Source organism: Streptomyces sp. NPDC024698, assembly GCF_055559015.1.
This window is the reverse complement of sequence record NZ_JBVHLK010000003.1, coordinates 1-56288: the sequence shown is the minus strand read 5'-3', so window position 1 is coordinate 56288 and position 56288 is coordinate 1. Positions and strand designations below refer to the sequence as shown.

The following is a 56288-nucleotide window of genomic DNA, read 5'->3' as shown; positions in this document are numbered from 1 at the left end:
CACGTCCGGAGTGCGCAGCACCTCGTCGAGGACATGCGGCATCGGCAGCCCGAAGGGCCCGTCCACACGCCCGTTCCAGGTGGCGCCCAGACCGATGGTGAACGCGAGCCAGACGACATTGGGAAGACCGAGCAGCATCACGGCGAACGTCTCGGCCGGATGTCCGCGGGTCGCCGCCACCACCAGCCCGATGACCGCACCGAGGCCCACGCAGGTGAGCAGCAGGACGACCATGGCGTAGGCGGCCGGCCGCACCGATTCCTGGAAGCGCAGCAGCCGGGCCGGGAGCGGAGCCCCCCGCGAGACCAGCAGCGCGATCACGAACACACCGGCCAGCCACAGCACCCCGAAGATCAGGGTCGGTGCCACGGAAGCCTTGAAACCCACCTCGGGCGTTGCGCCGAACAGGTCACCGATGGCGCCGATGGCGCCGTTCCCGAGGTCGACGGTGAAGTTCTGGCGGGCCGCGAGCATGAGCCCGATCAGGACGAGCAGCCACAGGACGGCCAGCCGTCCGGCCCAGCCCGCCACCTCCCTCGCCCCGGCCACCGCGCGATGCCGCAGGGGCCGCAGGAATCCCGCTCCGAGCGCCAGCGCCCCGGTCAGGGTCACCGACAGCGGGACGACCGTGAGGCCGGCCTTCGTCTGGGCGATGGCTCCCGCGTCACCGGTGAGCTCGATGGTGCCGCCGACCGCCGTGACCAGGGTGGCCGCGACCACCCGCGGATAGGCGTTGTCGGGCAGGTCGGTGGCGCCTGACGCCCACAGGCCGAGCGCGGCGACCACCCCCATGAGGACCAGGCCGGCGAGGACGGCCACGAGGGCCTGGAGCCAGCCGTGCCGGGCGGCCGGACGGGCGCCGCTGCTGTCGGCCGGGAAGGCGGACGGTGTCGGGGGACTCACGCTGCCACGCTAAGCAGCGCCGGGTCCGTCCGCCCCTCGGGGAGAGCCGGCCGCGTCGGCTTGCGGGCACCCGCGGACCGGGGCACACAATGGGTGCGTTGTGGAACGAAGCGGCACAGAGGACTGTCGGTGCCGCAGCATCCCTCCAGCGGGAAGAAGAGCTCGTGAGCGTCGAACCGCCCTCCTCCGGCCGCCCCACCGGACCGCCCTCGGGCCCGCTGTCGGGCCCGTCGCAGCCGAGCCCCACCCAGCCCGTCGACGTCCCGCCCGCCGGACCGCCGAGCGGGGCCTCCGGAGCGGGAAGCGGCGGCGACGGCACCGGAGGGGGCGGGACGGGCGGCGGCTCCGGCGGTGGCGGTACGGGCGGTGGCGCGGCCGGTCCCGAGGGACCCGGCGGGGGAGCCGCGGGGCCCGGCAAACCGGGCGGCGGGGGACCCGATCGGCCCTGGTGGCGGTCCGCACCACGGGTCGCGCTGCTCACCGGGGTCGTGGCGGCGGCGGTGATCCTCGGACTGGTCTTCACCAACAACGGCGGCGGGACCAAGAACACCGGCAGCGAGGTCTTCCTCCAGTCCGCGGACAAGTCGGGGCCCGACCCCTTCACCGAGTCGACCGCCAACGACACCTCCACCGCGCCGCAGACCCCCGCGACCCCGGCCACATCGGCACCCGCCAACGCCACCGTCGCCGTGAGCGGCAACGCCCCCGGCCTCTACGGCGGCACACGCGACGTGTCCAGCTGCGATGTGGAGAAGCAGATCAGCGTGCTCACGGCCGACCCGGCGAAGAACAAGGCCTTCGCCTCCGTCGAGGGCATCCAGCCGGACGCGGTCCCCGCGTACCTGCGCTCCCTGACCCCCGTACAGCTGCGCCTGGACACCCGCGTCACCAACCACGGCTACCGCAACGGCGCGCCCACCAGCTTCCAGGCGGTCCTCCAGACCGGCACCGCCGTCCTCGTGGACTCCCGCGGTGTGCCCCGGGTGCGCTGCGCGTGCGGCAATCCGCTCCGCCCGCCGGTCGCTCAGAAGGGCACCCCCAAGGCGACGGGCGACTCCTGGCCCGGGTACCGCTCGAACGACGTCGTCGTCGTGGCACCCTCGACGACCGTCATCAACGTGTTCGTCCTCTACGACCCCGAGAACAAGGAGTGGATCGCCCGGCACCGGGGCAACGACGTGCACAAGGACAAGAAGACGCACCCGCCGGTGAACCCCTCGCCCTCGGCCAGTGTCTCCGGCTCCGCCTCACCGTGTGTCTTGCCCGGCGGTGGGAAGCCCGCCTCCGGAAGCCCGTGCCCGTCGACCGCGACCTCGCCTTCGTCCGAGAGTTCGTCGCCGTCGACGTCGTCGTCCTCCTCCGAACCGCCCTCCGCCCCGCCGTCCTCGGCGCCACCGGAGCCCCCCTCGAGCGAGCCCGCGTCACCCGCGTCGGAGCCGCCGCCGGCTTCGGGCCCGGCCTCGTCCGCGGGTTCCTCCGCGGAGGCCCCCGCGACCTGAGCAGCGCCCTCCGCCGGGCCGGCCGGCCCGGTCCCGACCGTCGGCGTTCCGCCCGCTTCACCGAGAGCGGAACGCCGGTACCTTCCCGTGCGGCGCGGCGCTCCTAGGCTGGAGGGGTGAGCGACCACGTGAGGAACGAAGCCCGCGTCATTCCCCTGCGCCCGGCGGCGGCCGAGCCCTCCCGGGCCCCGGCGCCGGGTGCCCCGGGCCGGGTGCCGCGCCCGCCCGTGCTCGCACCGCGCCGGGGGCCCGACGCCCCCTCTTCCACGGCCAGGGAACCGCTGTGGCGCGACCTGGTGGGAGATGTCCTGCGGCGCGAGAGGCTGGCGCAGGAACGCACGCTCAAGGACGTGGCCGAGGCGGCCCGGATCTCCATGCCCTACCTCTCGGAGGTGGAGCGCGGCCGCAAGGAGGCCTCTTCCGAAGTCCTCGCGGCGGCCGCGCGCGCCCTCGGCCTCGGCCTGGGCGACCTTCTGTCGCTGGCCCAGCGCGAACTGATCCGGCACCCCCGGGCCCCGTCCGTCCGGAGCCGCTCCGCGTCGACCCCGTCCTCGGCCTCGCGGTACGACGGGATGTGCCTCGCCGCCTGACGTCGGGCCACCGCCGAGGCTGCGGAGGTCGGATCACGGCAGCCGAGGCTGCGGAGGTCAGGAGGTCAGACCACGGCGAGCCGGCGGCTCAGGATCTCGTCCGCGAGCCCGTACTCCACCGCCTCCCGCGCGGTGAAGATCTTGTCGCGGTCCATGTCCGCGCGCAGCGTGGCGACATCGTGGTGGGTGTGCCGTGACAGCACCTCCTCGACCTGCGCGCGGATCCGCAGCATCTCCTTGGCCTGGAGGCTGAGGTCCGACACCGTGCCCTGACGGCCGCCGCTGGCCGGCTGGCCGAGCAGCACGCGCGCGTGCTCCAGCACGAACCGCCGGCCGGGATCGCCCCCGGCCAGCAGCACGGCGGCCGTGGAGGCGGCCTGCCCGACGCAGAACGTCGAGATCGGCGCCTGGACGAAGGTCATCGTGTCGTAGATGGCCATCAGCGAAGTGAACGATCCCCCGGGCGAGTTGATGTAGATCGCGATCTCGCTCTCCGGGCTCGACGACTCCAGATGGAGGAGCTGCGCGATGACGACATTGGCCACGCCGTCGTCGATCTCGGTGCCGAGGAAGATGATCCGCTCGGAGAGCAGCCGGCTGAAGACGTCGTACGACCGCTCGCCCTGCGGGGTCCGCTCCACGACGTTCGGAATCGTGTACGTCCCCATGTCAGAGTCCCGTCCGTCGCCGAGCCGCGGCCGGGCGGACGTCGGCGAGCGACTCCACGACCCGGTCCACCATGCCGTACTCCTTCGCCTGTTCCGCCGTGAACCAGCGGTCGCGGTCACCGTCCCTGGAGATCGTCTCCTCGCTCTGGCCCGTGTGCTCCGCCGTGATGCGTTCGATGGCCCGCTTGGTGAACTCCAGGTTCCGCGCCTGGATCTCGATGTCGGCGGCGGTGCCGCCGATGCCCGCGGACGGCTGATGCATCATGATCCGCGCGTTCGGCAGGGCGAAGCGCTTGCCGCGCGCTCCCACGCTCAGCAGGAACTGCCCCATGCTCGCGGCGAATCCCATCGCGAGGGTGGAGACGTCGTTGGGAATCAGCCGCATGGTGTCGTAGACGGCGAGTCCGGCGGTCACCGAACCGCCCGGACTGTTGATGTACAGGCTGATGTCGGAGCGCGGGTCCTCGGCGGACAGCAGCAGCAGTTGGGCGCACACCCGGTTCGCGGAGACCTCGTCGACCTGGGTGCCCAGGAAGACGATCCGCTGAGCGAGCAGTTGCGCGGCCAGATGGTCGTCGTAGCGGGTCGCGGGGGTGTCGCCCTCCTCGGCCCGCGGTGCGCGCTCCGGATACCGGCTGGTCATGAGGGGAGTCATGGTTCCTCCTGGTCGTGACGCGGCGGGCGTCGCCGCTGACTCCACTCTCGGTCCGGGGGAGGCGGCGGACCGGATTTCTCGGCCCGCGGCAGATTCGCTGTCGGCAGAGCCGTCAGGCGCCCGCGCGCAGTTGGCGGAAGAAGGCCCGGATGTCGGCCACGAGCAGATCCGGCTCCTCCATAGCGGAGAAGTGCCCGCCGCGGTCGAACTCGGTCCAGCGGACGATGGTGTCGGTGCGCTCCGCGACATGGCGCAGGGCGACGAAGTTCTCCTCGGGGAAGACGGCGAGCGCGGTCGGCGTGGTCGACGGCTCCGGCGGTGCGCCCCAGTAGTCCGCGTGGGCACGCTCGTAGTAGATCCGCGCGGACGAACCGGCCGTGCCGGTCAGCCAGTACAGCATCACGTCGGTCAGCATCAGATCCCGGTCGACGGCGTCCTCGGGGCGGTCCCGCGAGTCCGTCCACATCATGAACTTCTCGGCGATCCAGGCGAGTTGCCCGACCGGCGAGTCCGTGAGGGCGTACGCGAGCGTCTGCGGCCGGGTCGACTGGACCGCGGCGTACCCCGTCTCCTCGCGGTTCCACTCCTGGCCCCGCCGCCAGGATGCGAGGGTGCGCTCGCGCTCGTACGGGCTCAGCGCGGCCAGTTCCCCGGCGGTCGGCTCGGTGAGGGCGGACGAACCCGGCAACAGGTTGAGGTGGACGCCGGTCACCCGGTCGGGGTGCGCCCGGCCGAGCTCGCGCGAGACGGCCCCGCCCCAGTCCCCGCCCTGCGCGCCGTAGCGCCGGTACCCGAGGCGCTCCATCAGTTCGGCGAACGCGGCGGCCACCCGGGTGAACTCCCAGCCGGTGTCCCGTGTCGGGCCCGAGAGCCCGAAGCCCGGGATGCTCGGCAGCACCAGGTGGAAGGCGTCGGCCGGATCGCCGCCGTGCGCCCGTGGATCGGTCAACGGCCCGACGACCTCGGTGAATTCGACGATCGACCCGGGCCAGCCGTGCGTCATGATCAGCGGGGTCGCGCCGGGTTCCGGTGAGCGGATGTGGGCGAAGTGCACGCGCGCGCCGTCGATCTCGGTGGTGAACTGCGGCCACGCGTTGAGGCGTTCCTCGGCCGCACGCCAGTCGTAGGTGTGCCGCCAGTGATGTACGAGATCCTGGAGGTAGTCCCTCGGTACTCCGTACGCCCAGCCCACACCGGGCAGTTCGTCGGGCCAGCGGGTGGCGTCCAGGCGGCGGTGCAGATCGTCCAGGTCGCTCTGCGGGAAGCCGACGCGGAACGGATGGATGCCGGCGGGGTCGCCGGGCGCACCGGGGGAGTCACTGAAGATCATGTCCGCGGATGCTATCCCCGCCTGCGCGGCGCCCGGCAGCGGTTTTCCCGGTGCCGGGGGCCCGCCGACCCGGTGCGGTGAGCCGGTCCGGGGTGTCACGGGTGGGACCGTGCGCGCGCGGCCGATGAGTTTTCGGACGAGGATCGGTCGACAGAGGTGACGCCGATTTCCGCCCGAGGAGGTACGCATGCCCGCCGATGGATTCGCCACCTGTCTGTGGTTCGACGGCCAGGCCGAGGAGGCCGCGCACTACTACGTCTCGATGTTCAAGAACTCCCGGCTCGGCCGGGTCGGCCGCTACACGGAGGCCGGGCCCGGGACCCCCGGTTCCGTGCTGGCCGTCGAGTTCACCGCCAACGGCCAGAAGTTCGTCGCGGTCAACGGCGGCCCGCAGTTCACGTTCGACGAGGCGATCTCGTTCCAGATCCACTGCTACGGCCAGGAAGAGGTGGACCACTACTGGAACAAGTTCGTCGAGGACGGCGGCGAGGCGGGTCCCTGCGGCTGGCTGAAGGACAAGTACGGGCTGTCCTGGCAGATCGTCCCGGACGGGCTCATCGAGCTGCTCGGCGACGCTGACACGGAGAAGGCCGCCCGTACGGCCCAGGCGATGTACAAGATGACGAAACTGGACATGGCGGCTCTGGAACGGGCGCACGCGGGGGAGTGACGGGCGGCCTCGGCGGTCGGACGACGGGGGCCGAGGCCTCAGAGCGACGCGGATGCTCCTTGGGCCGGATCGCCGCGCGGGCGGATCCTGGCCGCCAGGATCGCCACGTCGTCCTCGGCGTGGCGGGCGTCGAGCCTGACGAGCACCTCGTCCAGCAGGTCGTCGACCCCGGCGCCCGGGGGCAGTCGCAGGGCGGCCAGCCGCGCGAGCGAGGCGTCGATGTCCTCGTCGCGCCGCTCGACGAGCCCGTCGGTGAACATCACCAGGGTGTCGTCCGGGGAGAGCCGGCGGACCACCTGCTGGTAGCCGCCGACACCCGTGCCCAGCGGCGGACCCACCGGCAGGGGCAGCAGTTCGCCCGTGCCGTCACCGGCGAACACCACGGGGGGCAGGTGCCCGGCACCGGCGATCACCGCGGTGCCGCGCGCCGGATCGACCCGGACCAGCAGACAGGTGGCCGGGCGCCGGGTGCCGTCCTCGGCCACCGCCGCGTCCAGCCGGCGCAGCACCCGGTGGGGCGGAAGGTCCGTGGAGGCGACGTAGCGCAGCATGGAGCGGTACGCGGTCATGTCCACCGCGGCGTCGAGGCCGTGGCCCATCACGTCGCCGACGACCAGCAGGGTCCGTCCGAAGTGCAGCCGTACGGTCTCGAACCAGTCCCCGCCCACCAGGGCACCGCCGCCCGCGGGCAGATAGCGGGTGGCGAGGTCCAGGTTCGGATGCGGCCGGCCGGGCGCGGCGAGCAGCGCCCGCTGGAGGTCCAGGACCGTGCCGCGAAGGGTCTCGTGCCGTCGGGCGTGCCCGAGGTGCACGGCGGTCAGACGCGCCGCGTGCCCCGCCAGAGCCAGGTCCGCGGCAGTGAAAGGCGCTCCCTGCCGGACGGCGAGGAGCACCCCGTACCGGCGGCCGTGCGCGAGCAGCGGTACGGCGGCGACCTGCCGGGGTGTCCGGGCGGACAGGTCGATCGAGGCGGCGATCGGCCGGCCCTCGTCGAGCGCCCTGACGGACAGGGGGCGCGGCCCGTCCGGCGGGGGGAGCAGCCGGGTGCGGCCCGCCGTCGCCGCGCGGGTGAAGTCCGCGTCCGGGGAGCGGCGGCGGGCCGTCACGTCCGTGGGCAGCAGGTCCACCGCGGCGGTCTCGCAGAGGCGCGGGCACACGAACGCCACGAGCTCCTCGCAGGTCGTGCGCTCGTCCAGGGTCGTACCGATGGACTCGACGGCCTCCTCCAGGACGCCGGACGGAACCCCGGCAGCCGCGGTCCCGCTAAGGGGCGTACGCGCACCGGAGGTCCTCGCATCCGCCGTGCCGGGAGGGGACGTCCCGGCACCGGGGGAGCCTGCACCGGCGGTCCCTGCGCCGCGCGTCCCGGCACCGGGTGCGCCGGCGTCGGGTGTCCCCGCACCAGCCGTGCCGGTGGCGGGCGTCGCCGCGCCCGCCGTCCCGTCACCGCCCCGGTCCGCCATCGCACCTCCACCGCAGCACACCCTGGGTCCATCCACGCACGGGGGCGGCCGGTCCGCACGCTCGGTCCTGGGGCGGGCGGGCGGTCGTTCACCGGCACGGCCGCCCGCCGAAGCGGCCCGCCCGAGGCTCGCCCCCGTTCGGCCCCGGAGACACCACTTCCCACGTCCGCGTCATCCCGTGGCCGGCCGGGTCGGCCCGCTCTCCAGTGTCCTGCGGGGCCGCCGCTTCGGCGCGCGGCCCGCCTGAAGGCTGGCTAGCGTGAGCAGCGCAACCGTTCACCGAACAGGAGAAGGTCGGGTCATGGCCGTACAGCCTGAAGGAACGCCCTGCTGGGCGGACGCGATGTTCAGCGATGTCGAAGGGGCCAAGAGCTTCTACGGGGACGTGCTCGGCTGGACGTTCGGCGAGGCGTCCTCGGAGTACGGGAACTACACGCAGGCCTACTCCGGCGGCAAGGCGGTGGCCGCCGTCGTGCCGCCGATGCCGGGCCAGGAGGGCCAGTCCGCCTGGTGTCTGTACTTCGCCTCGCCCGACGCCGCCGCGACCGCAGAGAAGATCAGGAGCGAGGGCGGCGAGGTGCTGATGGAGCCGATGCAGGTGGGCGACTTCGGCACCATGGCGCTGGCCCGGGACCCCGGCGGAGCCGTCTTCGGGGTCTGGCAGGCGGGAGTCCACGAGGGCTTCGAGTCGATCGGCGATCCCGGCGCGTACGCCTGGGCCGAGGTGTTCACCCGTGAGCCGGAGAAGTCCGACGCCTTCTTCCCGGCCGTCTTCCCCTTCACCGCCCAGCAGGTGCAGGACGACGCCGTCGATTTCCGGGTCTTCAACATCGGCGGGAACCCGGTCCTCGGCCGGATGAGGATGACGGACGAGTTCCCGCCCGAGGTGCCGTCGTACGTCAACGTCTACTTCGGCGTCGAGAACTGCGACGAGGCGGTGGCCAGGGCGACCGCGCGGGGCGCGGTTCTGCGCTTCGGTCCGATGGACAGCCCGTTCGGCCGGTTCGCCGCGCTGAGCGACCCGCAGGGCGCGTCGTTCTCCGTGATCGACATGAAGACGACGCAGGGTGAGATGCCCGGGATGGCCGACGTGTCCTGACGCACGTCCGGCGTCCTCAGGTGGGTCGGGGGCCCGCGCCCGTGCGCGGGCCCCCGCCGGGGCGTGGCATGATCGGGGCCATGCCTGAACGCGTTGTTGCCGCCTGTGACGGGGCTTCGAAGGGAAACCCGGGACCCGCCGGATGGGCCTGGGTCGTCGCCGACGGGGACGAGACCCCCACCCGCTGGGAGGCAGGACCGCTGGGCACGGCGACCAACAACGTCGCCGAACTCACGGCGCTGGAACGCCTGTTGACGGCCGTCGCGCCCGAGGTCCCGCTGGAGATCCGGATGGACTCCCAGTACGCGATGAAGGCCGTCACGACCTGGCTGCCGGGCTGGAAGCGCAAGGGCTGGAAGACGGCCGCGGGCAAGCCCGTCGCCAACCAGGAACTGGTCGCCCGGATCGACGAACTCCTCACCGGCCGTACGGTGGAGTTCCGTTACGTTCCCGCCCACCAGGTCGACGGCGACCGGCTGAACGACTTCGCCGACCGTGCCGCCAGCCAGGCCGCCGTGGTGCAGCAGCCCGCCGGCAGTGACCTCGGCTCCCCGGAGCCGCCCGCCTCCCCCGACACCCCGAAGGCCTCGGCTGCCGCCCGCCGCCGTCCAGCGGCCGGGACGTCCCGGCCGGGCACGTCGAGCCGTACCATCAAGGCCAAGTTCAACGGCCGTTGTGTGTGCGGGCGTTCCTACGCCGCGGGCGAGCCCATCGCGAAGAACGCCCAGGGCTGGGGCCACCCGGAGTGCCGGACCGAGGCACAGGGCGGAGCCTGAACCTCCCGGTGATCACGGCCGGCGCGGCCGGGATCAGACGGTGTCGAACGTGTAGAACTTGGTGTGGTCGAGCAGATCGGCCGGGCGGGTGTCGTTCCACGGCTTCATCGTCTCGCCGAGGTCGACGACGTCCGGGGTGCCCGCGAGCGGGAGATAGCCGGAATCGGGATGACGCCGCTGCCACTGGGCCCAGAGCCGGTCTATGAAGGCGTGGTGGAGCCAGAACACCGGATCGTTGGGGGAGACGCCGGTGGACATCTGGCCGCCGACCCAGACGTGCACCCGGTTGTGGAGATTGACACCCCGCCAGCCTTCGAGGTGATTGCGGAAGCCGTCCGAGGCGCTGTTCCAGGGCGCCATGTCGTACGTCGTCATCGCGAGCACGGACTCCACCTCGGCGCGGGTCGGCAGTTCCCGGACTCCGGTTGCCAGTGACCTGCGCAGGTAAGTGCGGGTGTCGACACGGACGTTGATCGGCCAGTTGCCCGAGGAGGCCGCGAACGGGCCGTCCATCACCCGGCCGTCCAGGCTGCGTCCGGTGCCGCCGAGGAAGTCGGGCGCCCACAGGGACGCCCGCGTGGTGCGGTCGCTGCTCCAGTCCCAGTAGGGCAGCGCCACCGAGGGGTCGACCGACTGGAGAGCCCGCTCGAACTCCAGCAGGAATCTGCGGTGCCAGGGCAGGAACGACGGTGAACGGTGGCCCGTCCGCTCGCCGTTGTCCGTGTCGCCGAGGATGAACGCGTTGTGCGTCGTGACGAAGGTGTCGTACGTGCCGCTGCGCTTCAGCTTCAGCAGCGCGTCGACGAATCGCCGCTTCTCGTCGGCGGTCAGGTTCGCCTGGTTCTTGCGTACGGTCATTGTGCGGGACTCCACGATCTGCTTGCGGGGTGGTTCAGTTGGCGGCGAAGGGCACGAGCGGCGCGCCCTGGAGTTCCACGACGGCGGCGCGGGCCGCGTCGCGCGGGGTGGGCACCGGGGCGTAGTGGCTGACGACGCTGATCCAGCTGCCGTCGGCGTTGCTCATCACGTGCAGCTCCGCGCCGTCGATGAACACGGCGTATCCGCCCATGTGGTGGTGGCCGCCGCCGGTCATCGGGCGGCCTTCTATGTGCCGCCCCTGGAAGACCTCGTCGAAGGACTCCGGCCCGCCGTGGTGGTGTCCGTCCATGGACCGCTGGGCGGCGGCCGGCCCGTCGGGTGCCGCGGACGCGGAGGACGCGGTGAGGGTCTGGGCACCTGCGGCCGCGGCGAGCGCGCCGACGGCCCCGAGGGCGCGGCGACGAGTGAGCTCCGGCATGCGGAGACCTCCTGTGATCAGCTGTGTTGATGACCCGATATGCCTATCGGTTCATCAAAGAGCCGGAGAAATCGCCGCATGTCGGTTGGCTGTGATCCGGACAATCCCGTACATGTCGTGCAGAGTTGAACAAAGATGATCTTGCTGTCCGGGGTGGTCGCCGCGCGCTCGCGGACGAAGATCTTCCGGCGGGAGGGCCCCATCGCGATGATCTTGCTGTCGCGGCCGTCGATCCGTGGCGTGGTTCACGCGCACGATCTGGCGTGAACTGCGGGCCAGGCGCCCCCTGCTACCCTTCGTGATCAATTGACCGCATTGTGCAACATAGGGGAGTGCGCGTGAAGATCGCGTGCGTCGGTGGCGGACCCGCAAGCCTGTACTTCTCGATCCTGATGAAGATCCAGGACCCGTCCCATGACATCACCGTCCACGAGCGGAACCCGGCCGGATCGACCTACGGCTGGGGCGTGACGTACTGGTCGGGCCTGCTCGACAAACTGCGCGAGGGCGACCCGGCGTCCGCGCTCGCCGTCAGCGAGAACTCGGTGAGCTGGACCGACGGCGTCGCCCACGTCGGCACCCGCACGACCGTGGCCCCGGGGGACGAGGGATTCGGCATCGGCCGCCGCCGGATGCTCGACCTGCTCGCCGAGCGGGCCCGGTCCCTGGGAGTCCACGTCGCCTACGAGAGCGAGATCACGGCCGACCGGCTGCCCGACGCCGACCTCGTCGTCGCCGGGGACGGGGTCAACAGCACGCTGCGCGAACGTCACGCCGACCACTTCGGCAGCGAGACCGAGCACGGCCGCAACCACTACATCTGGCTCGGCACGACCAAGGTCTTCGACTCGTTCACCTTCTCCTTCGTGGACACCGACCACGGCTGGATCTGGTGCTACGCCTACCGGTTCGGCGATGACCACAGCACCCTGGTCATCGAGTGCTCCCCGGAGACCTGGAGGGGGCTCGGGCTCGACAGCGCGGGCGAGGCCGAGGGACTCGCGCTGCTGGAGAAGCTCTTCGCGAGCCTGCTCGACGGACACGGGCTGATCGGCCGGGCGCAGTCCGACGGCGCCGCCCGGTGGCTCACCTTCCGCACCCTGACCAACCGGACCTGGCACCGGGGCAACCTCGTCCTGCTCGGGGACGCCGCCCACACCACGCACTACTCCATCGGTGCCGGCACCACCCTCGCCCTGGAGGACGCGATCTCGCTCGCGCGGGCCCTGCGCGAGCACGAGGACCTCGACACCGCCCTGACCCGCTACGGAAGGGAACGCAGGGCCGAGCTCCTGTCCGTGCAGAGCGCGGCCCGCCACAGCGCCCGCTGGTACGAGAACCTACCCCGCTACATCGGGCTCCCGCCGGCGCAGATGTTCGCCCTGCTCGGGCAGCGCCACTCGCCGCTGCTTCCGTACGTCCCACCCCAGCTCTACTACCGCATCGACCGCGCCGCCGGCCGGCTGGAGGCGCTGCGCCGCCTCAAGCGCTGGCTCGGCCCCAAGGTCGCCCGCGGAGTGCAGGCACGGGCCCGCCGGTAGCCGCGCCGGCGGCTGCCCGGGAAGTGGACCCCACTTGGGGTGAATGGCAATTCACCGATAAGGTGAATTGCCATTCACCCTTTTTTCACGTCTACTTCTGGAGTGCCGATGGCGGCCCTGCGCGAGCGGCTCGCGATCCCTGTCCTGGCGTTCGGCGGGATCCTCATGGCCGTCATGCAGACGGTGGTCGTCCCGCTGCTGCCCGATCTGCCCCGGCTGACGGGCGCCTCGGCGGGAGCGGTCTCCTGGATGGTGACGGCGACCCTCCTCGCCGGAGCGGTGCTCACCCCCGTCCTGGGCCGCGCCGGAGACATGTACGGCAAGCGGCGCGTGCTGCTCATGGCCCTCGGGATGATGACGGTCGGCTCGCTGATGTGCGCGCTCACCTCCCAGATCGGCGTCCTGATCGTGGCACGGGCGCTTCAGGGCGCGGCCGCCGCCGTGGTCCCGCTCTCGATCAGCATCCTGCGCGACGAGCTGCCGCCGGAGCGCACGGGTTCCGCCGTCGCGCTGATGAGCTCCACCGTGGGCATCGGCGCCGCCCTCGGCCTCCCGCTCGCCGCGCTGGTGGTGCAGTACGCCAACTGGCACGTCATGTTCTGGGCGACGACCGCGCTCGGCGTCTTCGGCACGGCACTGGCCTGGTGGGCGGTGCGCGAGTCGCCCGTACGCGAGCCCGGCCGCTTCGACACCCTGGGCGCGCTGGGGCTGGCCGCCGGGCTCGTGTGCCTGCTGCTCGCCGTGTCCCAGGGCGGCACCTGGGGCTGGACCAACCCGCGGATCCTCGCCTTGTTCGCCGCCTGCGCGGCGATCCTCGCCCTGTGGTGGCGCCAGCAGCTGCGCGCCGAACGCCCCCTCGTCGACCTGAAGCTCGCCGCCCGCCCGCGCGTCGCCCTGCCCCACATCGCCGCGCTGTTGACCGGCTTCGCCTTCTACGGCAACTCGCTGGTCACCGCGCAGCTCGTGCAGGCGCCCAAGGCCACCGGCTACGGACTCGGCCTGTCCATCGTCGCCACCGGTCTGTGCCTGCTGCCAGGCGGGGTGACGATGCTGCTGCTCTCGCCCGTCTCGGCGCGCATATCCGCGGCCCGCGGTGCCCGCGTCACCCTGGCCCTCGGCACGGCGATCATCGCCTCCGGGTACGTCCTGCGGATCGCCGACAGCCGCGACCTGTGGGCGATCATCCTCGGCGCCACGGTCTGCTCGATCGGCACGACCTTCGCCTACTCCGCGCTGCCCACCCTGATCCTGCGCGCCGTGCCCGCCGGGCAGACCGCCTCGGCCAACGGTGTGAACGTCCTGATGCGCACGATCGGGCAGGCCGTGTGCAGCGCCGCCGTGGCCGCCGTGCTCGTGCACCACACGAGCCTCGTCGCGGGCGCGCCGGTGCCGACCCTGCACGGCTATCTGCTGGCCTTCGTCATGGCGGGTACCGTCGCACTGGTGGCCTGTGCCGCCGCACTGTCGATTCCCACCGACCCCGCCTCCCGCGAGACCCCGCGCACCGGCCGCCCCACCGGCGCGGCCCGCGACGGGGCCCTCGAAGGAGCTTGAGCACCGTGACCACCCCGCACTCCGGTCTCAGGGCGTCCCCGGCCGCCGGCGCTCCGCCGCACCAGGACCCGGAGGCCGCGCCCACCCCCCGTCGCGACGCCGAGGCGAGCAAGGCGGCGATCCTGCGGGCGGCCCGGTATCTGCTGGCCCGGCACGCGCACGCGGACATCACGCTCAAGGCGGTCGCCGACCGGGCCGGGGTGAGCCCGCCGCTGATCCTGAAGTACTTCGGCAACAAGGACGCGCTGTTCGCCCGCGTGATGTCCTTCGAGTCCGACGCGGACGCCCTGCTGGACGCGCCGCTGGAGGAGCTCGGCCGGCACATGGTCCGCCACCTTCTCGAAGGCCAGACCCAGCGCGGCGCCGATCCCGTCCTGAGGATCGTCTTCGCCCCGCTCCAGGGGGAGCAGGGCGAGATCCTGCGGGCCAACTTCCGCGCCCAGGTCAGCGACCGTCTCGCCGGGCGGCTGAGCGGGCGGGACGCGGGCCTGCGCGCCGAACTCGCCGTGAGCACGCTGCTCGGCCTCGGCGTGATGTACGGGATCGCGCGGGGCTCGCATCTGCGCGCCACCTCCGTCGACGCCATCGTCGACCGGTACGCGCCCGCCGTGCAGGCCCAGCTCGCCCAGTGAGGCGACCGGGCCCGGCTGGAGCGGTCGCGCGGGTCAGTTGACCCCGTCCGGGCGGAACTGGACGCTGATCCGGGGTCCCGAGGCCCGCGCCGTCTTGGGGATCGCGTGCTCCCAGGTGCGCTGGCAGGAGCCGCCCATGACGATGAGGTCGCCGTGGCCCAGCGGACGCCGGACGGTGTCCCCGCCGGCGCGCGGCCGCAGCAGGAGATCACGTGGGGCACCCACCGACACGATGGCGACCATCGTGTTCTCGCGGGCGCCCCGGCCGATCCTGTCCCCGTGCCAGGCCACGCTGTCGCGGCCGTCCCGGTAGCAGCAGAGCCCGGCCGTGGTGAACGCCTCGCCCAGCTCCTCCGCGTAGTGCGCCGACAACGCGTCCCTGGCCTCGTCGAGGACCGGGTGCGGCAGCGGATCGCCCGCGCGGAAGTACGCGAGCAGCCGGGGCACGTCCACCACGTGCTCGTACATCTGACGTCGTTCGGCCCGCCACGGGACCTCGGCGGCGAGACGGGCGAAGAGCTCGTCGGCCCCGCTCACCCAGCCCGGCAGCAGGTCGATCCAGGCCCCGTCGCCCAGCCCCGTGCGGCGGAGCCCGTCGAGGGGGCCCAGGCGGAGTTCATCGGTCTGGTCGAAGAGGGAGCCCTGGAGATGCATGGCCATGAGACCAGCGTACTCCTGGAATCGAATGCATGTTCCCTTAGGTCGGCGGACGCCGTGGTCACCAGGGCACGGGGCCCGTCGCGTCGAAGAAGCCACCGGTCGGCCCGTCCGGCCCGATGAGCGCCATCCGTACGATGATCTCGGCGCCCTCCTGAACGGTCTGCGTGCCGGTGTTCCCGTTCAGGTCGGTGGCGGTGTAGCCCGGCTCGACGGCGTTGATCCGGATGCCGGGGAACGCCTTCGCGTACTGCACGGTGATCATGTTGACGCCGGCCTTGGACGCCGGATAGGCGAGGCCCGGGTAGAAGTGGGTCGGGCTCTCGGGATCGCCGATCCGGGCGAGCGAGGCGAGGCCGCTGCTGAGATTCACCACGACCGGGGCCGCGGACCGCTGGAGCAGGGGCAGGAAGGCGTGGGTGACGCGGACGACGCCGAAGACGTTCGTCTCGAACAGCTCGCGCATCATCCCGGCGGTCACCTCGGCCGGGCCGGTCACGCTGTTCCCCTCGCCGCGCCCCTCGACGCCGGCGTTGTTGACCAGGACGTCCAGGCCGCCCTCCGCCTCGACGGTCCTCGCCGCGGCGGCGACCGACGCGTCGTCGGTGACGTCGATGACGAGGGGTCGCGCCCCGAGCCGCTCCGCGGCGCGCCGGCCGCGCTCCGGGTCGCGGCTGCCCACGTGGACGGTGTGGCCCGCCGCGACGAGCCGGCGGGCCGTCTCGAAGCCGAGGCCCTTGTTCGCTCCGGTGATGAGTGTGGTGGTCATGCGTCCAGCCTCCGGCGGTCCGCCGCTCACAGCCAGGCGTCCGGTCTTCCTGGGACCGGTGGTACCAGGCGGGTCGGGCCGCGTGGGTGCACAGTGGGTGGCATGGCGAACACGGAGTTCGGGCGGACGGTGCGACGCTGGCGTGACCGGGTCACGCCGGAAGCCGTCGGGCTGCCCGGCGGGGGCACCCGGCGCGCGGCCGGGCTGCGTCGCGAGGAGCTGGCGCTGCTCGCCGGCATCTCGGTCGACTACGTCACCCGCCTCGAACAGGGCCGGGCCGCCCATCCCTCGGAGCAGGTCGTCGAGGCGCTGGGCCGGGCGCTGCGGCTGTCCGGAGCCGAACGCGAGCACCTCTTCCAGGTGGCGGGACTGGTGCCGCCGGGCCGGGGCATGGTGCCGGCCCACATCACACCGGGTGTCCACCGGCTGCTCGACCGGCTGGGCGAGACTCCGGTGGCGGTGTACGACGCGGCCTGGACCCTGCTGCTGGCCAACCCGCTGTACGCGGCCCTGCTGGGCGACCCCTCGGGGTGGCGGGGCAACGAGCGCAACGGGGTGTGGCGCAACTTCGTCGGCCCCGGCGGCCGGGTGCGCCACACCCCCCGGGAGCGGCGTGCCTTCGAGGCGACGCTCGTCGCCGACCTGCGCGCGACCGCGAGCAGGTACCCGACGGACCGGCGACTCGGGCAGCTCATCGAGGAGTTGTGCGCGAACAGCATCCGGTTCGCGGAGCTGTGGGAGTCCGGATCCGTCGCCCGCCACGAGGCGTCGCGCAAGATCATCGACCATCCCCAGGTCGGCGCCGTGACGCTGGACTGCGATGTGCTCAGCGTCGCGGGCGGTGACCTGCGGATCATGGTCTACACGGCCGAGCCCGGCACGGAGGACGCCGAACGCGTCGCCCTCCTCGGCGTCCTGGGAACGCAGGCCCTGGTGGAGTGAGACCGCCCCGGCACCTGGCCACAAGCTCCGGTGTCCGTACGGCACTTGGCGGATCACGTGGGTGGCTTCGGCCGCGATCACCGGGTTCGTCCGTGATGCGACGCCGTCCTGCCTTCGGTGGGAGAGGCTCCGCTTCCGTCGTCCTGAGTCCGGTTTGCGTCGCCGCGCAACGTGTTTGAGGCGCGCAGGCAACCTCCCGTACCCGAACGCCGTCTTGATCGGCAACGGGCGCGTGGCACGCGGTCCTCCATGGAGCATCCCCTCGGGGATGGCGATCGGGCGCACTATACCCCTTGGGTATACATGCCGCGTATACGCCGAGTGCATAGCTGATCGCCGCATGTCACCGCCTTTCAGGAGTCGACTACAGCGTCACCATCGGCCCGTCCCTCGCACGGGCGGGCGGTGGCCGACGGAAAGGCACTCATGTACGGCAAAGCCTTCGCCCCGGAATATCAGGGCGCCTTGACCACCCTGTCGGTGAACTCCTCGCTGACGGACGTCCTCGCGGCGGGTACGGAGCAACTGCGGGCGGCCGAACGCACCGGCGCCCGCGCCGAGGCCGCCCGCTCCGGCCTCGCGGTCGCCGAGGCGCACCGCCGCCTGGGGCAGGTGGCGGACGCCGACCGGGCCTGGAAGGCGAGTTACCGCACCGCCCGGGAGGCCGGCGACGGCGCCGCCATGGCCTGGGCGCTGTGGAGCGGCGGCACCCTGGCCCGCCAGCGCGGAGCGTTCCCGCTGGCGTGGCGGCTGCTGCGGCTGGCCGCCGAACTCGGCGAGCTGGCGGGGGACGTCGTGGTGCGCGGCTACTCCCTGGCCGGCATGGCCGAGACCGGCCGCATCCAGGGCGACTACGCGGCCGTGACGGCGCTGCACGAGCAGTTGCTGGCCGAGGCCCGCCGCCGCGGCGAGGCCCGGCACACCGTGTGGGCGCTGGAGGGCATCGCCCAGATCCACCGCAACACCGGTGCGTACGACACCGCTTACGCGATGTTCGAGGAGGCGGCCGGGATAGCCGCCGGTGCCGAGGACCGCCGCGGCCACGCCTGGGCGCTGCGCGGACTCGCGGACATCGTCTCCGTGCGCGACGGCGACACGGACCGGGCGCTGGAACTGCTGGGCGAGGCCGAGGTCTCCTGCCGCGCGATGAAGCTGTCCGGCGCGCTCGCCTACAACCACAAGATGCGCGGCAACGTCCTCTACCGCGCCGGGCGTTACGAGCAGGCCCGCGAGGTGTACGCGGGTGCCCTCGCCGAGTTCGAGACGATGAGCGAGCCGCGCGGCACGGCCCTTTCCCGCCTCGGGCTGGTCAAGTCCCTCGCCCGCCTCGGTCGTGACAGCGCCGAAACCGCCGCCGACCTGGACGAGCTGGCCCTGGCGCTGGACGGCATCGGGCTCAGGCACGCCCACCGGATGGTCGAACGAGCCCGCGCGGAGCTCGGGTTGACGCCCGAGGCCGGCGAGGCGGAGGCCGCGTGATGACCTCGACGGCCCTCGGCGCCTCGCCCGTTCCGCCCGTTCAGCGCGTCCCCTCGGCACCGGCCGCCCCGGACTCCCCGCACGACGCCGCCCAGGTCCTGCGCCGCTGCCGCGAACTCGTGGCCCCCGCCCTGTCGGAGGCGATCGGCACGCTGCACCCGTGGCTCGCCGAGATGGCCCGCTACGCGCTCGGCCACTGCGAGGTCGGCGGCGCACCCGTCGACCACGGCCAGGGCAAGGGCGTACGACAGGCCCTGGCCGTCCTCGGGGCGGAGATCGTCTCGGGTCCGGCCCGGGCGGGAGTGCCGGCCGCCGTCGCGGTGGAACTCGTGCACGTCTTCTCGCTGCTCCACGACGACATCATGGACGGTGACACGCTCCGCCGCGGGCGCCCGGCCGTGTGGAAGGCCTACGGCACGGGACCCGCCGTGCTCGCGGGCGACGCGCTGTTCGCGCTGGCCGTCGAGACCGTCGCCGTCACTCCCCAAGCCGCTCCCGCCGTAAGGCAGTTGACGACCGCCCTCGGCGATCTGGTCCGCGGCCAGGCCGACGACCTGCTGTTCGCCGAACGGCCCTGGACCGGGGCCGACGCGGTCGCTGCCGCGGAGTACGAGGCGATGGCCGAGCGCAAGACCGGAGCGCTGCTCGGCTGCGCCCTGGCACTGGGCGCCCGGCTTGCCGGAGCGCCGGACCACGCGGTGACCGTCCTGGACCGCGCGGGACGCCATCTCGGGGTCGCCTTCCAGATCGCCGACGACGTGCTGGGCATCTGGGGCGATCCGTCGGTCACCGGCAAGCCGGTCCACAGCGACCTGCGGCAGGGCAAGAAGACCCTGCCGGTGCTCGCCGCGCTCGGCGGAGCCGGGTACGGCGAACTGGACGAACTCCTGGCGCTCTCCCACTCCTTGGACGAAGCGGGTGTCCGCCGTGCGACGGCCCTCATCGAGCGGGCCGGGGGCCGCGCCGCCGCCGTGCGCGAGGCGCGCCGCCATCTGGCCGCGGCGGACACGCTCCTGGCGGGGCTGCCCCTCGCCCCGGGGCCCGCGGCGGAACTCCACACTACGCTGTCCGCCCTCGCCGACCGCACCGTCTGACACCTCCGGGCGCGGGGAGGTGCGACATCGGTCACATGTGCGGGTCGAGCGGACCCGCCAGGCAACCGCCTCGTTCCCCCGTACATCTGTCCGGTCGGGACCCGACAGCCCCCGTGGTGCGCAACAGCATCGCGCCGCAAGGCGGTTGGTGACCCCGGCCGCCCCTGTGCAAAGGAACTCAGTGCGTAGACCCCACATACGCCGTGTGGCGATAGCCGTCGCGGTGACGACGGCCGCCACGATCCCCGGTACCGCCTTCGCGTCCGCGCCCGAGGGACCCGCCCGCGTGGCGGCCCAGGCCGCCTCGCCGGTGGCCGCGGCCAGGGCGGCGGCGTTCGCGCACGCCTCGGCCACCGGTGTCATCGCCGGGGACACCCTGCGGGCCAAGGACGTCATGACGGACCCGGACGGAAAGCAGCACGTCCGTTTCGTCCGCACCCATCAGGGCCTTCCGGTCCTCGGCGGCGACCTGGTCGTCCACCTGGGCAGGCGGGGCGAGTACCTGGGTGTGACCCGGGCCGCCGACCACGTGGTGAAGCCGTCCACCGTCGAGGCGCGGGTGACGCCCGAGCAGGCCGAGCGGAAGGCCGAGGCCGCGGCGAAGGGCGACGCGGACACCGCCCAGCTCGTCGTCGACGCCCGTGCGGGAGACGCCGCCCTCGCCTACCAGGTGGTCGTGACGGACAGCGACACCACCGAGGCCGGGCAGTCGAGCACGGTCGTCGTGGACGCCCGTGACGGCCGGATCCGCAGCAACACCCCGAACAGCGACGAGTTCATATCGCCGTCCCTGGCCGCGGCGCTGCGCGAGCGCGGCGAGAGCGCGACCCCGCAGACCGGTACGGCCCCCGGTGCCGCCGCCCTGTCCGGTCTCACCGGCGCCGCCGCGGCCCACTACCCGGCCACCGCCACCGGCAGCGGCTCCTCCCTCTTCGCCGGCAAGGTGGCGCTGACCACCACCCGGACGGCGCGGACCACGTACCTGCTCAAGGACCCGACCCGGTGGAACACCGAGACCCGGGACGCCAAGGGCCAGGAACTGGAGTCCTTCGCCCGGGGCAAGGCGTTCACCGACGGTGACAACAGGTGGGGCACCGGCACCACTTCGGCCCGCACCACCGCCGCGGTCGACGCCCAGTACGGCATCACCCAGACCCTGGACTTCTACAAGAAGGCCTTCGGCCGCAAGGGCATCAAGAACAACAGCGCCGGCGCCAAGGGAATGGTCCACTTCGGCAGCAAGGTCGGCAACGCGTTCTGGGACTCGACGTGCGGCTGCATGCTGTACGGCGACGGGGACGGCGATCTGTTCAAGAAGCCGCTGGTCGTCCTCGACGTCACCGGCCACGAGCTGACCCACGGGGTCGTCGACGCGACCGCCGCCCTCGAACCCACCCGCGTGGACGCCGACGGCAACCAGTACGGCGAGCCCGGTGCCCTCAACGAGTCGCTGGCGGACATCTTCGGCTCGAACGTCGAGTTCTCGGCGAACAACCCGAAGAACCCGCCGAACTACCTCGTGGGGGAGAAGCTGGGCCTCGCCCAGAAGTTCCTGCGCCGCCTCGACCACCCGTCCCTCGACCGGCTCGAGCAGACGATCGACTACTGGTCGCCCGCCGCGTACGACACCGAGGTGCACGCCGGCTCCGGTGTCTCCTCGCACGCGTTCTACCTGCTCGCCGAGGGCAGCGGCCGCAAGACCGTCAAGGGCGTGACGTACGACTCGCCGACGTACGACGGTTCCCGGGTCACCGGCATCGGCCGCACCAAGGCCACCGCCGTCTTCTACCGGGCGCTCACCCGCTACATGGTCTCCACGACCGACTTCCACGACGCCCGGACGGCCACGCTCAAGGCCGCCAGCGACATGTACGGCGCGAACAGCGCCGAGTACAAGGCGGTGGACGCGGCCTGGGCCGCCGTCAACGTCACGGTCGCCGACACCCCGGCCCCGCCGGCCGCCGGTCGCTGACGGACCGGTCCGACGCACGACACGCAGGGGCCCCGCCGGACGGCGGGGCCCCCGCTGCGCTCCCGGATCAGTGCTGCTGCGTCTTCTGCGGCGTCGCCTCGCTGGGGCGTACGACGACGCAGCCCTCGCCCTCCAGCTTCAGCTGCACCGCCTCGCCCGAACCCCCTCGGATCATCGAGCCGATCGACTGCGAGCGGTGCAGCGAGGTGCGCAGCTGCGCCGTCCAGCCGACGACCGCGTCGGTGTCGACGAACACCGGCTGCTGGGAGGTGACGGGAATGACGAGCGGGTTGCCCTCGCATATCAGGCCCAGGCTGCCGTGGCCGGTGAAGACGCTGTTGAACAGGCCACCGCCGGTGATGCCCGCGCCCTTCACGGTCTTGATCTCGTACGAGAGGGAGGCGTCGAAGCACAGGACGTTGCGGCCGTTGACCGTGAACACGTCGCCGGGTTCGATGCCCACGATGAAACAGTTCTGCGCCTCGTGCGCGAACCAGGCCTCGCCCTGCCCGCGGACGGCCATCAGCGGAAGTCCCTCACCGGTGACCGCCCGCTTGAGCATCCCGCCGACGCCCTGGCCCTTGCGCTCGAACTGGAGACTGCCCCGGTAGGCGACCATCGCGCCCTGGCGCGCGAACATCTCGCCCTGGACTGCGTACTTGATGGACTTGGCGTTCTGGACGGTCATGCCCGCCGCGACGGCGGGCTGCACCATGTGGTCACTGGAAAAGAGATCGCTCTTCATGCGGGCATCCTGTCGCGGAGGACGAGGCTCCGCCAGGGCCGTGGCGATCTTGCGACGTACGGTGACCGAGTCACGACATGCGAAGGGCCGGCCCGGGTCAACCGGACCGGCCCAGGCCTGAGTTGTCAGGCGGCGGCGGGGGCCTCGACGTGGCCGTGCAGTCGGTTCAGGACCTCGGTGAGCTGCTCCGCGACCTCGGCGTCGTCGGCGGGGTGCGTCTCGGCGAAGCGGACCACGGAGCCGGGGACGGAGAGCTTGACGTCCTCCAGCACGGTGCCGCCGGCGATGCCCACGGCCTTGCGGGCCTCGTCCTGCGCCCACACGCCGCCGAACTGGCCGTAGGCGGTGCCGACCACGACGACCGGCTTGCCGGTGAAGGCGCCGGCGCCGTACGGGCGCGACAGCCAGTCGATGGCGTTCTTCAGGACGGCCGGGATGGTGCCGTTGTACTCGGGGGAGAAGAGCAGGAACGCGTCGGCCGAACCGGCCGCGGCGCGCAGCCGGGCGGCGGCGGCGGGGACGGTGCCCTCGACGTCGATGTCCTCGTTGTAGAAGGGAACCTCGGCCAGGCCCTCGAAGATCTCGACCTCGGCGCCCTCCGGAGCGAGCTTGACGGCCGCCTCGGCGAGCTGGCGGTTGTGGGAACCGGCGCGCAGGCTGCCGACGAGCGCGAGGATGCGTACGGACATGGATATCTCCTGGGGGATGGAAACGCTGAAACACTGCCGCAACAAAACGGACCGAAGTCCGCTTAAGGTCTACCACTGAAGCGGACCGCAGTCCAGTTGGCCCCGGATGCCGTTACGCTGGCTTCATGTCCCAGCCACTTCCGCCGTTCCCCCAGCGACCGGAACCGCCCGACGAGCCCGTCGTCATGCAGCTCAGCGCGCCCGAGGCCGCCCCGCTGCGCGCCGACGCGGCCCGTAACCGCGCCCGCCTGCTGGAGGCGGCGGCCCGGCTGGTCGAGGAGCAGGGCGTGGCCAGACTCACGATGGAAGGCGTCGCCTGCGCGGCGGCGGTGGGCAAGGGGACCGTCTTCCGGCGCTTCGGCGACCGCACCGGCCTGCTCATGGCCCTGCTCGACCACACCGAGCAGCGGTTCCAGACCGCCTTCATCAGCGGTCCGGCCCCGCTCGGCCCCGGCGCGCCACCGGTGGAGCGCCTGCACGCCTTCGGATGCCACGCCCTGCGCCAGACCTCCGAGCGGCTCGACCTGTACCTCGCCGCCGAACCCGAGGTCACCCGCCGCTTCACCTCGGCGCCGTACCGGGTCCGCTTCATGCACGTGTGCATGCTGCTGCGCCAGGCGGGCCCGGGACCGGACGCGGACGTCGAGCTCGTCGCCCAGACGCTGATGGGCTACCTGGACCCCGCGCTGATCGGCCATCTGACCCGCCAGCGCGGCATGCCGCCCGAGCGTCTGGAGGCCGGCTGGCGCGACCTGGTGAACCGAAGCGTCGGCCGCCGCCCGGACTAGGGCCCCTCTGCCGGACAGGTCCCAGGCGCCCCGCCCCCCCGGCGGGCGGACACCGGACAGGTCCCAGGCGCCCCGCCCCCGGCGGGCGGACAATGGATGCATGGGGCAACGCCTCGACGACATGAGCGCACCCGCCCGGCTGGCCCGCCCGGACGAGGGCATCAGCGGCCAGGAACTGGCTCTCGCCGCCCGGAACCACGGACTGCCGCTGGAGGCCCTGCGGTACGAGGTCACACCGCCGGGGCTGCACTATGTGCTGACCCACTACGACATCCCGTACGCGGAGGAGTCCGACTGGCGGCTCGCCCTCGGCGGGCGGGTGCGGTGCCCGCTGCTCCTCGGAGTCGACGAGCTGAAGGCTGCTCCCGCCGTCAGGCAGCGGGTGACCATGGAGTGCGCCGGCAACGGCCGCGCGCTGCTGACACCCCGGCCGGTGAGCCAGCCCTGGCTGGTGGAGGCGGTGGGCACGGCCGAGTGGACCGGCGTGCCGCTGCGGGTGCTGCTCGCCGAGGCCGGGGTCGAACCGGACGCGGTGGACGTGGTGTTCACCGGAGCCGATCACGGCGTGGAGCGCGGGGTGGAACAGGACTACCAGCGCGCGCTTCCGCTCGACGTGGCGCGCGGCGACGAGCCCGAGGTCCTGGTGGCCTACGCGATGAACGGCGCCCCGCTGCCACCGCAGCACGGGCATCCGCTGCGGCTCGTGGTGCCGGGCTGGTACGGCATGGCGCAGGTCAAGTGGCTCCGCGAGATCACGGTGACGGCCGCGCCGTTCCGGGGATTCCAGCAGGCGGTGGCGTATCGGCTCCGGCAGGAAGCCGCGGAGGAGGGCGAGCCGGTCACCCGTATCGCCCCGCGCGCCCTGCTCGCCCCGCCGGGCTTCCCCGACTTCATGTCCAGGGAGCGGGCGGTCCACCCGGGCGCCGTCACCCTGACCGGACGGGCCTGGTCGGGGTGTGCGCCCGTGACCGCGGTCGAGGTCAGCACGGACGACGGACGCACCTGGCACCCGGCCCGGCTCGACCCGCCAGGCACCCACCGCTGGGCCTGGCGCGCCTGGCACTTCACCTGGGCGGCGTCCCCCGGCCGACATGTCCTGAGCGCACGCGCCACAGACGCCGACGGCCACACTCAGCCGCTCGAACAGCCGTGGAACCGCGGCGGCTTCGTGAACAACCTCGTCCAACGGGTCCCCGTGCTCTGCCTGGACGCCGACGGCGAACGATGAGCCCGGCGGCGGCGCGCGGCAACCAGGCGTGCGGCAGGAGGGGTTGACCCCGACGGCCCGTCACTGGTTCAGTGGCTCATCCACTCAGCCACTTGCCCGGAGGGGGAAACGTGGAGGCTCTGCCCCGCGAGACCATCGTGGACGTCCTGGAGGACCGGCTGCGCACCGACATCCTCGACGGCCGTCATCCGGCGGGGAGTTACCTTCCCCCGGAACGACGGCTCGCCGACGGCTACGGCGTCACCCGCACCACGCTCAAGCACGCCTTCGGGCGGCTCGTGCAGGCCGGTCTGCTGGAGACCCGGCACGGAGTGGGCACCCGGGTGCGCGACTACGCCCGTCTCGGCGGAGCGGACCTCCTGCCCATGCTCGTGCGGCACGACGCCGCCTGGGTGCACGAGGTGTTCGAAGTACGGCGCGGAGTCGGCGCGTTGATCGCCGAGCGGGCGGCCGAGCGAGGCACCCGCGCACAGCGGGCCGAGCTGAGCGCGCTGCTCGCGGCCGTGGCGGGGGCCGAGGGCGCCGACGCGGTCCAGCTGGCCGATGTCGAGGTGCACCGCGCCCTGGCCCGCGCCACGGGCAACCGCGTCTACGTCCTGCTCACGAACACCCTCTTCAACGCCTACCTGCCGGTCCGCTCCCTGCTGAAGGGGCCCTTCACCGACCCGGAGACCGCCCACCGCAGGCTCGCCCCGGTCGTCGAGGCCGTCACAGCCAGGGACACCCGGCGCGCCCGGGAGGCTGCCGGCACCTATCTCCGGGACACCGAACGCATCATGCTGGAGGGACTCGCGTGAGGGGCACGGTGTTCACGGAGACGATGATCGGAACCGTCCGCCTCGACGGAGAACCGGGGGAGCGGCACGTCCGGCTCGATCTGCGCGCCGCCGCCGACCGGGTCCTGCTCCCGCACCGGACCACCCGGGCCCGCCTCACCGGCCGCGTGCGGATCGCCGGACACGCCGACGACCCGTCCGCCGAGGGCGAGTTGGAGGTGTCACCGATCGCCCGGCGGCGCATCCGCTACCGCCTGACCTTCACCGCCGAAGGACGCCGCCTCACCCTGGACGGCTGGAAGTCGGTGACCCCGCGCCACCCCCTCGCCTCCATGACCACCCTTCCGTTCACCGTGTACGAGGACGGGGCGCGGGTGGGCCAGGGCGTCCTGCGCTTCCCCCTGGCCACCGGCCTGCTGCCCTTCCTGCTCGGCTTCCGCTTCCCGCGCCACGAGGACCCCGCGCGACACGCGGCACCGCGATGGAACGGCGCCCCGGGCCGCACCGAGGTCTGGTACACCACCCTCACCGACCCGGCGACCGGCACCGGGGTCTGGCTGCACCACGAACTCGTCGCACCCGCCGACGGATCCGAACCGTTCGCCCATGGCTGGGCCGCCGCGTTCCCCCGCGAGGGCGAGGTACGGCACGCCCGCTTCGGACCCGTCCCCTGGACCCGGCCGGCCGACGGATTCACCACCGAGGACATCACCCACGCGGGCGGCCGACTCACCGGCAGCGCGGGCGACTTCCACTGGAAGCTCCTCGAACAGCCCCAGGGGCCACCCCTGTTCACCTTCCCCCGCTGGTCCTGGCGCCGCCCCGTGCTCCCCGCCGCCCAGATGCTCCCCGCCGCCCGCGCCACCTACGAGGGAGAACTCTCCTACGAGGGATCGACCTTGACCCTGCGCGCCGCACCCGGGGCGTCCGCCCGCATCTACGGACACGGCAACGCCCGACGCTGGACCTGGCTGCACGCCGACCTCGGCGAAGGAGACGTCCTGGAGATCGTCGCCGCCGTGTCCACCCGGCCCGCGCTGCGCCGCCTCCCCCCGCTCGTCTTCCTGCGCCTACGCCGCGACGGCCGCACGTGGCCACGCAGGCCCGAGCGCTCTGCCATCGGCCGGCCGGTACTCGGACGCTTCCGTGCCGCCTTCGGCCTGCCCACATGGACGGTCACCGGCCGGACGGCGCTGCGCCGCATCCGCGTCGAGGTCGACCTGCCCCCCGAGCGGACCCTCACCCTGGAATACCGAGACCCGGACGGCGCCCGCGCGGTGTGCCACAACAGCGAGTCCGCCGACGCCCGGGTCGTCCTGGAACGCTGGTGGGGCCGCTGGCGCCCGGAAGCCTCCTGGACCCTGGACGGCACCGCACACGCCGAGGCGGGCGGACGATGACCGCCGACGGGCTCGTCGCCGCACTCCTCGCCGACGACGGCGCCGACGCCTGGCCCGCCCGGGTCCCGCACCGCCTCGATTCCGTGCTCGCCGCACTGCCCCTCCCCGCACGCGCCGGGGTGCGCACCGCCGTGGCCGCCCTGGAGACGTACGCCCTGGCGCGCACCGGAAGACGCCTGGCGGCCCTTCGCCCCGACGAACGCGAGACCGTGCTCCGCTCGCTGGCCCCGCGGCCCCGGCTCGCCCCGCTCCTGGACCTCCTGAAGGTTCCCGTCCTGCTGGCCGCCGGCACCGAACGGACCTGGGCCGCGCCCGCCGCCGTACCCGCCCCGGCGGATCCGCCCCTCGACTGCACTCCCGCCGAGGAGTGGCCGGGCCGTACCACCGCCGACGCGGTCGTCATCGGCTCCGGCGCGGGCGGCGCCATGGCCGCACGCACCCTCGCCCGCGCCGGACTCAGCGTCGTCGTCCTGGAGGAGGGCCGGCACCACCCGACGGCCTCCTTCGGCCGCCGGGCACCCCTGGACCGCTTCACCGAGCTCTACCGCGACGGCGGCGCCACCGTGGCCCTCGGCAGACCACCGGTCCTGCTGCCGACCGGCCGTGCCGTCGGCGGCACCACCGTGGTCAACTCCGGCACCTGCTACCGCACACCGGACCACGTCCTGGCACGCTGGCGCGACACGTTCGGCTTCGTTCTCGCGGACCGCTTCGCACCCCTCCTCGACGAGGTCGAGCGCACCCTGCGCGTCGCACGCCAGCCCCTCGACGTCCTCGGCGACAACGGGCTGCTCACCCTCACCGGCGCCGGACGGCTCGGCTGGCGGGCCGCCCCGCTGCGCCGCAACGCCCCCGGCTGCAAGGGCTCGTGCCAGTGCGTCGTCGGCTGCCCCACCGGAGCCAAGCAGAGCGTCCAGCTGTCCGTCCTGCCCGACGCCTGCGCCGCCGGTGCCAGGATCGTCACCGGCGCCCGGGTCCACCGCATCCTCCTCGACCACGACGTGCCGGGCCCGCCCCGCGCCGCCGGAATCCGGGCGCGCCGCCCCGACGCCGGCGAACTGGAGATCCTCAGCCCCCTCGTCGTGGTGGCGGCCGGCACCCTCCAGACCCCGCCCCTGCTGCGCCGCTCCGGCCTCGGCGGACACCCCCGACTGGGCCGCAACCTCAGCGTGCACCCGGCCACCAGCGTCGCCGGACGCTTCACCGAACCGGTGACGGCCTGGCGGGGCGTGCTCCAGAGCGTCGGCGTCGAGGAACTCCACGACCGGGGGATCCTGGTCGAGGCGACGGCGAGCCCGCCCGGCATGAGCAGCTTCGTCCTGCCCGGCCTCGGCCGGGAACTGCGGCGCGAACTGGAGGCGTCGGACCATCTGGCCACCCTCGGCGCCATGATCGCCGACCGTCCCTCGGGCCAGGTCGGCGGCCGGAACCGCACGCTCGTCCGCTACGACCTCGACCCGCGCGACGGCGACCGCCTGTTGACCGCCGTACGCGCCATGGGCCGTCTGCTGTTCGCCGCCGGGGCGACGGAGGTCCTCACCGGAATCCCCCGCGCGCCCCGCGCCCGCTCCCTCGACGCGCTCGACGACCTGCTCACCTCGACAGGCTCCCGCGATCTGCACGTGTCGGCGTTCCACCCGACCGGCACGGTGGCCGCCGGAGCCGATCCGCAGCGGGCACCCGCCGACCCCGAGGGCAGGCTCCGCGGAGTCCACGGGGTCCTGGTCGCGGACGGGTCGGTCCTGCCGGGCTGCCCGGAGGTCAATCCGCAGCTGAGCGTCATGGCGGCGGCCCTGGCGGTCACGGACGCGTGGCTGGAGGGAGCGGGACACGGGGGCTGACCCGGCGCCCGCCACCCCAATGGGCCCCCGTGGTTCGCCGTGGCCGGACGCGGCACGGAGCATGAGGGAGTCCGTACGGCAGGAAAAGAGGACGAGCCCCCGTGCCCCCGTACGGCAGGAAGAGGCAAGCCCATGAGCAGACGTGTTCCCCACGGCCGGAGCGGATCTGGGCGTGTCGCTGTCCTGCTGGCCGCGATCGCGTGCGGCTCCGCCCTCGTCTCGTGCAGCTCGGACAACGGCGGCGGCAGCTCCACGGCCTCCGTCACCCCGCGGCCCACGCCGCCGAACGCGTCGAACTTCACCGGGACACCGCCGTCCGCGATCGCCTCGGCGGCCTCCTCCATCATCGGGTCGGCGAGCGCACGGGCGTCCTCGGCCGCCGCCTCGGTCTCGGCCAGGGCCTCGGAGTTCGCCGCCTCGGTCTCCGCCGACACCGCCCGCGCCTCCGCCACCGCCGAGAAGCAGCTGAAGAACGTCCAGGGCAGCGGCAACGCGACGTCCGAGGTCAAGATGACCGGCCTGCCGACCGCGGAGACCGGAGGGCTGCGGGCCGTGCTCGTCACCATCACCAACAACAGCGGCAAGACGGCCTCGTACGCCGTCCAGGTCGACTTCAAGAACCCGGACGGCAAGGTCGTGGAGACGGCGTACGTCGGAAAGGAGAACCTCGCGTCCGGCAAGAAGGCGCAGCCCGTCGTGATCAGCAGACAGCCCGCGCAGCCCCAGCTCACGCCGGTACTCGCCAAGGCCCAGCGCTACTGAAACACGGCGCACCCGCGTGAGCGGGCTTCCGGGAGAGCTCTCGCGGAAGCCCGCTCACGGGACGCGTCAGGGATACGAGACCACGGTCGACGGCACGGTGGAGGTGCCCGATGTCGGCGCCCCCGTGTCGTTGACGACGTGTTCGTACTGCCCGTTGCCGCCGAGCGAGATCACCAGCAGACCGTGGAACTTCACGCCTGGCCGGTTCGGCGCCGAGAATCCGTGGTGCTGGACGATCGTGGGGTCGACGTTGTAGTAGCAGTAGCTGCCCAGACCCCAGCCCTCGTGGGCGGTGACCGCATCGCCGACCTTGTAGGCCGCGAACCCCTTGACGCTCCCGTTCTGGATCGCGGCCTGGTTCGGAGCGTCGTAGGCCTTCTCGTTCTGGAAGAAGATGGTGCGGCCCCGCTCGCCGTACCACTGCACGTCGTACTTGTTGAAGTGCTCGACGAACAGCCCGGTGGCCAGGACGTCGGCGCCGTTGACGCGGATGCCGTAGTCGGCCCGGTTGGTCTCCCAGCCGACGCCGGTGCCGTGGTCGGCCCGCCACACCCAGGTGTGGTCGATGATCGTGTGGCGGCTGTTGACGACCATGCTGGTCGTGGCCTTCCCCGCGCCGGCCCCGCCGATCCGCACGAACACGTCCTGCACGGTGGTCGGGTTGGCCGAGTGGTCGGCGGAGGCGCCCGCCGGGCCGACCTCCAGCAGGCTGCTGGAGTTGACGGGCCCGGCGTCGATCAGGAACCCGGCGAGCCGGACTCCGTCGACGTCGGCGGTCCGCAGCGCGGTGACGCCGTTGTCGGGGATCAGCGTCGCGTAGCCGAGGCCGAGGACGACGGTGCCCGCGCGGTTGACCTGGATGGGCTGGTCCAGGTGGTAGATCCCCGGCGTCAGCAGCAGGTGGAGCCCCTGGGCGAGCGCCGCGTTCAGGGTCGCGGCGGTGACACCGGGCTTGGCCACATAGAACTGGCCGAGCGGCAGCGACGTACCGCGCGGAGTGCCGTTGCCCCAGGTCGTGCCGCGCGCGTTGACGCGCTTCTCCGGCAGGAACACCCGGTATTCGCTGCCGCTCAGATACAGGAACGGCTTCTCGCGCGAGACCGGTGTGGTGTCGAGCGTGGTGTACGGCGGGTTCGGGAAGGACTGCGCCGGCGCGCCCTGGACGCCTGAGAACACCATGTTCCAGACGGCGTTGACCCAGCCGCCCACGGAACTGTCGCGGGTGTACCACTGCTGCTGCGAGTACGGTCCGACGGACCCGTCGATCCGGCTGTCGGCGATGTAGCCGCCGCTGGCCCAGCCGTAGCCGTCGGGTGCGAGGTTGAGACCGCCCTTGACGTGCATACGACGGAACGGAGCGGCCTGCGCGACCGCCCACCGGTTGGTGCCGCTCACCGGGCTGAGGGCGAGGTTCTCCGCCGAACGCCAGAAGTTCTGGGTGGCGTTGCCGTTGAACCAGCCCGCGTCGACCGTGACGTCGCCGTTGATCGTCGTGTCGTCCGGCGACAGGCCGAGGCCGGCGATCGAGGTGTAGAAGCCCAGTTGGGCGTTGAGCCCGCTGTAGATGCCGGGCTTGAACAGGAACGCGTAGCGGCCCGTGCCGAACTGGGCCGACTCCTGCTGCCGGAAGATCTGGTCGAGTTTCGCCTGGATTCCCGGCGTCGAGGGACTGAACACGATGACGTTCGGGCCCAGATCACCGCCGCCGGGAAGGGCCGACGTCTTCCGGGAGGACCGCACGGCCGGGGCGGCCGGCTCCGCGGGGGAGGCGAACGCCGGTGAGGACACGGCGAGCAGTCCGGGCGCGGCCGCGCCGGCCGCCATCGCTCCGAGAACGGTGCGCCGCGCGACGGTGGAACGATCGGAGTCCTGGGCGTCTGTGGGGGTTTGAGGCATGGGGGGCGACTCTCCTGGTTCAGAAAGTGAACGGTTGGAGGTACGGGGGAGCGCTCTCTCGCCGATGCATGCTTCAGTGAGGTGAACGACACGTCAAGAGTTGTGACCGGAGTACCTCGGGTCCTCGTGCGGGAAGAGGTCAAGTAGGCGCTGATTTATGGCGACTTAGCAGGTGATGCGCCTGCGTGTGGAGCGGACGGGACTCCGGAGTTGTGTTCAAGAGGTGAGCGCGGAACGGCTCCTTGATTGTTCGTCAGTTCCCTTGACACCCGCGCGCAGCCGCCACAACACTCCTCGACGGGAGAGCGCTCTCCCATTCCCACGGCACATGTGATGGACCGTCACGCGAACGGTCCGGCGGCACCGTGCCCGTCGCCGCCCGGCCGTTTCGACCCCCACCGTCCCCATCGACGTGGCAGGAGGTCTCCATGGCACGGAGATCGAAGATCGTCTCAGGAATGCTGATGTCCGGCGCGCTCGTGCTGACCTCGCTCGGCCTGACCGGAGTGGCGATGAGCGCCGACCCCGCGACCGGCCCGGCGTCTATGACCGGCGCGACGGCCGTCCACGCGGCGCACGCGATGCCCGTCTCCACGCTCTCCTCGCCGGAGGACCCCGACGGCGACGGCTACATCCCGGCGAATCCCCAGGTGACCGGGGTCGTCCCGTCCAAGGCGGAGCCGGCGCACCGGTACTTCCACGAGTTCCAGGCGAACTGCTCGGTGACGCGCACCAGACCCGACGACCCGATCGTCTATCCAGGTCAGCCGGGCAAGTCCCACGACCACACGTTCCTGGGCAACACCACGACGGACGCGGCGAGCACCACCGCCTCGCTCGACGCCGGTTCGACCAGCTGCAAGGCGCCCGGCGACAGGTCCGCGTACTGGATGCCGACGCTGCTGAAAGGCGGTGCCACGGTCCTGCCGGTGGGCCCGCAGGTCATCTACTACAAGGCGGGAGTCACCGACTACACCAGCGTGCGGCCCTTCCCGAAGGGGCTGCGCTTCGTGGTCGGCAGTCCGATGCAGTCCGCGGCGGACTTCCGCAACCACCGGGGGTTCGTGGAGGGATGGGAGTGCGGCAACAGCTACTTCAACGTCGACTTCCCCCAGCAGTGCCCGAACAGCGCCGACGTCCAGCTCAACATCCGTTTCCAGGCTCCCAGTTGCTGGGACGGCAAGTACCTCGACACCCCCGACCACCAGAGTCACATGGCGTATCCGGTGGTCAACCCCGGCACCAACAACAACATCTGCCCGGACGACCACCCGGTCGCCCTGCCGATGATCGAGTTCAAGATGGCCTTCCCGGTCAACGGTGACATGTCACAGGTCAGGCTTTCGAGCGGCGCCGGTCACTCCTTCCACTACGACTGCTTCAACGCGTGGGACCCGCCGACGCTCAAGGCGCTCGTCGACCACTGTGTCGTCGGGGGACTCCAGTGCGATGCCCGCGGCTACGACCAGACGCACCCCGAAGCGGGCGCGGCACTCGACGCGAACTACCGCCTTCCCTGACGCGCGGAGACGGGGAAGCGTCCCGCCGGTCCGGCGCACACCGCGGGCCGGCGGGACCACCCGCCCCGCCTCGCCCCCGGCCCCGGTCGCACCAGCACCCGAAGCCGCACCGTCAGCTCCACCCCACCCGCATCCCCCCACCCGTACCCCGGACGGACTCTCATGACCGGATCCCGAACCACCCGGCGCCATGTCATGGCGCCCCTCACCGCGGGCCTGCTCGCCGCGGCGGCACTCGTCCTGCCCGCCCAGCGGGCCCACGCGGCCGGCGGCGTCGTCAAGGTCACCGGCTCGCAGGGCAACTGGCAACTGACCGTCGACGGAAGCCCGTACCAGATCAAGGGCCTGACCTGGGGCCCGGCCGTCGCCGACGCGGGGCGCTACATGCCCGACCTGAGGTCGATGGGCGTCAACACCGTCCGCACCTGGGGCACCGACGCCTCCAGCAAGCCGCTCTTCGACGCCGCGGCCGCCCAGGGCATCAGGGTCGTCGCCGGCTTCTGGCTCCAGCCCGGCGGCGGCCCCGGCAGCGGCGGCTGTGTGAACTACCTGACGGACACCGCGTACAAGAACCAGGTGCTCACCGAGTTCCCCCAGTGGGCCGCCACCTACAAGGACAACCCCGGCGTCCTGATGTGGGACGTCGGGAACGAGTCGGTGCTCGGCCTCCAGAACTGCTACAGCGGCGCCGAGTTGGAACGTCAGCGGGACGCCTACGCCACGCTGGTGAACGACATCGCCAAGAAGATCCACGCCGTCGACCCCAACCACCCGGTCACCTCCACCGACGCGTGGACCGGCGCCTGGCCCTACTACAAGGAGAATGCGCCCGACCTCGACCTGTACGCGGTGAACGCCTACAACGCAGTCTGTGACGTGAAGTCGGCCTGGGAACAGGGCGGTTACACCAAGCCCTACATCGTCACCGAGACCGGACCCGCGGGCGAGTGGGAGGCCCCGGACGACACGAACGGTGTCCCCGCCGAACCCACCGACCGGGCCAAGGCCGACGGCTACGCCCGGGCGTGGAACTGCGTCACCGGACACAAGGGTGTCGCGCTCGGCGCCACGATGTTCCACTACGGCACCGAGTACGACTTCGGCGGCATCTGGTTCAACCTGCTGCCCGCGGGCGAGAAACGGCTCTCGTACTACGCCGTGAAGAGGGCGTACGGCGGGGACACCTCCCGTGACGACACCCCGCCGGTCATCACCGACCTGACGATCGAGGGGGACGCGGGCAGAGTGCCGGCCGGGCGTGACCTGACCCTCTCGGTCAAGGCCACCGACCCCGACGGCGACCCGGTCACGTACGAGGTGCTGGACAACAGCATGTACATCGACCAGAGCAAACAGCTGAACCCGCTGCCCTTCACCGACCTCGGCGGCGGCCGGCTGAGGGTGACCGCGCCTGACCGGCCCGGCGTGTGGAAGTTCTACGTCAAGGTCAAGGACGGCAGGGGCAACGTCGGCGTCGAGACCCGCTCCGTGCGGGTGGTGCCGCCCATGCCGAGCGGCACGAACATCGCCCTCGGCAGGCCCGCCACCGCCTCCTCGTTCCAAACCGGCGGCGGCGACTGTCCCTGCACCGCGGCGAACTCCGTCGACGGCAACCCGAACACCCGCTGGGCCAGTGACTGGAGCGACCCGCAGTGGCTGCGCGTCGACCTCGGCACCCGTACCTCGTTCCGCCACGTCCAGCTGGTCTGGGAGACCTCGTACGCCAAGGGCTACACCCTTCAGACCTCGGACGACGGGCAGAACTGGACCACGGTCCGCACGGTCACCGACGGCAACGGCGGTGTCGACGACCTGGACGTGTCCGGCACAGGCCGCTACGTACGGGTCCACGGAACCGCGCGTGGCACCGGCTGGGGCTACTCGCTCTACGAGTTCGGGGTCTACAACTGAACCACGACAGGGTGGGAGAGCGCTCTCCCCGAAAAGGGGACGCAGGCGTGCGCACGACCGGCGACGAGGCTGAGCGTGAGGCGCTCCTCGGCAAACTCACGCTCCGCGAGAAGGTCCGGCTGCTGACCGGCGCGACCACCTGGCGCACCCGGGCCGAACCTGCCCTGGGACTGAAGGAGATGGTCCTCCCGCTCGATCCCGCCCGGCTGCGTACCGTCGCCGTGATCGGCGGGCACGCGGTGCTGCCGCGTGTCCAGGGCGGCGGCAGCGTGGGAGTCTTCCCCGAGCGGGTCGTCACCCCGCTGGACGGCATCGCGGCCGCGCTCGGCGACGGCGTGCGCGTCCCGCACGTGCCGGGCCCCACGACCGACGCGCCGCCGGCACCCCTGACCCCGGACCTGTGCACCGACCCGGTCGCCGGCCTGCCCGGTGGCCGGCTGCGTGTGCTGGACCCGGCGGGGCGCGAACTCTGGTCCGAACACCGCCTGACCGGAAGGCAGTTGGAACCGCCGCTGTCGCCCGGCGCGCACACCGTCGAGATCGCCGCCCGCCTGCTTCCCGTGACCTCGGGGCCGTGGACGCTCGGTGTCGGAGGCTTCGGCCGCATGAGCGTCACGGTCGACGAACACCGCGTGCTGGAGGGGGAGTTCGACACGGACACCGACGACCCGGCCGTCGTCCATGTGCATCCGCCCGTCCGGAGCGTGTCCGTGTCCCTCACGGCGGGCCGCGCGGTGAGCGTGGTGGCGCGCCGTTGAACTCGCCCGGGATACAGGCCGGGCCACCGTCGTCACCGCGGCCCCGCCCCGCCCCCACGACAGGGCGGCCCATGGCCGACGCAGTACGGGCGGCCCGCGAGGCGGACGCGGTGATCGTGGTCGTCGGCACGACCGAGCAGGGCGAGTCCGAGGGACGCGACCGCGCCGACCTCGGACTCGGCGGACGTCAGGACGAACTGGTGCGCGCGGTGACCACCGCCGAACCGCGCACGGTCGTCGTCGTCAACAGCGGCGGACCGGTCGAACTGCCCTGGCGCGAGCGGGCCGGAGCCGTTCTGCTGACCTGGTTCCCGGTCAGGAGGGCGGCACGGGCCTGGCCGACGTGCTGTTCGGCCGGGCCGAACCCGGCGGCCGGCTGCCCACGACCTGGCCGGCCGCCCTCGCCGACGCCCCGGTCACCCGCACCCGTCCCGAGGACGGACACCTGCGCTACACCGAGGGCCTGTACAACGGCTACCGCGCCTGGGCGCGCCACGACCGCGCCCCGCCTACTGGTTCGGGCACGGACTCGGCTTCACCACCTGGGCGTACGAGGGCCTGACCGTCCCCGGCCGTGTCGTGCCCTGCGAACCCTTCACCGTGCGGGTCGCGGTGCGCAACACGGGCCGGCGCCCCGGACGCGAGGTCGTCCAGGTCCATCTCGCCGGACCTCCGGGTCCCCCGGACCACCGGGAACGCCGGCTCGCCGGGTACGCCCTGGTGAGCGCCGCGGCGGGCGAGCGGGTCACGGTGCCGGTACGGATACCGTCCCGCGCCCTGCGCCACTGGGACGAGGACGAGCACGCCTGGCGTACGCGGCCAGGGCCCTGGCGTGTGCTCGCGGGCCGCTCGGCGGGCGCCCTGCCGCTCACGGTCACCGTGGTGGTCCGTACCCCCGGTTGAGCGCCCGGCGACCGGGGAGAGCGCTCTATCCCGGACGGGGCGAGCCCGTTAGGGTGCCGCCATGAGCAGACAGGCTCCCACGCTGGAGGATGTCGCGCGGGTGGCCGGAGTCTCCCGCGCGACCGTGTCCCGGGTCATCAACGGGGTCCGCAATGTCGACCCCGAAATCCAAGAGGTGGTGCGCCGGGCCATCGAGCGGACCGAATACGCGCCCAACCGGGCCGCCAGATCGCTGGTGACCCGGCGCAGCCAGACGGTGGCGCTGATCGTCTCCGGCGCGGGCGACACCCCGGGGGACGAGCAGAACGCCTTCGCCGCGCGGGTGTTCGCGGACCCGTTCTTCGGACGGGTCGTCAGCGGCGTGGTGGGGTACCTGCGTCCGCGCTCGATGCACCCACTGCTCATGTTCGCCGAATCGGAGGAGACCAGGAGCCAGGTGCTGGCAGACCTGCGGCAGGGCAGCGCCGACGGCGCCCTCGTCGTCTCCACCCACGCCGACGACCCGCTGCCCGCGCTGCTCGCCGACGCGGGCGTGCCCGCCGTCCTGTTCGCCAGGCCCTCCCGCCCCGTGCGCCTCAGCTACGTCGATCTCGCCCACCGCGAGGGGGCCCGGCTCGCGGCCGAACACCTCCTGGAGCGGGGGTGCCGGCGGATCGTCACGGTCACCGGGCCGCTCGGCGTGGCCGCGAGCCAGGACCGGCTCGCGGGGTTCCGCGACACGATGGCCCGGGGTGGGCACCCGTACGTCCCGGTCGCGGAGGGCGGGTTCACGCTGGACAGCGGCATGGCCGCGATGTCGGGCCTGCTGTCCGAACACCCTGATGTGGACGGGGTGTTCGCGGCCAACGATCTGATGGCCCAGGGCGTGTGCCAGCTGCTGCGGGAGCGGGGCAGGGCGGTGCCGGACGACGTCGCGGTCGTCGGCTTCGACGATTCCAGCGTCGCGGTGACCTGCCGGCCTCCCCTGACCACGGTGCGCCAGCCGGTGGAGGAGATGGCGGGGGCGATGGCCGCTCTCCTCGACGAGCACATCAGGGGCGACCGCAGCGAACCCACGTCGCTGATCTTCGACCCTGAGCTGGTGGTCCGCGCGTCGGCCTAGAGGAGCTGACGGCCTGGGAAATCCGGCTTCTCGCCCTGGACGGCACCGGCGCCTGGCCCGCACCCTTCTCGGAGGACGCCGCGCCCGCCTCCGCTTCGGCCACGGGCACAGCCGAGCAGCTGCTCCTCTTCGTCCGGGGCCGCCTCACGCTGAACGACCTGAAGACCGGGGGCGACCGGCAGGTGTTCGAGCGGCTGATCGCCTGGGAGCCAGGAATAGCCGGTCGATACCGCCGGCGGACGCCCGGCACGGCCTCGTAGCCCGGTGGGACCGCACCGCACCGCACCGGCCCGGACCGGCGGCCGGTCGGCGCGCGGCGCGCCCTGCCCGGAGATCGCCGCAGCCGCCGGTGGCGGACACTGGACGGGTCAGGATGGACGAGCCCGGCCGGTCTGGCGGGCCGACGGCGGAAGGCAGGCGGATGACCCACCCGATCACCGTGGGCGTGGACGGATCACCCGAGAGCAGGGCGGCGCTGGCCTGGGCGGGCCGGGAGGCCGTCCGCCGGGGTGTGTCCCTGCGGGTGGTGTACGCCTGGCACTGGCCGCCGCACGACATGGTCGGCGGCGGTGACCGCCAGGACCAGGCGCGCTGGGTCCAGGGCATGATCGAGGACGCGACGCGCACGGTCACCGAGCGGCACGCCGGCCTGCCGGTGACCGTCGACGTGATCGACTCCGACGGCGGCGACGTGGTGCGGGCCCTGCTGGACGTGGCGGCCGACACGGGGACCCTGGTCCTCGGGTCGAGCGGATACGGCGCGTTCGTCGGCTTCCTGCTCGGTTCCGTCGGGCAGCGCGTGATCGCCGAGTCGCCCTGCCCGGTCGTCCTCGTGCGGTCGGAGGACCGGCCCGGGGACGAGGCGGGCGGCCGGGAGATCGTCGTGGGCCACCAGGGCGGTCCCGAGGACGGCGCGGCCGGTCTGCGCTTCGCCTTCGAGACGGCGGCGGCCCGTGGCGCGGCGGTACGGGCCGTACGGGCGTGGAGTCTGCCGCCGGTGTTCGCCTACAGCCCCGGTTCGCTCAGGATGCTGGACGAGGCCGGAGGCCTGGAGCCCTACGAGCGGAAGGCGCTCGAAGCGGCGCTGGAGCCGTGGCGCGAGCGCTTTCCCGAGGTCCCCGTCACCCAGCACATCGAGATGGGCAGCGCGGGCCAGGTACTGCTCTCCCTCTCCGGCCGGGCGCAGTTGATGGTCGTCGGCCGCAGGGCGGATCGTTCCGCCGTGGGCGCGCGGATCGGATCGGTGGCCCACGCGGTGATCCATCACGCGCCCTGCCCGGTGGCGGTCGTCCCGCACGACTGACCCGGGCCGGGCCGTCGCTCGCCCCGGCACAGGGGTCGTACGCCGCGATGCGCCCAAGCCGGGCGCGGTGGCTAGGTGTTGTCGGCCCGGGACATCCGCAGGGCGAGATCCTGGAGGAGATCCGCCGTCGAGACGTCGATGCGCCCGGAGTCGTGGAGATCGGCGAGTTCGGAGAAGAGGAAGGCGAAGGCGCCCACCAGCGAGATGGCGGCGGGCAGATAGGCGTCCGCGACCGCCTGCCCCGCCTCCGCGGGACCGGCGTCCCCGGGCACCTCGACGCGCGGGAACACCTCGGTGACGAGCGCGCCCAGATTGTTCTCGGCCGACTCGACCCCGGCCTCCTCGTCCTGGGCGATCCTGCGCACCATGGCGTTGGTCTCGGTGAGCACGCCGATGGCGCGCAGGATGATCTCCGTCTGTTCCATGCCGTGAGCCTAAACGGGCGAAGCCCCGCTGTGACCAGGATCTTGGTCTCGGGATGGTAGACAGGCCCCATGAACGACGACTCCCGCTCTCGTCCGGGCCGCGCGCGATGACCGCCGGCATCGGCACCCCCGACCCCCGGGGCCGCACCGGGCTCGACCGGACGGGCCTCGGTCTGACGGGCAACCCCCGGGTCAGGATCCGCGACGTCAAGCTCCTGTCCTGCCACTGGTACGTCGAGCGGACGACCACGTTCGATCTGCGGCTCGCCGACGGAACGTGGAGCACCCAGGAGCGCGAGACCCACGACCGCGGCAACGGGGCCACCCTCCTGCTGTACGACGCCGATCGTGAAACCGTGCTGCTGACCAGGCAGTTCCGGTATCCCGTGTATGTCAACGGCCACCCGGACGGCATGCTGGTCGAGACACCAGGCGGCCTCCTCGACGAGGACGACGAACACCCCGAGGACGCCGTGCGGCGCGAGGTCGTCGAGGAGACCGGGCACACCGTCGGAGCCGTCGAGCACGTCTTCGACGTCTACATGAGCCCGGGGTCGGTCACCGAAAGGGTGAGCTTCTACGCCGCCTCCTACGGTCCGTCCACCCGCACCCACGAGGGCGGCGGACTCGACGAGGAGGGCGAGGACATCGAGACGCTCGAACTGCCCTTCCGCGAAGCCCTGTCGATGATCCGCACCGGGGAGATCGCCGACGCCAAGACCATCATGCTGTTGCAGTGGGCCGCACTCGAGGGGCCGTTCGCCAAGGCGTGACCCCGAGGCGCGCCACCGTCTCACCCCCCGCGCGGCGGCCTGCGGGTGGTGAGCAGCAGCGCGATGTCGTCGGGGCGCTCGTTGGCCTTGCGGGCCTCCGCGGTGAGCAGGTCGGCGGCGCGGGACAGGGAAGGACCGCCCGCGGTGAGGTGCCGCGGGGGGCCCGCCGCGGCCAGCGTCGCGCGAAGGGCCTCGACCCCCTCGTCGATGTCCGTGCCGGGCCGCTCGACCAACCCGTCCGTGTACAGGGCCAGCACGGCGCCGGGCTCCAGCACCAGGTCCGTCACGGGGTAGTCGGCGTGCGGGTCCACGCCGAGCACCACACCGCCGGGCAGGTCCAGAACCTCGGTGCGGCCGTCGGGATGGCGCAGCAGTGGCTGCGGGTGCCCGGCCCGCGCGGCCTGCGCGACGCCGGTCAACGGGTCGACCCGGACATAGCAGCAGCTCGCGAACTGGCCCGGGTCGAGGTCGATCAGGAGCCGGTTGGTGCCGCTCATCACCTCGTCGGGGGAATGGTCCCCGAGGGCGAACGCCCTGACCGCGCTGCGGAGTTGGCCCATGGTGGCGGCGGCCTGGACGCCGTGGCCCTGGACGTCCCCGATGACGAGCGCGAGTCCGTCGCCGGCCTCGACGACGTCGTACCAGTCACCGCCGACGTCCATGCCGACCGTGCCCGGGAGATAGCGGCCCGCCGTCTCGACGAGGGGGTGCGCCGACAGCCGGTGCGGCAGCAGGGCCTCCTGGAGTCCCCGGGCGAGCGCCGCCTCGTTGTCGTAGCGCCGGGCCCGCTCCAGGGACTGCGCGATGAGTCCGGCGAGCGCGGTGAGGACCGTACGCTCCTCGGTGGTGAAGGTCCGGGGCCGGTCGAATCCGAGGATGCACGAGCCGACCGGGCGCCCGGAGGCGATCAGCGGAAGGAAGGCACGGGCCCCCACGGTGGCGTCGAGGGCGACGCCCGGATAGGCGGCGGCCAGCTGTTCCATCGATTCGAAGAAGAGCGCCCGTCCGCTGGTGAGCGTCTCGACCCCGGGCAGTTTGGCGTCCAGGCCGACTCCGTCGAAGGGGGCGAGGAACCCCTGCGGGAAGCCGGTCTCCCAGGCGAGATACAGCCGGCGGTCCTGGAGGAGGTAGATGGCCAGACGGCGGCTGCCGAAGGCGGGCAGCAGCTCGCGCATCACCACCTCGGACACCTGCCGCGCGGTCACCGCCTCGGTCAGCGCGATCGCGAGGACGATGGGTCGGTACTGCGGTGCCGTGCCCGAGATCGCCGTGTCGGGTTCCTCGGCCCCGGCCCGTACGGCCCGCGTCGCCTCCACGTCGAACGCCGGGTTCCCGGTGGCGTCCGAGGCCCGCCCCAGGGGGGTGATCGTGCAGGTCACACCGCGGGGTCCGGGATAGACGGAGAAGCTGAGCCAGGTGCCCGTCAGCTGCTCGGGAGTGGTCGCGGTGCCGTTGCCCAGCGGACTGCGGGCCCGGAAGTGCACCGGGTCCGCCGAGAGCAGCGCGCTGCGCAGATGGTCCTCGTAGGCGGGGTGGTCCATCCAGGGCGCCACGTCCCACAGCATCCGGCCGAGCAGTTCGGAGCGCGGGCGGCCGAGCAGGTCGGCGGCCCGAGGATTCGCGTAGGTGATCAGCCCGATGCGGTCGATCGCGAAGACACCCTCGGGGAGCTGATCGGCCGCCCCGTCCGCCGCCGGTCCCGGTCCCGGGTCGACGAGGGCACCGCTGACCCGGAACGGCGGGGTGTCCGCCTCTCCCGCGGTCCACAGTTCGAGGAGCCGCAGTCCACCGCTGCCGGTGCGTACGGGCAGGGGATGGGGCGGGGGCCGGCCGGCGGCGGTCTCGCGCAGGGCCGCCAGGAGCAGCCGGGGTTCGTCGTGGGCCAGCGCGTCCGCGAAGGCCTCGGGCGTCCCCGCGAAATCCTCCTGGGGGATTCCGAGCAGCGCCCACAGGGCGTCGTCCGCGATCAGCGCGCCGTCGCCCGGATCCCAGGTGAAACCTCCGACGGACCGGCTGGACCGGCCGTCGACCGGCGGCCGGGTCCCGAGGGGGTCGCCGTCCCACAGGACCGGGGACCCGTTCTTGTCGAGCCGCGCCAGGGCGGCTCCGAGCTCCGCCGCGACCGCCGTCATCCGGTCGCGGTCCGGCAGGACCTCGGTGGCGTCCGAGGCGGGCGGGCGCAGCACCGTCAGGACGCCGTACGAGGTGGAGTCGCCCACCACCGGTACGTAGAGGGAACCGAACTGGAACGGCAGCCCCGCCGCGAGCTGCGGATAGCGGCGCATCGTCTCCGTCGGATCGGCGAGCAGTACCTCGACACCGAGCCGATGGGCGTCCGCGACGGGGAAGGGCCGGTCCACGTGCATGCGCGACCAGGGCCGGAACAGGGGGCCGGGCAGCCCCGCGAGGACGGCCATGCGCAGCAGTCCGGGCGTGCCGGAGCGCAGATAGACGCCTCCCGCGAAGCCGCGGGCGGCCCGGATCGCGTCCGTCACCGCGTCACTGAGCAGGGAGGTCAGGCTGTCCAGCGCCTGGCCCTCACGCTCGGCGCTCCCTGTCATCGATCTGCCCTCGTCCGCCCGCCGCCAGGGGGGTCAACACAGCAAGAATGCGCCTCTCGGGTCGCTCACCGCACCTCGGCGTCCTCCGCGGCACCAGGAGGTGAGGCCGTTTCCTCCGGCCGCATCCGGATCCGCCGAGCGCGACCTTACCGGCTCGGACGCGTTCGGGGAGCCGTCCGGAAGCCCTTGATTCAGGCGGTCGGTGAGGGCCGCAGCCGCTCGGCGGCGACGGCCGCCACCGCCTCGGCCACCGTGGCCAGGGCCGGGAAGTCGAGCTTCCACTGCTGCCAGAACAGCGGGACGTCGACGCCGGGCTCCGGGGAGATACGGACCAGCCCGCCGGCGCGCAGGAGGGGTTCCGCCTGGACCTCGGGCACCATGCCCCAGCCCATTCCGGCCACGACGGCGTCGACGAAGCCTTCCGACGTGGGGACGAGATGGCGCAGCGCGCTCGCTCCGGGACCGCCCGTGAGAGAGCGGACGAAGTCGTCCTGGAAGTCGTCGTCGCGGTCGAAGGCCACCACCGGGGCGGAGCCGATCAGCTCGCGCAGGGGCGCGCCGGTGGCGGTGCCGAGCCACTGGCGGGCGCAGCCGGGGCTCGCGACGGGCAGATAGCGCATCCGCCCGAGGGCGCGCACCGAGCAGCCGGCCACCGGGTCGGGCGAGGAGGTGACCGCCGCCATGACCGAGCCCTCGCGCAGCAGCGCGGCGGTGTGGTCCTCGTCCCCGCGGCGCAGTTCGAAGCAGAGCCGGAGTCCGCCGGGCACGCGGGCGAGCGCGGGCAGGAACCAGGTCGCCAGCGAGTCGGCGTTCACCGCGATCGGCAGCCGGGTGGGCTCACCGGTTCCGGACATGCCGAGCTCGGCGTGCGCGTCGCGCTCCAGACGGGCGAGGCGGCGCGCGAAACGCACCACGATCTCCCCGGACTCGGTCGGGCGCACCGGTTTCGTCCGTGTCAGCAGGACCCTGCCGGTGCGCTGTTCGAGCGACTTGACCCGCTGGCTCACCGCCGAGGGCGTCACGTGCAGGGCCGTCGCCGCCGCGTCGAAGGTGCCCTCGTCGACCACCGCGAGCAGGGTGCGCACCTGGTCGAGGGGGAGTTCCGCCATCACGAGTGCTAATGATACGTAAGAATCTTTAGCTGTACTTCCGGCGATCCGTTTTCTAGCGTCGAAGGCATGACAGCAGCTCTCACCGCGGCGGCCGCCGGATTCGGCGCCGGCCTCTCCCTCATCGTCGCCATCGGCGCACAGAACGCCTTCGTCCTGCGCCAGGGTGTCCGCCGGGACGCGGTCATCGCCGTGGTGGGCATCTGCGCCCTGTCCGACGCGTTGCTCATCGCGCTCGGGGTCGGCGGGGTCGGCGCGGTCGTCGTGGCCTGGCCCGCCGCCCTCACCGCGGTCGCACTGGTCGGCGGCGGATTCCTCGTCGTCTACGGCGCCCTCGCCGCCCGGCGGGTGCTCAGGCCCTCGGCCCTGCGGGCGGCGACCGGATCCCCGGGTTCCGTGCGCCGGGCCGTCCTCACCTGCCTCGCCCTGACCTGGCTCAACCCGCACGTCTACCTCGACACCGTCTTCCTGCTCGGTTCGCTGGCCGCCGACCGCGGGTCCCTGCGCTGGACGTTCGGCCTGGGCGCGGCGCTCGCCAGCCTCTGCTGGTTCGCGGCCCTCGGGTTCGGCGCCCGGCTCCTCGGCCGCCTCCTGGCCCGGCCCGCGGCCTGGCGCGTGCTGGACGGACTGGTCGCCACGACGATGATCGCGATGGGTGCCACCCTGATCGCCGGCGCCTGAGCGCCGTACGCGCCCCGCGGGCCCGTGCACCAATCCGGTCCCCCGGGGGACACGAGCCGTCCACGCTCGGTCATAGTGATCCCCGGATCGAAAGATGTATCGAGCAACCAGGATGAGCGTGGACACGAGCCAGAGCAGCACGGACAGCGGCGCCGCGACGCCCGACGACAGCACGGAGGCCGAGCCATCGCAGCGCTCGGGATGGCGTCGTTGGGCCATGGACACCAGGCCGCTGCGCCGCCCCGCCTACCGCCGGCTGTGGACGTCGACCGCCGTCACGTCCGTGGGCAGCCAGCTCACCGCCGTCGCCGTGCCCAAGCAGATCTACGACATCACCGGCTCCTCCGCCTGGGTCGGCTACGCGAGCCTCGCCGGCCTGCTGCCCCTGGTGGTCTTCGCCCTGTGGGGCGGTGCGATCGCCGACAGCGTGGACCGCCGCAAGCTGCTCCTCGTCACCAACGCCGGCATAGCCGTCACCTCGCTGCTCTTCTGGGTCCAGGCCGTCTCCGGACTGGACTCGGTGCTCGTCCTGATGGTCCTTCTCGCCCTCCAGCAGGCGTTCTTCGGACTCAACTCCCCGGCCCGCAGCGCCTCCATCGCCCGGCTCGTGCCCGCCGACGAACTGCCCGCCGCCAACGCGCTCGGGGCGACCGTGATGCAGACCGGCTCGGTGGCCGGACCCATGCTCGCCGGCGCGCTCATCCCCCTCATCGGGCTGCCCGAGCTCTACATGATCGACGCCGTCGCTCTGTGCGTCACCCTGTGGGCCGTCGCACGGCTCCCCGCGCTGCCGCCCCTCGGCGGCACCGCCTCCCAGCGCGCGGGCCTGCGGGAAGTGGTGGCCGGTTTCCGTTACATCGCCCTGCACAAGGTGCTGCTGCTCTCCTTCCTCGCGGACATCATCGCCATGGTGTTCGGCATGCCGCGCGCCCTCTTCCCGCAGCTCGCCGCCGAGACGTACGGCTCCTACGGAGAAGGGCTCGCGCTCGGACTGCTGTTCGCGGCGATCCCCATCGGCGCGGTCGTGGGCGGACTGATGTCGGGCACCTTCTCCCGCGCCCGCCGGCACGGACTGATGGTCATCGTCTCCGTCGCGGCCTGGGGCGCGGCCATCGCCGGGTTCGGGCTCAGCGGCAGCCTGTGGCTCGCCGTGGCCTTCCTCGCCGTCGCCGGGATCGCCGACATGGTCTCCATGGTCTTCCGCGGCGCGATCCTGCTGTCCGCCGCCACCGACGAGATGCGCGGACGGCTCCAGGGCGTCTTCACCGTCGTCGTCGTGGGCGGCCCGCGCGTCGCCGACGTCCTGCACGGAACGGCCGGTTCGGCCTTCGGGGCACCCGCGGCGGTCGCCGGCGGAGGCCTGCTGGTGATCGTGGCGGTGCTTGTGCTCGCTTTTGTCACACCGGCCTTGAGGCGTTACACAATCTGAATGAGAAAAACGACCATGGTGGTTCTAGAGTGACCGCCATGGTGGACACGCGGCCCACGTCGGCCTTCCACGCGCAGAACATGAGCGCGGACAGCACCTCCCGTCTGGTGGGTGCCCTGGATGCCCAGGATGTCAACGACGGTGTGCAGCGCCTGCGTTCCTGGGCGCACGCGGCACTGGCCGTACGACCCGGCGAGCGGGCGCTCGACATCGGCGCGGGCACCGGATCGCAGACCAGGCGGCTCGCCGCCGCCGTGGGTCCCCGCGGCAGGGTGCTCGGCATCGAACCCAACCCCGGACTGCGGGCCGTGGCCGAACAGCGGGGCACCGAGGAGCGCAGCGCCGCGCGCTTCGCCGACGCCGACGCGCTCGCCCTGCCGCTGCCCGACGCCACGGTCGACGTCGTGTGGTGCGAGCGGGTGCTCCAGCACCTCGTGGAGCCCGAGAAGGCGGTCTTCGAGATAGCGCGCGTGCTGCGCCCCGGCGGCAGGGTCGCCCTGCTGGACACCGACTGGGCGACCACGATCCTGCACCCCGGTGACCCGGAGACGATCGCCGCGCTCACCACCGGCGCGCTGTCCGCGGCCGCCGACCCGTACTCCGGACGCAAGCTGGTGGGACGGCTGACCGCCGCCGGTCTGGTGATCGACGACCGCGGCTCGCAGGCCCTGCTCCAGGACCACAAGTCGGTCGCCTGGCCGCTGATCCGCATGCTGGGCGACTCGGCGCTGAGCCGTGGGCTCATCGGGGAGTCGCAGCGCGACCGCCTGTACGAGGAGCTCACCGAGGCCGCACGCCAGGGCGGTCTGCACATGTCCGTGACGATGTTCGGGGCCGTGGCACACCGTCCGGAGTGAGCGGGTCCCGGTTCGCGGCGTAGCGTCCGGATTAATCCGGAATACAATGGAATGGCCGTCGTTGACGGGCCAGTACGCAAATCTCCCCTGGTATTGGGGGTACGCGACCACCATGTACACCGCGAGCCAAGATCTGATCGCAGCGAGTTCATCGCTGAACGCGGGCGCCGCCTTCATCGGCGGCCTCATCATTGCGGGCGCCCTCGTCTGGGCCGTCCGGATGGGCATCCGGGTACGGAACCTGGAATCGCGCCCGCCCACCGCCGAGGAGCAGCCCCGGCTGCCCGAGACCGGGGCGGTGCACGAGGAGCGCGAGATGCGGGAACCGGACGAGGTCCCGCACGCCGCGGACGAGAGCGAACGGCTGATGCCGTACAACATGCACTCCGCGGGGACCAAACACGCCGACGACCAGCACCGCAAGCGGTGGCAACCAGGATCCAGCGGGTCCTTCGGCAGCGGCGGGCCGGGCAGGACCTGACCGGGCCGTGAAGGGGCCGACCGCCGGGAGCGGCCGGCCCCTTCACGTACCCGTACCCGCCTTCCTGGCTACGGGAGGTCGGCCGCCGAGTCCTCGGGCGCCAGGTCGGGACGCAGCCGCAGCCACGACGGCTGACGCAGCAGTCCGGCGCGGGTACGGGTGCTGTAGCGGACCTCACCGACCAGCCGGGGCAGCACCCAGCGCGCCTCGGCGGCCCGCGGAAGGCTGTCGAACGGGCAGCGCTCCGTCCCGGCGGCCCGCAGCAGCCGGGCGAGTCCGGCGCGTTCGGACGCGCTCCAGCCGGTGCCCACGCTTCCGACGTAGCGCAGCCTCCCCGCGTCGCGCTGGCCGACCAGCACGGCGCCGGGCAGCCCCGACAGACGCCCTTTCCCGGGCACCCAGCCGCCCACCAGGACGTCCGCGGTCCTCAGGTTGCGGATCTTGATCCAGGAGCGTGAGCGCACACCGGGTTCGTACACCGAGTCGAGACGTTTGCAGACCAGGCCTTCGAGGCCGCTCGCCCGTGTCGCCCGCAACGCCTCCTCCCCGTGCCCCACGAGTGCCGTCGGTGTCGACCAGAACGGGCCCTCCAGGGCGAGGCTCTCCAGCGTCTGCCGGCGTCGCGCGTAGCGCTGCCCGGTGAGGTCGCCGCCCAGGTGCATGACGTCGAACAGGACGAGATGGGCCGGTGCCCGCTCGGCGCGCCGGGCCGCCCTGTCCGGTGACCGGGCGAGGCCCATCCGCGACTGGAGCAGCTGGAAGTCGCCCCGGCCCTGCTCGTCCAGGACCAGCACCTCACCGTCCAGGACCGCGGCGGTCGTGCCGAGCGCACCGCCGAGCGCCCGCAGTTCCGGATAGGCGGCGGTGATGTCCTCACCGGAGCGGGCCCGCAGCGTCACCCCGCCGTCCCCGTGCAGATAGACCACGGCACGCTGACCGTCCTGCTTCGTCTCGTACGCCCACCGCAGGTCCTGGCCGGCGGCCGGCAGGGTTCCGGGGGTCGCGAGCATGGGCGCGATCAACGAAAGGTTCACACCTCACGTGTCGACACGGCGCCCCCCGCACCACGCTTCCCCGCCGCACGTTTCGCCTGAACGGCCGCGCCGCGCCGCGGCCGGTCGGTGGCCGGGGGCGCGTCGCCTCAGCCGTCCAGCGCCTGGGCGATCAGGGTCTGGAGGTACAGGCCGCGGTGGGCGTCGAGCTCGTCCGGCCGGCCCGTGCGGACCGCGGTGGCGAACGCGCGGCGCAGGACGGGCCAGGACTCCTCGTGGTCGAGGGCTCCGGCGTCGAGGACCAGTTCGGGGTGCCTGCCGAACAGCTCGACGCGGGTGATCCCGCGCTCGACCTCGACCGAGCCCGACAGCGAGGCCTGGCTCACCGCGCCGCCCTCGTGCTCACAGGTGAGTTCGAGCCAGCGGCGCGGGTCCCCGGCGCCGCGCACCCGGACGATCGGCCCCAGCGCCGCGTCCAGCAGATCGAGCAGATGCGGTCCGAGGTCCAGCAGCGCCCCGTGTTCCAGACGCCACGGGGTCGCGAAGTCGCCACCGAGGAAGGCGCCGCTGACGCCGCAGGAGCGCGCGCCCGAGACGTCCAGGGCCCGCGCCTCGGCGAGGAACCGCCGGACGGCCGGGTGGTAACGGTTCGTCAGGACGAGCTGCGACACCACACCCGAGGCGTCGATCGCGTCCACGAGCCGCCGCGCCGCCGCCAGGTCGAGTGCGAGCGGCTTCTCCAGAAGCAGGGCCTTTCCCGCCTCGGCGGCGCGCACCGCGAGGCCGGCCTGCACCGCGGGCGGAACCGAGAAGGCCACCGCCTCGCAGCCGTCGAGCAGTTCCTCGAACGTCCCGGCCACCGTCGCGCCGTACGGGGCCGCCGCCTCGTGCGCGGCCTCCGCCCGGCGTGCCCACACCGACGTCAGCACCGTCTCGGGCCCGGCGGCGAGCACCCGGGCGTGCACGGCCCGCGCCCAGGGCCCCGCGCCGACGAGCCCCACCCTGACGGGGGCACGGTTCCAGGTGGGCGAGGTGGTGGTCACGGCATCTCCTTCGCGCTGTACGGGCCTGACGCGCCGTCGGTCCGCCGCGTCCGCGCGGGGGAGCCTACGCGGCCGGGCGCCGGATCCCGGCACGTATGGACAGACTCCACCACGGCGCCCCGCTGTTCGGCCGGCCGTCCCGCCGCGAGGTCCGCGCTCCTGGTCCCGCGGGGGCACACGGGGGCGCGGGTGTCCGGCGCTCGAACACGGAGAGCGCGCCTCTGTCGGTCCCGGCCCGCCGCGCGCCATCATGCCGGACATGGATCCCACACAGGACAAAGCAGGCTTCGGGGACGGTCCGGGCCTGCCCGCGCTGCCGGAGAACTGGGAGCGGTGTCTCGCCGTGGCCGCCCACCCGGACGACATCGAGTACGGCACGGCCTGCGCCGTCGCCCGCTGGACCGCGCAGGGCAAGCGGGTGAGCTATCTGCTGGCGACCAGGGGAGAAGCCGGCATCGACGGCCTGCACCCGGACCGGGCGGCACCCCTGCGCGAGGCCGAGGAGCGGGCCGGGGCACGGCAGGTCGGCGTCGAGACCGTCGAGTTCCTCGATCATCGCGACGGCGTCGTCGAGTACGGGACCGGACTGCGCCGGGAGATCGTCCGCGCGATGCGCCGGCACCGGCCCGAGATCGTGGTGTCCGGCGCGTTCACCGTACGGATGATCGGCGGCATCACCAACCAGGCGGACCACCGCGTGGTGGGCCTGGCCGCCCTCGACGCGGCACGCGACGCGGGAAACCGCTGGATCTTCCCCGAACTCGCCGACGAGGGCCTCGAACCCTGGGACGGCATCCGGATGGTGTGCTTCGCCGGAGCGGAAGTCCCCACCCACGGCGTGGACGTCACCGGCGAACCCCTCGAACGCGGCATCGCCTCCCTGGAGGCACACGCCGAATACACCAAGGGCCTGGGCGAGGGCGCCTTCGAACCCCGGCCGTTCCTGACCTGGATGGCCGGCATGGGCGGAGCGGCGCTCGGCGTCGAGTCCGCCGTCCTCTTCGACGTGCACCAGCTCGTCCCGGACGGTCCGCCGCCCTGGGTGTGAAGACCGAGGGCCCGACGAGCGTGAACGCGACTTGACCCGATCGTGGGGGCCGGGACCGCGGGGGACTCATAAGGTGTGGGCGAGTGATCACCGTCGAACCGGAGGAGTGAACGTGACACCACGCCCGCGCGAGGCCGCCCGACGCACAACCGTCCTTCGCCGAGAGGCCGTTGTGGCGGCCGTCCCCGTCGCGCTCGCCGCGCTGCTCACCGCGGCGGGCCCCGCCACGGCGGCCGGGACTGTGGGAGCCGCGGGCGCGGGAGACCCGTACTTCCCTCTCGCGGGCAACGGCGGCTACGACGTCAGCCACTACGACCTGACCCTCGGCTACGACCCCCACAGCCGCCATCTCGACGGCAAGGCCGTCATCACCGCCAGGGCGACCCAGCGGCTGACCCGCTTCGACCTCGACCTCAGCGGGCTGAAGGTCACCGGCGTCACCGTCGGCCACGCCAAGGCCGCCTTCCGGCGCGACGGCCAGGAACTCGTCGTCACCCCGCGCGCGGCCCTGCGCAAGGGCCAGGAGTTCCGCGTCACCGTCACCTACTCCGGCACCCCGAAACCGGTCACCGACCCCGACGGCTCCCTCGACGGCTGGATCCCCACGGACGACGGGGCGTTCGTGGCCGGGGAGCCCCAGGGCGCGATGACCTGGTTCCCCGCCAACAGCCACCCGACGGACAAGGCGTCGTACGACTTCACGCTGACCGTCCCGAAGGGGCGCACGGCCGTCGCCAACGGCGTGCTGCTCGGGCAGCGGACCGCGAACGGACGGACCACCTTCCGCTGGCGCCAGTCCGAGCCCATGGCGGCCTACCTCGCCACGGCGACCGTCGGCACGTTCAAGGTCGAGCAGTACACCACCCGCGACGGCCTGAAGATCTACAACGCGATCGACCCCCGCGAGGCGACCGCCGCCGCACCGGTCGTCAAGAAGCTGCCGTCCGTCCTGGCCTGGGAGAGCAAGCTCTTCGGCCCCTACCCCTTCCGTGCGGCCGGCGCCATCGTCGACCGGGCGCCCCAGGTCGGCTACGCCCTGGAGACCCAGACCCGCCCCGTGTACGACTCAGCGCCCGACCTGGACACCCTCGTCCACGAGAGTGCCCACCAGTGGTTCGGCGACTCGGTCACCCTGACCCGGTGGAAGGACATCTGGCTCAACGAGGGCTTCGCCACCTATGCGGAGTGGCTGTACGCCGAGCAGCACGGCGGCAAGAGCGCGCAGAAGGCCTTCGACACGCTGTACGCCACCCCCGCGGGCAAGGACCTCTGGGCGTTCCCGCCCGGTGACCCCGGCAGCGGCGCGCACATCTTCGACACCCCGGTCTACGCCCGCGGGGCCATGGTCCTGCACAAGCTGCGCACGGCTGTCGGCGATCCCACGTTCTTCCGCGTCCTGCGCACCTGGGCCGCCGTCCACCGCGGCGGGCACGGCACGACGGCCCAGTTCATCGAGCTCTCGGAGAAGGAGTCCGGCAAGGACCTCTCCGGTCTCTTCCATACCTGGCTGTTCACCGCGGGAAAGCCCGCCTCGTCCTGAGGCGGGCCCTCCCGGCGACGGCTGCGGTCGGGCTCAGGCCGGCCGCAGCCACACCGTCGCCAGCGGCGGCAGCGTCAGCTCGATGCTGGTCGGGCGGCCGTGCATACCGATCGCCTCGGCCTTCACCGGCTCGGGCCGCGTGATGTCGCTGCCGCCGTAGCGCAGGTCGTCGGTGTTGAGGACCTCGCGCCAGGCGGGGATGTCCTCGGGGAGGCCGAGGCGGTAGCCGTGGCGGACGGCGGGGGAGAAGTGCGAGACGGCGAGGAGCGGGGTGCCGTCGGCCGCGTGGCGCAGGAACGCGAAGACGTTGTCGTCGGCGGCGTCCCCCACCACCCAGGTGAAGCCGGAGGGGTCGGTGTCGCGCTCCCACAGCGCCGGTTCGCCGCGGTAGAGGGTGTTGAGGTCGCGCACGAGGTCCTGCACCCCGCGGTGGTCGGCCTCGGCGCCGTAGCCGGGGTCGAGCAGCCACCAGTCGGGGCCGTGGGCTTCCTTCCACTCGCCTCCCTGGGCGAACTCCTGCCCCATGAAGAGGAGTTGCTTGCCGGGGTGGGCCCACATGAAGGCGAGGTAGGCGCGGAGGTTCGCGCGCTGCTGCCACCAGTCGCCGGGCATCTTGGAGACGAGTGACTGCTTGCCGTGCACGACCTCGTCGTGGGAGATCGGCAGGACGTAGTTCTCGCTGTAGGCGTACACCATCGAGAAGGTCATCTCGTTGTGGTGGTACTTGCGGTGGATCGGCTCGTGCTGGATGTACTCCAGCGAGTCGTGCATCCAGCCCATGTTCCACTTGAGCCCGAAGCCGAGCCCTCCGTCGGAGGTCGGACGGGTGACGCCGTCCCAGGCGGTGGACTCCTCGGCGATCGTGACCACGCCCGGATTGCGGCGGTAGACCGTGGCGTTCATCTCCTGGAGGAACGCCACCGCGTCAGGATTGTCCCGCCCGCCGAATTCGTTGGGGGCCCACTGGCCCTCTTCGCGGGAGTAGTCGAGGTAGAGCATGGAGGCGACGGCGTCGACGCGCAGGCCGTCGATGTGGAACTCCTCGCACCAGTAGGTGGCGTTGGCGACGAGGAAGTTGCGGACCTCGCGGCGTCCGTAGTCGAACTCCAGGGTGCCCCAGTCGGGGTGGTCGGCACGCCGGGGATCGGCGTGTTCGTAGAGGGGGCGGCCGTCGAACTGGGCGAGGGCCCAGTCGTCGCGCGGGAAGTGCGCGGGGACCCAGTCCATGAGGACACCGACCCCGGCGCGGTGCAGGGCGTCGACGAGGTGCTTGAAGTCGTCGGGGGTGCCCAGACGGGCCGTGGGCGCGTAGAACCCGGTGATCTGGTAACCCCACGAGCCGCCGAAGGGGTGTTCGGCGACCGGCATGAGCTGGACGTGGGTGAACCCGAGGTCGGTGACGTAGGCGGGGAGCTGATCCGCGAGCTGACGATAGGTCAGTCCGGGCCGCCAGGAGGGCAGATGCACCTCGTACACGGAGAACGGCGCCTCGTGCAGCGGGCGTCGCTTCGCCCGCTCCTTCATCCACGTCGCGTCCTGCCACGTGTACGACGACCGTGTCACGACCGACGAGGTCGCCGGAGGCACCTCGGTACGGCGGGCCATCGGGTCCGCGCGCAACGTGCGGGATCCGTCGGGGCGCGTGATGTCGAATTTGTAGAGCGCCCCCTCACCCATGCCGGGCAGGAACACCTCCCACACACCGGACGATCCGAGCGAGCGCATCGGGAACCCGGCGGCGCCGTCCCAGTGGCAGAAGTCCCCGCAGATCCGGACCCCTTGAGCGTTCGGGGCCCACACGGTGAACCGGGTGCCCTCGACTCCCTCGTGGGTCATCGGCTCGGCGCCCAGCGCCCGCCACAGCTCCTCGTGCCGGCCCTCGCCGATCAGATGCAGGTCGAGCTCACCGAGCGCGGGCAGGAACCGGTACGGATCCTGGGTCTCGAACTCGGTGCCGTCGTACGTCACCACCAGCGTGTACACGGGAACCTCGGCGAGCGGCAGAACGGCTCCGAAGAACCCGTCGCCCAGGTCCTCCAGCGCGCTGCGCTGCCCGTCCACCACGACCGCCACGCCCTGGGCGTACGGCCGCAGCGCCCGGAACACCACCCCGCCCGGTACCGGATGGGCACCGAGCACCGCGTGCGGATCGTGATGGGCGCCGGACAGCAGACGCCCCCGGTCCGTCGGGTCCGGCGCGGCGTGCTGCGCGGACGGGGCGGCGGGCTTGGCCCGTCGTACGCGGGTGGATGCGGTGCGGGTCACGGCTGGGCCTCTCGGAGCGGGGTGGTCGGAGGTGTGTCGACGCGAACCGGTCGCGCCAGTTGCTCGGTGGTGGTGGTCGGCGGTCGGTCGTGGGTCGTGGGTGGGGGGTGATCGGTCGTCGTGGTCACGGGCGGTCGGCGAGTCGTCCGACCGCCGCCATCGGCACGGGCAGCCAGTCGGGCCGGTGCCGTGCCTCGTAGAGCACCTCGTACACGGCGCGGTCCGTCTCGTACGCGCGCAGCAGCTCGGGGTCCTCGCGTGGATCCCAGGCCGCCGCGGCGGCGTAGCCCGCGCAGAAGGCTTCGCGGCAGTGCTCCGCCCACTCCGGACGCCACGGCTGCCGGGACCGGGCCGCGTAGTCGAAGGACCGCAGCATGCCCGCGACATCGCGTACAGGCGACTGGACACGCCGACGTTCGCTGATCGGGCAGGCCGGTTCACCCTCGAAGTCGATCACCGACCACCGCCGCCCGGCCCGCAGGACCTGGCCGAGGTGGAGGTCGCCGTGGATGCGCTGGGCGGGCCGCACCGTCGGGTCCAGGACGGCGAGCGCGTCGAAGGCCGACCTCAACCCGGGGGCGTGCGGGCGGAGTTCGGGGACGGAACGCACCGCGGCGTCGAGCCGTTCGTGCATCGCCTCCGCGAGCCGCTTGTTGCGGTACGGGTTCGGCGCGTCCACGGGGAAGGCCGTGGCCAGGGCCAGATGCACCTCGGCGGTGGCCCGGCCCAGTTCGAACGCCTCGCCCGCGAAGTCCTGCCGCGAGCCGAGCGATTCGAGGGCCAGCGCCCAGCCGTCGGCTGCGTCGCGCAGATAGGGCTGGAGGACGCCGAGGGTCGCCTCCTGCGGCTCCGAGGTCCGGAACCAGGCGGCCGGCGCGGGCACACGGTCGCAGCCCTGCCGGGCCAGTGCGCGCGGCACCTCCAGATCCGGGTTGATGCCGGGCTGGACGCGCCGGAAGACCTTCAGTATGAACGCGTCCCCGTAGACCAGTGAGGTGTTGGACTGCTCGGCGTCGAGAAGGCGCGGGGTGAGACCGGACGGCACCGTGACCCGGGGGTCGCCCTCGAACCGCAGGGGTCCCGCCGTGCCCGAACGGCGCAGCCGCTCCAGGAGCAGCCCCGCGGCCTTCGGGTCGTGGAAGGCGTCGTACACGGTGAGTCCGGCCAGCGGACCGGCGCTCGCCCGGCCGATGAAGGCGTGGGCCAGCCGCGGCGGCAGGACCTCCCGGACCCCGAGGAGCAGTTGGTAGCAGTCCTCGGCCGCGGGCGCGCCGGCCGTGCCGTGGGCGGGCGGCCCGAGGTGCTCGGTGCGGACCAGCAGATGCAGACACCCCGGGTACAGCTCGGTCGTCGACAGCAGCGTCACATCCGTCACGGGCCTGCCCTTGCCGGCGAACCAGCGCTGCCGGGGCAGCCAGGCCCGCAGCAGTTCGGCCAGCGAGGGGAGCAGCGGCGCGGTGTCGAGGCCGCTCGGACGCCTCAGAGCTGTGTTCGGCATGACGGCACGTCCTTTCAGGGGCGGGCGGGCTGTCGAGGGGTGCGCGTTCACGATCGCTTCGCGGTGCCGGGCCCGACCGCGGGGCGCAACCGGAACCAGTAGAAGCCGTGGCCCGCGAGGGTCAGCAGGTACGGGAGTTCTCCGATGGCCGGGAAGCGGACGCCGCCGATGAGTTCGACCGGGTGGCGGCCGTTGAACTCGCGCAGGTCGAGTTCGGTGGGCTGGGCGAAGCGGGAGAAGTTGTGCACGCACAGGACCAGGTCGTCCTTGTACTCCCGTAGGAAGGCGAGGACGGCGGGGTTGGTGGAGGGGAGTTCGGTGTAGGAGCCGAGTCCGAAGGCTTTGTTCTGTTTGCGGATCTCGATCATGCGGCG

Annotated in this window: 52 protein-coding genes and 1 pseudogene (1 of these 53 running past the window's edge); 33 read left to right on the top strand and 20 right to left on the bottom strand. The window is 72.7% G+C overall.

Annotated features, from left to right (window positions below):
* Positions 1–903, bottom strand: partial view of a streptophobe family protein gene (locus tag ACZ4AA_RS08060; protein WP_467597296.1) — the 5' portion only. It extends 393 nt beyond the left edge of the window; only the first 903 of its 1296 coding nucleotides appear in the window; the start codon lies at positions 901–903; its stop codon lies off the left edge, out of view.
* A 164-nt stretch (positions 904–1067) separates the two neighbouring features.
* Between ACZ4AA_RS08060 and ACZ4AA_RS08055 the strand changes: the two genes are divergently transcribed.
* Together ACZ4AA_RS08055 and ACZ4AA_RS08050 are read left to right on the top strand one after the other, a co-directional pair.
* Positions 1068–2402, top strand: coding sequence for a DUF6777 domain-containing protein (locus tag ACZ4AA_RS08055; protein ID WP_467597293.1), 1335 nt, complete (start codon positions 1068–1070; stop codon positions 2400–2402).
* A gap of 116 nt (positions 2403–2518) precedes the next feature.
* Positions 2519–2992 (top strand): helix-turn-helix domain-containing protein, encoded by a 474-nt coding sequence (locus ACZ4AA_RS08050; protein ID WP_467597290.1) that lies wholly within the window; start codon positions 2519–2521, stop codon positions 2990–2992.
* Positions 2993–3057: 65 nt separating this feature from the next.
* Here the strand turns inward: ACZ4AA_RS08050 and ACZ4AA_RS08045 are convergent, their stop codons facing one another.
* The 3 genes from ACZ4AA_RS08045 to ACZ4AA_RS08035 form a co-directional block, all read right to left on the bottom strand.
* Positions 3058–3660 carry a ClpP family protease gene (locus tag ACZ4AA_RS08045; RefSeq protein WP_467597288.1) on the bottom strand — a complete coding sequence of 201 codons (603 nt, stop codon included), beginning with the start codon at positions 3658–3660 and terminating at the stop codon, positions 3058–3060.
* 1 nt (position 3661) lies between these two features.
* On the bottom strand, positions 3662–4315 hold the full coding sequence (locus tag ACZ4AA_RS08040) for an ATP-dependent Clp protease proteolytic subunit (protein ID WP_467597285.1): 654 nt from the start codon (positions 4313–4315) through the stop codon (positions 3662–3664).
* Between the two features lie 112 nt (positions 4316–4427).
* Positions 4428–5645: an epoxide hydrolase family protein gene (locus tag ACZ4AA_RS08035; RefSeq protein WP_467597282.1), complete on the bottom strand. Its 1218-nt coding sequence runs from the start codon at positions 5643–5645 to the stop codon at positions 4428–4430.
* Positions 5646–5832: 187 nt separating this feature from the next.
* Between ACZ4AA_RS08035 and ACZ4AA_RS08030 the strand changes: the two genes are divergently transcribed.
* Entirely contained in the window at positions 5833–6315 is a 483-nt protein-coding gene (locus ACZ4AA_RS08030) for a VOC family protein (protein WP_467597279.1), read from the top strand.
* Between the two features lie 38 nt (positions 6316–6353).
* On the opposite strand, the gene ACZ4AA_RS08025 is transcribed toward ACZ4AA_RS08030, so the two are convergent.
* Positions 6354–7481, bottom strand: coding sequence for a PP2C family protein-serine/threonine phosphatase (locus ACZ4AA_RS08025; RefSeq protein WP_467597276.1), 1128 nt, complete (start codon positions 7479–7481; stop codon positions 6354–6356).
* 598 nt (positions 7482–8079) lie between these two features.
* Between ACZ4AA_RS08025 and ACZ4AA_RS08020 the strand changes: the two genes are divergently transcribed.
* Both ACZ4AA_RS08020 and ACZ4AA_RS08015 read left to right on the top strand, forming a co-directional pair.
* Positions 8080–8877 carry a VOC family protein gene (locus tag ACZ4AA_RS08020; protein WP_467597272.1) on the top strand — a complete coding sequence of 266 codons (798 nt, stop codon included), beginning with the start codon at positions 8080–8082 and terminating at the stop codon, positions 8875–8877.
* A 68-nt stretch (positions 8878–8945) separates the two neighbouring features.
* A complete protein-coding gene (locus tag ACZ4AA_RS08015; RefSeq protein ID WP_467597269.1) occupies positions 8946–9653 on the top strand; it encodes a ribonuclease H family protein in 708 nt (235 codons plus the stop codon).
* Positions 9654–9686: 33 nt separating this feature from the next.
* Here ACZ4AA_RS08015 and melC2 read toward each other — a convergent pair whose 3' ends face one another.
* The gene (melC2, locus tag ACZ4AA_RS08010) at positions 9687–10511 is read right to left on the bottom strand and encodes a tyrosinase MelC2 (RefSeq protein ID WP_467597266.1); all 825 of its coding nucleotides are present in this window, start codon (positions 10509–10511) and stop codon (positions 9687–9689) included.
* Positions 10512–10545: 34 nt separating this feature from the next.
* Positions 10546–10950, bottom strand: a complete 405-nt coding sequence (gene melC1, locus ACZ4AA_RS08005; protein ID WP_467597263.1) for an apotyrosinase chaperone MelC1 — start codon at positions 10948–10950, stop codon at positions 10546–10548.
* 135 nt (positions 10951–11085) lie between these two features.
* Between melC1 and ACZ4AA_RS08000 the strand changes: the two genes are divergently transcribed.
* From ACZ4AA_RS08000 to ACZ4AA_RS07985, 4 genes are all read left to right on the top strand, one after another.
* Positions 11086–11217: a hypothetical protein gene (locus tag ACZ4AA_RS08000; protein WP_467597259.1), complete on the top strand. Its 132-nt coding sequence runs from the start codon at positions 11086–11088 to the stop codon at positions 11215–11217.
* Positions 11218–11288: 71 nt separating this feature from the next.
* The gene (locus tag ACZ4AA_RS07995; protein WP_467597257.1) at positions 11289–12491 is read left to right on the top strand and encodes an FAD-dependent monooxygenase; all 1203 of its coding nucleotides are present in this window, start codon (positions 11289–11291) and stop codon (positions 12489–12491) included.
* Between the two features lie 108 nt (positions 12492–12599).
* Entirely contained in the window at positions 12600–14045 is a 1446-nt protein-coding gene (locus ACZ4AA_RS07990; protein ID WP_467597253.1) for an MFS transporter, read from the top strand.
* Positions 14046–14164: 119 nt separating this feature from the next.
* Complete coding sequence (locus tag ACZ4AA_RS07985) at positions 14165–14677, top strand: TetR/AcrR family transcriptional regulator (protein WP_467598885.1); 513 nt, start codon at positions 14165–14167, stop codon at positions 14675–14677.
* 33 nt (positions 14678–14710) lie between these two features.
* Here the strand turns inward: ACZ4AA_RS07985 and ACZ4AA_RS07980 are convergent, their stop codons facing one another.
* Both ACZ4AA_RS07980 and ACZ4AA_RS07975 read right to left on the bottom strand, forming a co-directional pair.
* Entirely contained in the window at positions 14711–15337 is a 627-nt protein-coding gene (locus tag ACZ4AA_RS07980; RefSeq protein WP_467597250.1) for an alpha-ketoglutarate-dependent dioxygenase AlkB, read from the bottom strand.
* A gap of 58 nt (positions 15338–15395) precedes the next feature.
* Positions 15396–16103, bottom strand: a complete 708-nt coding sequence (locus ACZ4AA_RS07975; protein WP_467597247.1) for an SDR family oxidoreductase — start codon at positions 16101–16103, stop codon at positions 15396–15398.
* A 102-nt stretch (positions 16104–16205) separates the two neighbouring features.
* Here ACZ4AA_RS07975 and ACZ4AA_RS07970 point away from each other — a divergent pair, with 102 nt between their 5' ends.
* The 4 genes from ACZ4AA_RS07970 to ACZ4AA_RS07955 all read left to right on the top strand — a co-directional run bounded on the left by ACZ4AA_RS07970 (position 16206) and on the right by ACZ4AA_RS07955 (position 21590).
* Positions 16206–17045, top strand: coding sequence for a helix-turn-helix transcriptional regulator (locus ACZ4AA_RS07970; RefSeq protein ID WP_467597243.1), 840 nt, complete (start codon positions 16206–16208; stop codon positions 17043–17045).
* A gap of 426 nt (positions 17046–17471) precedes the next feature.
* Positions 17472–18524: a tetratricopeptide repeat protein gene (locus ACZ4AA_RS07965; protein ID WP_467597240.1), complete on the top strand. Its 1053-nt coding sequence runs from the start codon at positions 17472–17474 to the stop codon at positions 18522–18524.
* Complete coding sequence (locus ACZ4AA_RS07960; protein ID WP_467597237.1) at positions 18524–19618, top strand: polyprenyl synthetase family protein; 1095 nt, start codon at positions 18524–18526, stop codon at positions 19616–19618. The genes ACZ4AA_RS07965 and ACZ4AA_RS07960 overlap by 1 nt, the downstream gene beginning before the upstream one ends.
* A gap of 181 nt (positions 19619–19799) precedes the next feature.
* Complete coding sequence (locus ACZ4AA_RS07955) at positions 19800–21590, top strand: M4 family metallopeptidase (RefSeq protein ID WP_467597234.1); 1791 nt, start codon at positions 19800–19802, stop codon at positions 21588–21590.
* 67 nt (positions 21591–21657) lie between these two features.
* Here ACZ4AA_RS07955 and ACZ4AA_RS07950 read toward each other — a convergent pair whose 3' ends face one another.
* Both ACZ4AA_RS07950 and ACZ4AA_RS07945 read right to left on the bottom strand, forming a co-directional pair.
* Positions 21658–22335 (bottom strand): AIM24 family protein, encoded by a 678-nt coding sequence (locus ACZ4AA_RS07950; protein WP_467597230.1) that lies wholly within the window; start codon positions 22333–22335, stop codon positions 21658–21660.
* A 125-nt stretch (positions 22336–22460) separates the two neighbouring features.
* On the bottom strand, positions 22461–23024 hold the full coding sequence (locus tag ACZ4AA_RS07945) for an NAD(P)H-dependent oxidoreductase (RefSeq protein WP_467597227.1): 564 nt from the start codon (positions 23022–23024) through the stop codon (positions 22461–22463).
* 125 nt (positions 23025–23149) lie between these two features.
* Between ACZ4AA_RS07945 and ACZ4AA_RS07940 the strand changes: the two genes are divergently transcribed.
* The 6 genes from ACZ4AA_RS07940 to ACZ4AA_RS07915 all read left to right on the top strand — a co-directional run bounded on the left by ACZ4AA_RS07940 (position 23150) and on the right by ACZ4AA_RS07915 (position 29819).
* On the top strand, positions 23150–23812 hold the full coding sequence (locus ACZ4AA_RS07940) for a TetR/AcrR family transcriptional regulator (protein WP_467597224.1): 663 nt from the start codon (positions 23150–23152) through the stop codon (positions 23810–23812).
* A 100-nt stretch (positions 23813–23912) separates the two neighbouring features.
* Positions 23913–25040 carry a sulfite oxidase gene (locus ACZ4AA_RS07935; protein WP_467597221.1) on the top strand — a complete coding sequence of 376 codons (1128 nt, stop codon included), beginning with the start codon at positions 23913–23915 and terminating at the stop codon, positions 25038–25040.
* A gap of 110 nt (positions 25041–25150) precedes the next feature.
* Positions 25151–25837 carry a FadR/GntR family transcriptional regulator gene (locus ACZ4AA_RS07930; protein ID WP_467597217.1) on the top strand — a complete coding sequence of 229 codons (687 nt, stop codon included), beginning with the start codon at positions 25151–25153 and terminating at the stop codon, positions 25835–25837.
* Positions 25834–27216 (top strand): hypothetical protein, encoded by a 1383-nt coding sequence (locus ACZ4AA_RS07925; protein ID WP_467597213.1) that lies wholly within the window; start codon positions 25834–25836, stop codon positions 27214–27216. Before ACZ4AA_RS07930 ends, ACZ4AA_RS07925 begins: the two co-directional genes overlap by 4 nt.
* Positions 27213–29057 (top strand): GMC family oxidoreductase, encoded by a 1845-nt coding sequence (locus ACZ4AA_RS07920; protein WP_467597210.1) that lies wholly within the window; start codon positions 27213–27215, stop codon positions 29055–29057. Before ACZ4AA_RS07925 ends, ACZ4AA_RS07920 begins: the two co-directional genes overlap by 4 nt.
* A 132-nt stretch (positions 29058–29189) precedes the next feature.
* Complete coding sequence (locus ACZ4AA_RS07915; RefSeq protein ID WP_467597207.1) at positions 29190–29819, top strand: hypothetical protein; 630 nt, start codon at positions 29190–29192, stop codon at positions 29817–29819.
* Between the two features lie 66 nt (positions 29820–29885).
* Here the strand turns inward: ACZ4AA_RS07915 and ACZ4AA_RS07910 are convergent, their stop codons facing one another.
* Positions 29886–31715: a coagulation factor 5/8 type domain-containing protein gene (locus tag ACZ4AA_RS07910; protein ID WP_467597204.1), complete on the bottom strand. Its 1830-nt coding sequence runs from the start codon at positions 31713–31715 to the stop codon at positions 29886–29888.
* 428 nt (positions 31716–32143) lie between these two features.
* Between ACZ4AA_RS07910 and ACZ4AA_RS07905 the strand changes: the two genes are divergently transcribed.
* From ACZ4AA_RS07905 to ACZ4AA_RS07875, 7 genes and pseudogenes are all read left to right on the top strand, one after another.
* Positions 32144–33235, top strand: a complete 1092-nt coding sequence (locus ACZ4AA_RS07905) for a DUF1996 domain-containing protein (RefSeq protein WP_467597201.1) — start codon at positions 32144–32146, stop codon at positions 33233–33235.
* Positions 33236–33397: 162 nt separating this feature from the next.
* Positions 33398–35146 carry a discoidin domain-containing protein gene (locus ACZ4AA_RS07900; protein WP_467597198.1) on the top strand — a complete coding sequence of 583 codons (1749 nt, stop codon included), beginning with the start codon at positions 33398–33400 and terminating at the stop codon, positions 35144–35146.
* 47 nt (positions 35147–35193) lie between these two features.
* Positions 35194–35904, top strand: a complete 711-nt coding sequence (locus ACZ4AA_RS07895) for a hypothetical protein (RefSeq protein WP_467597195.1) — start codon at positions 35194–35196, stop codon at positions 35902–35904.
* A 71-nt stretch (positions 35905–35975) separates the two neighbouring features.
* Positions 35976–36466, top strand: a pseudogene (locus ACZ4AA_RS07890) (glycoside hydrolase family 3 protein).
* Between the two features lie 17 nt (positions 36467–36483).
* Positions 36484–36807, top strand: a complete 324-nt coding sequence (locus tag ACZ4AA_RS07885) for a fibronectin type III-like domain-contianing protein (RefSeq protein WP_467597192.1) — start codon at positions 36484–36486, stop codon at positions 36805–36807.
* A gap of 61 nt (positions 36808–36868) precedes the next feature.
* On the top strand, positions 36869–37909 hold the full coding sequence (locus ACZ4AA_RS07880; protein ID WP_467597188.1) for a LacI family DNA-binding transcriptional regulator: 1041 nt from the start codon (positions 36869–36871) through the stop codon (positions 37907–37909).
* A 421-nt stretch (positions 37910–38330) separates the two neighbouring features.
* On the top strand, positions 38331–39212 hold the full coding sequence (locus ACZ4AA_RS07875; RefSeq protein ID WP_467597185.1) for a universal stress protein: 882 nt from the start codon (positions 38331–38333) through the stop codon (positions 39210–39212).
* 71 nt (positions 39213–39283) lie between these two features.
* Here ACZ4AA_RS07875 and ACZ4AA_RS07870 read toward each other — a convergent pair whose 3' ends face one another.
* Positions 39284–39637, bottom strand: coding sequence for a hypothetical protein (locus ACZ4AA_RS07870; protein WP_467597183.1), 354 nt, complete (start codon positions 39635–39637; stop codon positions 39284–39286).
* A gap of 107 nt (positions 39638–39744) precedes the next feature.
* Here ACZ4AA_RS07870 and ACZ4AA_RS07865 point away from each other — a divergent pair, with 107 nt between their 5' ends.
* Positions 39745–40410 carry an NUDIX domain-containing protein gene (locus tag ACZ4AA_RS07865; RefSeq protein WP_467597179.1) on the top strand — a complete coding sequence of 222 codons (666 nt, stop codon included), beginning with the start codon at positions 39745–39747 and terminating at the stop codon, positions 40408–40410.
* 20 nt (positions 40411–40430) lie between these two features.
* Here the strand turns inward: ACZ4AA_RS07865 and ACZ4AA_RS07860 are convergent, their stop codons facing one another.
* Both ACZ4AA_RS07860 and ACZ4AA_RS07855 read right to left on the bottom strand, forming a co-directional pair.
* A complete protein-coding gene (locus ACZ4AA_RS07860) occupies positions 40431–42971 on the bottom strand; it encodes a SpoIIE family protein phosphatase (protein ID WP_467597176.1) in 2541 nt (846 codons plus the stop codon).
* A 191-nt stretch (positions 42972–43162) separates the two neighbouring features.
* Positions 43163–44083: a LysR family transcriptional regulator ArgP gene (locus tag ACZ4AA_RS07855; protein WP_467597172.1), complete on the bottom strand. Its 921-nt coding sequence runs from the start codon at positions 44081–44083 to the stop codon at positions 43163–43165.
* Positions 44084–44149: 66 nt separating this feature from the next.
* Between ACZ4AA_RS07855 and ACZ4AA_RS07850 the strand changes: the two genes are divergently transcribed.
* The 4 genes from ACZ4AA_RS07850 to ACZ4AA_RS07835 all read left to right on the top strand — a co-directional run bounded on the left by ACZ4AA_RS07850 (position 44150) and on the right by ACZ4AA_RS07835 (position 47528).
* A complete protein-coding gene (locus ACZ4AA_RS07850) occupies positions 44150–44761 on the top strand; it encodes a LysE/ArgO family amino acid transporter (RefSeq protein ID WP_467597168.1) in 612 nt (203 codons plus the stop codon).
* A 94-nt stretch (positions 44762–44855) separates the two neighbouring features.
* Positions 44856–46190: an MFS transporter gene (locus ACZ4AA_RS07845; RefSeq protein WP_467597165.1), complete on the top strand. Its 1335-nt coding sequence runs from the start codon at positions 44856–44858 to the stop codon at positions 46188–46190.
* 38 nt (positions 46191–46228) lie between these two features.
* Positions 46229–47047, top strand: a complete 819-nt coding sequence (locus ACZ4AA_RS07840; protein WP_467597163.1) for a methyltransferase domain-containing protein — start codon at positions 46229–46231, stop codon at positions 47045–47047.
* 112 nt (positions 47048–47159) lie between these two features.
* Entirely contained in the window at positions 47160–47528 is a 369-nt protein-coding gene (locus ACZ4AA_RS07835; RefSeq protein WP_329297826.1) for a DUF6479 family protein, read from the top strand.
* Between the two features lie 68 nt (positions 47529–47596).
* Here the strand turns inward: ACZ4AA_RS07835 and ACZ4AA_RS07830 are convergent, their stop codons facing one another.
* Positions 47597–48538 (bottom strand): ATP-dependent DNA ligase, encoded by a 942-nt coding sequence (locus ACZ4AA_RS07830; protein WP_467597160.1) that lies wholly within the window; start codon positions 48536–48538, stop codon positions 47597–47599.
* Positions 48539–48669: 131 nt separating this feature from the next.
* On the bottom strand, positions 48670–49563 hold the full coding sequence (locus ACZ4AA_RS07825; protein ID WP_467597156.1) for a Gfo/Idh/MocA family protein: 894 nt from the start codon (positions 49561–49563) through the stop codon (positions 48670–48672).
* Positions 49564–49822: 259 nt separating this feature from the next.
* Between ACZ4AA_RS07825 and ACZ4AA_RS07820 the strand changes: the two genes are divergently transcribed.
* Positions 49823–50611 carry a PIG-L deacetylase family protein gene (locus ACZ4AA_RS07820; protein WP_467597153.1) on the top strand — a complete coding sequence of 263 codons (789 nt, stop codon included), beginning with the start codon at positions 49823–49825 and terminating at the stop codon, positions 50609–50611.
* Between the two features lie 172 nt (positions 50612–50783).
* Positions 50784–52151 carry a M1 family metallopeptidase gene (locus ACZ4AA_RS07815; RefSeq protein ID WP_467597151.1) on the top strand — a complete coding sequence of 456 codons (1368 nt, stop codon included), beginning with the start codon at positions 50784–50786 and terminating at the stop codon, positions 52149–52151.
* Positions 52152–52184: 33 nt separating this feature from the next.
* Here ACZ4AA_RS07815 and glgB read toward each other — a convergent pair whose 3' ends face one another.
* The 3 genes from glgB to ACZ4AA_RS07800 form a co-directional block, all read right to left on the bottom strand.
* Positions 52185–54416, bottom strand: coding sequence for a 1,4-alpha-glucan branching enzyme (gene glgB / locus ACZ4AA_RS07810; protein WP_467597148.1), 2232 nt, complete (start codon positions 54414–54416; stop codon positions 52185–52187).
* 124 nt (positions 54417–54540) lie between these two features.
* Positions 54541–55914 carry a maltokinase N-terminal cap-like domain-containing protein gene (locus tag ACZ4AA_RS07805; protein WP_467597145.1) on the bottom strand — a complete coding sequence of 458 codons (1374 nt, stop codon included), beginning with the start codon at positions 55912–55914 and terminating at the stop codon, positions 54541–54543.
* A gap of 47 nt (positions 55915–55961) precedes the next feature.
* Positions 55962–56288, bottom strand: a 327-nt coding sequence (locus ACZ4AA_RS07800; RefSeq protein WP_467597142.1) for an alpha-glucosidase C-terminal domain-containing protein, incomplete at its 5' end; no start/stop codon positions are given.

Coding starts and splice junctions, on each gene's coding strand:
- ACZ4AA_RS08045 (WP_467597288.1), bottom strand. CDS start 3,660: ATGGGGACGTACACGATTCCGAACGTCGTGGAGCGGACCCCGCAGGGC.
- ACZ4AA_RS08040 (WP_467597285.1), bottom strand. CDS start 4,315: ATGACTCCCCTCATGACCAGCCGGTATCCGGAGCGCGCACCGCGGGCC.
- ACZ4AA_RS08035 (WP_467597282.1), bottom strand. CDS start 5,645: ATGATCTTCAGTGACTCCCCCGGTGCGCCCGGCGACCCCGCCGGCATC.
- ACZ4AA_RS08030 (WP_467597279.1), top strand. CDS start 5,833: ATGCCCGCCGATGGATTCGCCACCTGTCTGTGGTTCGACGGCCAGGCC.
- ACZ4AA_RS08020 (WP_467597272.1), top strand. CDS start 8,080: ATGGCCGTACAGCCTGAAGGAACGCCCTGCTGGGCGGACGCGATGTTC.
- ACZ4AA_RS08015 (WP_467597269.1), top strand. CDS start 8,946: ATGATCGGGGCCATGCCTGAACGCGTTGTTGCCGCCTGTGACGGGGCT.
- melC2 (WP_467597266.1), bottom strand. CDS start 10,511: ATGACCGTACGCAAGAACCAGGCGAACCTGACCGCCGACGAGAAGCGG.
- melC1 (WP_467597263.1), bottom strand. CDS start 10,950: ATGCCGGAGCTCACTCGTCGCCGCGCCCTCGGGGCCGTCGGCGCGCTC.
- ACZ4AA_RS08000 (WP_467597259.1), top strand. CDS start 11,086: ATGATCTTGCTGTCCGGGGTGGTCGCCGCGCGCTCGCGGACGAAGATC.
- ACZ4AA_RS07990 (WP_467597253.1), top strand. CDS start 12,600: ATGGCGGCCCTGCGCGAGCGGCTCGCGATCCCTGTCCTGGCGTTCGGC.
- ACZ4AA_RS07980 (WP_467597250.1), bottom strand. CDS start 15,337: ATGGCCATGCATCTCCAGGGCTCCCTCTTCGACCAGACCGATGAACTC.
- ACZ4AA_RS07975 (WP_467597247.1), bottom strand. CDS start 16,103: ATGACCACCACACTCATCACCGGAGCGAACAAGGGCCTCGGCTTCGAG.
- ACZ4AA_RS07970 (WP_467597243.1), top strand. CDS start 16,206: ATGGCGAACACGGAGTTCGGGCGGACGGTGCGACGCTGGCGTGACCGG.
- ACZ4AA_RS07965 (WP_467597240.1), top strand. CDS start 17,472: ATGTACGGCAAAGCCTTCGCCCCGGAATATCAGGGCGCCTTGACCACC.
- ACZ4AA_RS07960 (WP_467597237.1), top strand. CDS start 18,524: ATGACCTCGACGGCCCTCGGCGCCTCGCCCGTTCCGCCCGTTCAGCGC.
- ACZ4AA_RS07950 (WP_467597230.1), bottom strand. CDS start 22,335: ATGAAGAGCGATCTCTTTTCCAGTGACCACATGGTGCAGCCCGCCGTC.
- ACZ4AA_RS07945 (WP_467597227.1), bottom strand. CDS start 23,024: ATGTCCGTACGCATCCTCGCGCTCGTCGGCAGCCTGCGCGCCGGTTCC.
- ACZ4AA_RS07940 (WP_467597224.1), top strand. CDS start 23,150: ATGTCCCAGCCACTTCCGCCGTTCCCCCAGCGACCGGAACCGCCCGAC.
- ACZ4AA_RS07935 (WP_467597221.1), top strand. CDS start 23,913: ATGGGGCAACGCCTCGACGACATGAGCGCACCCGCCCGGCTGGCCCGC.
- ACZ4AA_RS07920 (WP_467597210.1), top strand. CDS start 27,213: ATGACCGCCGACGGGCTCGTCGCCGCACTCCTCGCCGACGACGGCGCC.
- ACZ4AA_RS07915 (WP_467597207.1), top strand. CDS start 29,190: ATGAGCAGACGTGTTCCCCACGGCCGGAGCGGATCTGGGCGTGTCGCT.
- ACZ4AA_RS07910 (WP_467597204.1), bottom strand. CDS start 31,715: ATGCCTCAAACCCCCACAGACGCCCAGGACTCCGATCGTTCCACCGTC.
- ACZ4AA_RS07905 (WP_467597201.1), top strand. CDS start 32,144: ATGGCACGGAGATCGAAGATCGTCTCAGGAATGCTGATGTCCGGCGCG.
- ACZ4AA_RS07900 (WP_467597198.1), top strand. CDS start 33,398: ATGACCGGATCCCGAACCACCCGGCGCCATGTCATGGCGCCCCTCACC.
- ACZ4AA_RS07880 (WP_467597188.1), top strand. CDS start 36,869: ATGAGCAGACAGGCTCCCACGCTGGAGGATGTCGCGCGGGTGGCCGGA.
- ACZ4AA_RS07875 (WP_467597185.1), top strand. CDS start 38,331: ATGACCCACCCGATCACCGTGGGCGTGGACGGATCACCCGAGAGCAGG.
- ACZ4AA_RS07870 (WP_467597183.1), bottom strand. CDS start 39,637: ATGGAACAGACGGAGATCATCCTGCGCGCCATCGGCGTGCTCACCGAG.
- ACZ4AA_RS07865 (WP_467597179.1), top strand. CDS start 39,745: ATGACCGCCGGCATCGGCACCCCCGACCCCCGGGGCCGCACCGGGCTC.
- ACZ4AA_RS07860 (WP_467597176.1), bottom strand. CDS start 42,971: ATGACAGGGAGCGCCGAGCGTGAGGGCCAGGCGCTGGACAGCCTGACC.
- ACZ4AA_RS07850 (WP_467597168.1), top strand. CDS start 44,150: ATGACAGCAGCTCTCACCGCGGCGGCCGCCGGATTCGGCGCCGGCCTC.
- ACZ4AA_RS07845 (WP_467597165.1), top strand. CDS start 44,856: ATGTATCGAGCAACCAGGATGAGCGTGGACACGAGCCAGAGCAGCACG.
- ACZ4AA_RS07840 (WP_467597163.1), top strand. CDS start 46,229: ATGGTGGACACGCGGCCCACGTCGGCCTTCCACGCGCAGAACATGAGC.
- ACZ4AA_RS07835 (WP_329297826.1), top strand. CDS start 47,160: ATGTACACCGCGAGCCAAGATCTGATCGCAGCGAGTTCATCGCTGAAC.
- ACZ4AA_RS07830 (WP_467597160.1), bottom strand. CDS start 48,538: ATGCTCGCGACCCCCGGAACCCTGCCGGCCGCCGGCCAGGACCTGCGG.
- ACZ4AA_RS07820 (WP_467597153.1), top strand. CDS start 49,823: ATGGATCCCACACAGGACAAAGCAGGCTTCGGGGACGGTCCGGGCCTG.
- ACZ4AA_RS07805 (WP_467597145.1), bottom strand. CDS start 55,914: ATGCCGAACACAGCTCTGAGGCGTCCGAGCGGCCTCGACACCGCGCCG.